Below are 57671 nucleotides of genomic sequence, written 5' to 3'. Positions count from 1 at the left end.
TTGCATCCATATCATGGTGCAGTACATCTGTGGAAAGAACAATGTCTCCGATGTTTACATCATTATTCAGGCTTCCTGCGATTCCTGTGTTGATCACTGCTTCCACGCCAAATACATCTGCGAGGATCTGTGTGCACATTCCTGCATTTACCTTGCCGATTCCGGAACGTACAACTACAACCTTTTTACCTTCCAGAGTTCCTTCATAAAAATCCATACAAGCCTTGGATGTGATCGTAACATCCTGCATTTTTTCCTTAATTTTTGCAACTTCCTGTTCCATTGCTCCGATAATTCCGATACATTTCATTATTAAAACACCTCTTCTTTGTATATTTGTAATTTCCTGGCAACTATTCAGCGGTCTACTGTGAAGATACTGAACAGTTGCATTTCTTGTTTTTTATGCATTCATTGTTTATTATAGCAAAACTTTAATTTATATGGAAACTTTTTTTATGTTCTGCTATAATATCTTGCGTAACGAAAAGTTACTGTTCACTTCGAGCCCAGTAACACACTGCGCGATGGCCTGGACTTATGCAAGTTGATTCTTGAAACAAGAAATCCAGACGCAAGATTATTTGAGAAATCTGCTTGTTAATCACATGAACAGTAGACACAGAACTTATTATGTACTCTTGGAATCTTTTTGTACTTGATTTTATGAGAGGATTTTTTGTCAGATGTGCCCGGATTTTTGAGGCGTACGCGGTGCGTACGTTGATAAAATTCGGGTGCATCTGGCGAAAAATCAGCCATAAAAGCAAGTGCAATAAAGACTCTGAGGGTACATTATTTAACACAGGAGGAATTATATCATGACATATAAGACAAAAGGTGTTTGTGCCAGCCATATTGAATTTGAAGTAGACGACAATAAGAAAGTTCACAATGTACGCTTCATCGGCGGATGCAGCGGAAACACTCAGGGTGTAGCCAGCCTTGTAGAAGGTATGGATGCAAATGAAGTGATCAGCAGACTGAAGGGTATTAAATGTGGTTTTAAAAACACCTCATGTCCAGATCAGCTTTCTATTGCCTTAGAGGAAGTTCTGAATAAATAATTTCCTGGTTTTTTAACAATTCAGCTGCTTTCACCAAACTACTACGACATTAGTTTCCGGAAACACTATAAGCAGCAGCAAAAAACACAAAAAAGACAGATATCCCGCAAAAGCTGTATTCACAACAACTTCTGCGGGATATTTTTATTTCATAACATTACCACAATATTACTACATATCCGGTCTGTCCCATTTATCACACAGGGACTGCACATCTCTTGAGAAGCGTTCCAGATCTTTATTCGGTGTTCCCTCATTCTTCTTGATCACTGCCAGTAATCTGTAACCAAGTGCCAGAAGTTTCTCGAATGCTCTCGCTGCTCTTGTTGCTTTCGGCGATGCAGATGCCTTCTGAATCTTGACGCCTTTAGCTTCATAGATGCATACATTATTTGCAAGATCATACACCGTTCCACTAAACGGAGCCATTGTATCGTAACCCAAATCATCCTGCAGGCGTTTTGCAAAAATCTCTGTTACCGTATCCTCTCCATGAGTAACAAAAACTTTCTGCGGTTTTTCTTCGAATGCTCTCGCCCAGTTTATCAAACCGTTTACGTCTGCATGACCGCTGATTCCCGGCATCTGGCAGATATGTGCAGCTACATGAATCGGTTCTCCGAAAAGTTTCACATCTGTTGCTCCTTCAATAAGAGCCCTTCCTAGTGTACCTACTGCCTGATATCCTACAAAAAGAATCGTATTCTTCTCCTCCCACAGATTATGCTTCAGATGATGCTTGATACGACCCGCATCACACATACCGCTGGCAGAAATAATTACTTTTGGTTCTTCATCATAGTTGATTGCCTTTGAGTCATCACTTGTAACAGAAATCTTCAGACCTGGAAAACTGATTGGATTGATTCCCTTTTTGATCAGTTCCATTGCCTCTTCATCAAAGCAGTCATACTGATGTTCTGAAAAAATGGTAGTCGCTTCATTCGCAAGAGGGCTATCCACATATACCTTAAAATAATCATGTCCATGTATCAGATCATCTGCCTTGATCTGTCTGATAAAATATAGCATTTCCTGCGTACGGCCAACTGCAAAAGAAGGAATTACAAGATTACCTCCTCTGTCAAATGTTTCCTGAATGATCTTTGCCAGAAGCTGCACATAATCCGGTTTTTCTCCATGACTGCGGTCCCCGTAAGTGGATTCCATGATCACATAATCCGCATGGTGCAGATATTCCGGATCCTTTATCAATGGCTGACAGGTGTTTCCGATATCTCCGGAAAATACGATCTTTTTCTCCGCTTCTTCTTCTCTGATCGTCACTTCAATACTGGCAGATCCAAGCAAATGTCCTGCATCAATAAAACGTACCGAAATTCCTTCTGCCGGAGTAATCACCTTATTATACGGGCATCCTACAAAATTTCTGATCACACCCATTGCGTCTTCCATTGTGTATGCCGGCACAAATTCCGGTTTGCCCTCTCGTCTGCCCTTGCGGTTTCTCCACTCAGCTTCAAACATCTGAATATGAGCACTGTCTCTAAGCATAATATCACACAGATGACTGGTGGCGTTCGTTGCGTATACTGGCCCTCGGAATCCTTTTGCATAAATAGCAGGAAGATTTCCGGAATGATCCATATGCGCATGGGTAAGAAGAACAAACTCAATTTCTCCCACAGCAACTGGTATCTCTGCATTCTCATAATAGTCCGGTCCCTGTTCCATACCGCAGTCTACAAGAAATTTATGGCCTGCTGCCTCCAGATAATAGCATGAGCCCGTAACCTCATGAGTTGCCCCGATAAATGTAATCTTCATATAAAAACCCCCTTTCGGACTTTTATGTGTAATTTCATAGTTCATATTATACACTACAATAGAATTGATTAACAGCATTTTTCTGAAAATAAAAAATGGAAACAGTTTTTATTTGACTGTTTCCACCTTTCTTTGCGTCTGCCACGTACGATTAAAATTTTGCTGATATTTTAATAATCCCATGTCAGCTTCCGCAAGTATATAACGTTTCGTTCCGAGACACGGTTAAAAACCGCTTTCGTAAACTCCCATTACATATACTATACGAATCAAAATGGCAAATATCACACAAAAAATAAATTTTTTTATTTTTTTTCAGGAATTGATGTATTGTATGCCTGAACGCTCACATCTGAAAATAGAAAATCAGCGGTCACACTCATTCCGATCAGCGCAGTCAGCATTGCTACGGCCACTACGGCTGCTACAGGTTTTAAAATCCGGTGAGTTTTATTCCATTCATAGTCAAGCCTGATTAGATTTTCTTTTACTGTTTTTGCTTCTTTTACCGATTCTGTTTCCTCTGCTTCTATCTCCCGGGCTTTGCTTTCCCCTGCTTCTCTTACTCCATCTATTTCTTTATCTGTTTCCGCACAAATTCTACTGGCTTTGCTTACATTGTGATCATTATTTTCAGACAATGACTCTCTGTATTCACCCTTTTCTTTAAGGCGTGCTATCAGTCGGTCATATCCCTGCTGTATTTCCCCTTCAGATTCTTCCGGAAATTCTTCCCAGGAGGATTTTCCTGCAGCTTTGAGAATTGCAGATTCCAGTATTTTTGTCTCCGCATAATATTGTTCTTCCAACAATCTGTCTATTTCTTCGTTCTTTGTCTGTCTGTTTATTTTATTTTCCATAATCTTCAACTTTCCTTGACAATTTCTCCCCTTGGGTTCATATTAAATAATAAATGCCGTAACTGTTAAAGTTTAGTAACATAAATAAAGCAAATTACCGGGCATATCATGAACAGTAACATACTTCTAAACAGTTACTTTATTTTCAGAATGAAACAGGAGGAATCCCTATGAAACATATTGTACTTACCGGCGGCGGTACAGCCGGACATGTTACCCCAAATATCGCATTAATCCCACGTCTGAAAGAACTGGGATATGAAATTTCCTATATCGGCTCTTATGACGGAATTGAAAAAAAGCTCATCGAAGAAATGAACATCCCTTATTATGGCATCTCTTCCGGTAAACTGAGACGTTACTTTGACCTCAAAAACTTTACAGACCCATTCCGCGTATTAAAAGGATTTGGCGAAGCAAAAAAACTGTTAAAACAGTTAAAACCTGATGTAGTCTTTTCCAAAGGCGGTTTCGTAACTGTTCCGGTCGTAATTGCTGCCGGCCAGCGTAAAATCCCAACAATTATCCACGAATCAGATATGACTCCGGGTCTTGCAAATAAAATCTGTATCCCATCTGCTACAAAGGTATGCTGTAACTTCCCTGAAACAGTGAAAAATCTTCCGGCAGATAAAGCGGTCCTTACCGGAACTCCGATTCGTCAGGAATTATTAAGCGGAAACAAGGAAGCAGCCCGCAAATTCTGTGGTCTCACAGATGATAAACCTGTTCTCATGGTTATTGGCGGCAGTCTTGGTGCTGCATCTGTTAATGAAAATGTCCGCAAGATTCTTCCGGAACTTCTGAAAGAATTTCAGGTTATCCATCTGTGTGGTAAGGGAAAAATGGATGAAAGTCTCAAAGATACCGCAGGATATGTCCAGTACGAATATATCAAACAGGAACTTGCTGATCTGTTTGCCCTGGCAGATATCGTCATCTCACGTGCAGGTGCCAACGCTATCTGCGAGCTGAACGCTTTAAAGAAACCAAATCTCCTGATTCCTCTTTCCGCAAATGCCAGCCGCGGTGACCAGATTCTCAACGCCCGTTCCTTCGAACGTCAGGGATTCAGCATGGTACTTGAGGAAGAAGAAATCACAGAAAGCACACTCCTTAACTCCATTCGTGAGCTGTATCAGAACAGACAGTCTTACATCGATGCCATGTCCGAAAGTAGCCATATGAACTCTATCGAAAAAATCACAGGTCTGATTGAAGACTGCGTAAACAAATAATATAAATATGTACTGATCCAGTGTACCGGCAAGTTGATTTTCTGAACCATCTTGTGTCTGGATCAATATAGATCCTGTGCATCGCAAAGAGCATCATATTCTCTGGCAAGCCAGCGTCTCGTTCTCATAACTTTATTATTCACATTATTTTCTGTGATGTGATAATGTTCCGCAACGAGGCGCGATGGTATGCCATATACTGTTACACCGACATAGATTTCATAATCCATTCTGTTTTTCTCTCTTAATTTCTGAAATATCGTCTGCAGATATCCTGTTGCTTCCAAAGCCGCAATCATTTCATCCACTTCATCGCCACTATTTACCGTCTGATCAGCGGTCATTATAATATCATCAGAACCGACTTCATGTTGTCTGAATGCCCTTTTACAATGATCCTGCGCTTTATGATAACTGATTCTGGAAATAAAATTAGCCAGTTTCTCTTCATCATAAAAATCCACTTTTTCTCCCAGCTTGTACAGAATCTCAAATGTTTCCTGGCATACATCCTCCGCTTCATCTTTATCCTTTAAAACGGTATTGGCAACATTAACTGCACGTGAACGATATTTCCTGTAAATGCTTATAAAATCTATATTTTCCATCTTATGTACTGTGTAATGTCAAAATATCAGGACAGCTGCGCCTTTACTTTTGACAGGATCTCCTCTTTATCCTCATCAGTCAGTTCACCCGGATTCCATGTAATTCCAACATTGTCTCCTTTATATCTCGGAATCAGATGCATGTGGAAATGAAATACTGTCTGACCTGCACATTCTCCGTTATTCTGTACAATATTAAATCCATCACATTTCAGTGCTTCTGTCATTGCTGTTGCCATTTTCTTTGCAAGAATCATTACCTTTGCAGCCATTTCATCTGGTAATTCATAGATATTGGCAGCATGAAATTTAGGCAGAATCAGGGCATGTCCCTTACTTGCCGGGCCCAGATCAAGGATCACACGAAAATTCTCATCTTCATAAAGTGTTGCAGCGGGAATCTCTCCATTAGCTATTTTACAAAAAATACAATTATCCATTTTTAATCCTTCTTTCTTAATAATTGAGCCTCTGTAATCTGACAGAAGCTGAGTTAATGTGTTATTACTATTCACCGAGAATATCAGTGAATAATATCTGAATGTCGTTTTTTCGCGAATTTTTCAGGACGAAATCAGTTGCAGTCAAAAATCCGCAATGATACACTTTTCCTGAGGTGATAATATGCAGATGGAAACAACAAACCAATTAAAAAAAGATTTTAAACTTACTCTTTCCCGGCTGTCACATGAGATTCGTAATCCGATTACCCTGATCAACAGTGAGCTGCAGTTAATGGCAGCCTCCCATCCTGAGCTGTGCAGCTACAGACAATGGGACAGTCTTATGGACAATCTTGATTATGTCAAAGAATTATTAAATGAACTCTCTGATTTCAGCCATGCCCAGACAGTTAACCTGGTTTCTGTCGATCCCGCCGAGTTTCTGAACACCATTTTGTCCTGTCAGAAAAATACCCTGGATTACCTTGGTATCTCTCTGGAAACACATATAGAAAATATCTCTTCAACCATTTTACTTGACCGTGTAAAAATGCGTCAGGTTATATTTAATCTGATAAGAAATTCCTGTGAATCCATTAATCATCCCAAAGGAAAGATTACGGTAAACCTTTATAAAACAGATAGCGGCATCTGTATATCTATAAAGGATAACGGCTGTGGAATGACTCAGACACAAATGCAGAATATCTTTTGTCCATTTGTTACATATAAGCCCGAGGGAACCGGACTTGGCCTTGCTGTAACAGCAGAAATCATAAATGCCCATAACGGGCAGATTGATGTTTTAAGCGCTCCTGGAAAAGGCTCTGTCTTCTATATTTATCTGCCTTATACTCCGGAAGTATCCCGATGATATGATCGCAGCGGATGATAAAGTAATACAGCCATGATGAATCCGCAGATGAGACCACCCACATGCGCTGCATTATCTACTCCTTCGCTTGTAAATCCAAAATAAAGTGAAAATGCGACCATGATCACCACCTGTCTGGCAGAAAGATCTTCAATATGTCCTCTGCCTCTGATCACTGCATAAATCATGGCTCCCATCACTGCAAACACAGCGCCGGAAGCCCCGGCAGATACTGCAAAATCCCCGCTGTCTAATTCAAGAAAAATACACAGCAGATTTCCGCCCATTCCGCCAAGGAGATAGATCAGAAGATATTTCAGTTTTCCAACTGTACGTTCCAGTTTTCCGCCAAGTACAAAAAGTACCAGCATATTATTTCCCAGATGCTGTGGTCCAAAATGCAGAAACATACTTGTAAAAATTCTGTAGTATTCTCCCTGTATTATAGCTGGCGTATAACCTGCTCCACATTGAAGCATATGCATTGTGTCCTCTGATCCACCTGTTAATTCCACTGCCAGAAAAACAAGAATATTGATCAGAATAAGGAACACTGTGACTGGCTGTTTTTTTAATTCTTCCAAAATTTACCTCTTTCTATAGCAATTCCAGTATTTTATGAAATTGCTATAATCAGGAATCATATATCGACAAGCTTATTGTATCAGACATATTGTGTTTTTTCAAAACATTTATGGCAGAAAAATGTATCTCGCCTGGGCAAAATCTACTTCATCTTCTGGTTCAAGCCGATATTCTTCATCTGGCAAAAGCAGTCGTCCGTTTACGGCTGTTCCATTTCTTGAATTCATATCTGTAAGATAGTATGCATCCTCCTTTTTTCTTATTTTTGCATGGATACGGCTTACTGTCGGCAGACTGATCACTGCGTCACAGGCAGTTTCCAGCTTTCCGATTACCGTCAGATCTTCATTTATATAAATAGTTGCCAGTTCTCCCGGTTCTTTGCTTACCAGACTGGCCGGTCCGGATACTGCTCCTGCTGACAATACTACTGTCTCTCCATAATCTGCATGCAACTGCGATGATTTCGCGACTGGTTTATTGGTTGATTTCACAACTGACTTGATGGTGTTCTGGCTCTGATCAGTCTGGTCTGTTGGTACTTTTCCGGTTATCCCTTTGGGTTTGTCTCGTTCTTCTTCCCTTCCTTGCCGTAATGCTCCAGGTTTTTTCTTTATTTTCGAAACATATACAAACAGCATCACACAAGCCACAAGAACAATAATAATCCCAAGTATTGTTCCTGTTTCCAGGTAAGGCAGATATCCCATCAAAGTTATTGCGGTTATTCCACATAGCAGTATTGCTGCCAGTACAATAACACCTGTCTTTTGGGGCAGACTAAGTCTTTTTGATTTTTCCCCGTCCCTTACAAATTCCTGATTTATTTCTTCGTTTTCCCAGAAGCCCTCTTCCTCCGGGTTAAAATCTTCTGATTCCTGTCTCTGCTCTGATTCTGTTTTCATTTGTTCTGCTTTGGTTGTTGTCGTACCCTGCTGCCCCTGGGTTTTGTATAGTTCTTCCTTGATATGTTCCAGATGGAAACTGTCTTCCATCGCTCTTTTGTATACGCCATACCCAAGGATTACCGCATCCTGATCCTGATGGTCAATCTTCGGAAGAATATATTCTGTCAAAAACTGAAACTGTTCTTTAATGTCTTTCTCATATCCTGGCATCATGCAGAAATAAATTTCCTGCTTTTCAATATCTGTATAAATATATTCCGGTGATATGATAAATTGTCCTGGATTCATCAGATATTCCGCCGCATCCTCCATTGCTTTGACAAAGCCTCCAAAGATGAGGCGAAGATCTTCTACTCCCATCTTCTTCTCTTCATATAAAACACTTAATGCCTGTTTTGAGGTAATATCGAAATAGACCAGAAAACGTCCATCCATCCCCTGTATTCTGCATTTTAGAAGAGATGGAATCACATTTCCCACCAACATTCTTACCTGATAAGAATCAGTATTTATTTCATCTTCCCCATATAAGATCAGGTAATTATGGTTCATATCTCTTTTATATTCCGCCCGCATACTAATCCCCCATCCCCTTTAGAATGGCAGCTGCCGCCCTGAGTTTACGAATATGTTTTACAGGATTTATGACAGAAGAAGTTCCTTCTGTTCTTAAATGCCACTTCATATTTCCATAGGAAGAAATCGTATCAAGATCATATGTCACCTGCACTTCTTTTCCAACATTTGTCTGTGTACTTAAATTCTCTGCTCCGAAAAATCCTATACTCCCCAGTTCTTCGCTTCGCATTCTTGCAGTGTCATATATCTGTCCATTCTTTTTAATACCTTCCATACTTCCACTGATTGCTGACTCATATGCCGCAGCTGTAAGCCAGGCTCTGTTATGTACAAAAAAGCTCAGATAGATAAGCCCCATAAGCGTCAGCAGGATCAACGGCATTACACATGCCGTCTCCACAGTCAGGCTTCCTTTCCGGACACAATTATAGTTCTCTGTTCTGGCTGTTTTATCATCCCGGTGAAATACTCCCGATCTGTTATCTATATTTAAATTACCCTTCATATCAGAATTCCTCCCAAATATCCTGCCAGTAAAAACGGAACAAATGGTATTTCCGTATTTCCTTTTCTATGAAAAAATATCATCGTAATTCCCGCCCATACAGCACTGCATATCAGGGATAAGAAAAGCATCATAAAAAATTCTTCAGCACTCATCACTGTACCTAATGCCATAATAAGCCATCCATCTCCCATTCCGACAGCTCCCTCTGTAATAATACTTATTCCCACAAAAATCAGTCCTGTTCCTGCACATACCAGAAAATCCAATGCGGCACTTCTGCTGCATATTGTCCATAAGATTCCACTCCCTGCAAATACCGCAATAAGCAGTAATGAAACCTGTTTTTTCCGAATATCTATCCAGGAATTCACTCCCAGAAATGCGATCACACATGCTTCCCTTATATTATTTATTTCCATATTTTTCACCTGTCTGCTTTTTATTTATTATGTGTAACTGTTCACTTTGTTCTTTATTATCCGCATCTGCTACATGCACTCATTCCCGAGACAGAGGATGCCTTTACCAGCCTTACAGACCTTTTCAAACCACTACATGATTCCAGATTATGATACCTGTTTCCCTGTTCTGTGACATATACTACTCCTGCCGGATTCTGCCCTCTGCTGCATGTTTCGCATGCAGAATAATGTTCCCCATACTGATTGCTTGCAGACCGGACAGAACTTCCCGGAATCTGTTTCAATGACACATTCAGATAACTGCAGCCGGGATTTTGATGATAGACACTTCCGGAAGCAGTCACATATACCATCTGTTCTATCTCTCCCTGTTCGCCTCCATTGTCAGGAAATTCTGTTCCTGTCCATGCATGAACTTTCACATGGTTATAGACCACCACTCCCGGCAGTGGTACTAGCCCTCCAAAAGATTTATATGTGTAAACATCCGGAATCGTAATATCCTCCACGCCGCTTTCTCCCGTAATATAAGCATACATTCCTGCCTGTTTCGCCCGGTTACATAAATCAGACAAATGCTCCGTCTGCAGCTTATATATATCCATAAAAGAGATCAGTGTAACCATTCCAAGAAAAAACAACGGAAGAACAAGTGCGGTTTCTACCGCCATACTTCCTTTTTTCAGAAAAGAGGTGCACAAAGATGCCTTTACAGAACGAACTTCTCTGGAGTTTTTCTGCAATTTTGCCATCTGAACCTCCCGGCTTTTCTTCGGGGATAAAAAAGCCAGGAAAATTTCTTTTAGAGAGCTTTTTCTCCTTTCATAGATTATCTTTTCTTTCATTCCGATTTCATCAATGCTTTTGTTTTCCTTCTGTAAAAACATCTTTTTGCACCTCTTTTCTTAAAATCCCCATTATTATGATGTCGTAACTGTTCAGTACCTTCACAGTTACGAGTCAAAATCCATTAAAAATCGCCTTCGGCGATGGGATTTTGACTTGTATGTCTCGGGATTTTGGCATGTTCATGCCAAAACACCTCGCGGGATAGTAGACTGCTGAATAGTTACATGATGTCAATAATAAAAAGAGAGTAATCTACACTATTGCTAAAGAAAATCAAACAACAATCCCAAACTCATTCTCTTATTCATAACAATACTGACGTATTATATGAAACTCTTTTTTCTTGTTCGCTTTTACATCTGCAAATGCCTCCAGTGCCACCACACAGGAATCCATATTAAAATGTGCTCTTCCTTTATTTCTTATTGTGTTCTCTATCATATCCATAGCCCTTATCACTTTCTTTTCCTTGGAAACAGACAATACCAGAACCTGAATATAGTCCTCATAGGACATCCCATGGTCATTATTTTTTCGCATAGAATCCAGTCCTTCCATCAGATTTCCCAAATTGGCCAGAGATATCTGCCAGTCTGCTGAAGTCTTCACAAGCGGAATCTTACCTCCTGCAAAAAGTTCTCTCACATCCAGTACGCTTTCTGCAAATGCCCAGCATAAAAGCAACGCTGTTTCTATCACTACAGCTGCCGGCGGAACCAGAAATCCTGCTGCAATCGCAGATGCAAGAGCCTGTGCCTCTGTTCTTTTTACATTATCAGCCATCAGGCAGGCAAAGTTTACTCCCTCTCTGATAAACAAAAGTTTCGATGCCACAGATTTCAGATTATCCATATCCTCATCTTTTCCTGCAAAGATATATTCCATTTGATATGCCAGACCTTCTTTGGACGAATCCATATAATTTCCCAGATGATTCATCAGATATTGTTGGAACAAAACCTGGGAAGTATAGCTATTATCTGCGATCACTCCATCCGGCATCTCCATTCCCTGTTGTAACTGTCTCCCGGAAACTAGCGTGTTTTTACTTATTGTACGTGTAGAGACTTCACATCCGGATGGCAGAACCAGTTCCAACACTCCCATCTTCATAACTCTTTTTATCACAGTAATCGGATTATTCACCGGATTCTGCTGTGCCGGTGCCGGCTGTGTTGTCTGTGTATCTCCACTTCCAAATTGCTGATCTGACGAAGCATTTTCCTGTTGCTGTTTCTTAGCCGCCTCTTCTGCGGCCTGCTGGCTTTTCTGAGATGCCTGATTCATTTCAGAATCATATCTGTCGATCGATCCTCCTGTCTCTGCCTGACTTGCTTTCAGATTCGCTTCTTCTGTTTTCTTTTCGCGATCAGACATTCTGTTAAGAAGGGCCTGTACTCCCTGACTTCCAAGAGTTTCCTGCATATACTGCACGATCTGCTGATAAAAAACTTCTCCGTTATTATCTGTCAGAAGCCGGTATCCGGTAAGCCCGCTATGCTCCAGACTAAGTTTCTGACTATTCTGCTTTAATACCGGTTTCATATAGGATTCCAGATTGTCACAGATTTTCGCAAGATTCAGCTGTCCGCCTCCCATAGAACCATCAAGTGCAAACAGATCATAGTCTTCAAGAAGCTTCTTATCATACTGTCCAAACACTGAATACAGTCCAATATCCATGCTGTTCAGAATCTGCGTTCTGGCAGATGCCATCCGCACAGATTCAATACTTGTACATACCAGAGATAAAAGCAGACTAAGTATCAGTGCCAGAAATACTGTAATGCTTCCTCTCATTTCTTTATGATTTCTCATGCAGGAAGTACACCTCCTTCTCTTTCTCAATACATTATTGCACAACTAACTATAAGTTCCTGTGCCTGCACAGTTGAACTCCCAAACAATGTATTGGTTAAATAGAATTACTCTGTTTGGCGATCTTTGAAAGAATGCTCTGCACCAGTTCGGTCAGCTGCTCTTTGAAAATGATGACAAGTCCGATCAGGACTACCAGAATTAAAATGATCTCTACAACACCTACAGCGTCCTCTTCCTCCACGAATCTTCGTATTAATTCGTTTTGATTTTTTATTTTCCATATCAATCGTCCCATCTTTTCCTCCGTATGTCTCATATCTTCTTTCCTTTATCATGTTCCATAAAATGACAGAAAGGCCGGAATCATAACGATTGCCATCACGACCATCAGCATCATGATCATCGGTACCAGAAGCTTTGTTGCGGCAGCTTCTCCGAGAACACGTGCCTTTCTCTTGCGTTCTTCCCAGGCCTCCATAGACTCTCTTTCGAGCATATCAGCCATCTGTCTGCTGCCCTTCTGAAGATTTTGGATGAGAAGTGTGGCAAAAGTTTTATATTTCGCCTGTCCACATCTTTCTCCGAATCTTCTGTACGCCTCACTCTCAGAAACTCCGCTTTCCATTTCATAACAAACGATTCGTATCTCATCATACGCCGGTCTTGGCTTCGATTTTTTCTTTCTGCTATAATCCAGCGAAATTTTCTGAAATGCCTTCCTTACAGTCATTCCCGCCTGAACCAGAAGTGTAAATTTCATGATCAGCCCGGGGTAATCCATCAGAAGTTCTTCATACCTTTTTTGAATCTGAACCTGTTCTTCCCTTCCCTTCATTACAAGAATTGCCATCGCCGCAACAAGAAACAAACCTGTCAGGAGCATTCCTGAAGTATCCGCAGGGCTTTCCCACTGTATCTTTTTTCCATCCAGCTTATCCGGAAGGTAATAATAATCCGGATCGTTTTGCTGCTCATTATATCGTGTCACTGCCTCCGCCAGATCTTTCTGCGCCTGCTCTTCTCTGGTCAGTTTCTTATCCTGTTTCGGTTCTTCCTGTTCTTCCAGTTCTTTTTCTGGTACCTGTATGTACATGGAGACCGGCTCTTCTCCATCCACGGATACCATAAATTCCTTCTCATATGATCCTGTATCCTCCTTTTCCAGACGGTATCCCTGAGGATACACTTGTCTGCCATTTCCCGCGGTAAGGATCATTCCAAGTAAATTCCCGGATATTGCCACCACCATGAATAGCCTGATTCCTTCTTTTCCTCCAATCCCGGAAGATGGAATCCACCCTTTTTTCCACCCGGCCAGTGCACACAAAAGTATGATAAAAATGACAATATGTACCCACATTTGTACTGTCACACCTCAATATCTACGATCTTTCTGCCAAGCCAGTATGCCGTAGCATAAATAGCAAGACAGATACTCATTGCTGCAATTCCAAAGGGATTTCCATAAAGAACACTTAAGAAGCCCGGCGAGGTCAACTGTAAATACATAATGATACCCGCAGGCATAAGACTCATGATCATTTGCTCCGATTTCTTGGCAGCCAGAGTTGCTTCGATTTCTTTTTTTACATCGATCTTATCTCCCAGCATGCGCGCTACTTTCTGAATCACACGATTCATATCACCACCTGTACGCTTGGCTGCATAAAACACTGATGCAAAATTCTCGATATCTTCCACCTGACTTCTTGACCCCAGATCCAGAAACAATTCCTCTAAAGGAACACTGATATGCTGCTGACTTTCAATGTAGCGAAATTCTTCTACAATATCAGTTCCTTTTCCGTATAACCGCTCCAGATCCCTGACACAGGTCTTTATTGCGCTTTCCACGGAATATCCTGCCTGAACCGCAACACTCAGAGAGGTTAGCGCATCCTTAAACTGGTAATTCAGCTTCTTTCTTCTTTCCCTGATCATACGGTTCTGCTGCCATTTCAGATAAAATACTAACGCCGGAAGCATAAGAAGCAGTACCCAGGCACTTCTGTAAAAAAGATAATCTGCCACAGCACAAAGTCCCGCTGCCTGTCCTGTATATTTCATAAATTCCTTCACCGTAAAATGATAATGACCATAGTCCCGTTTCAAATAACGTTGCTCTTTTTCTTTCCCTTTCATAGTTCAATCCCCGCTCTTTTTAGTTTTTCCACATTGAGGAGGGAAGCAGTCTTTACCAGTCCTTTTCCCTCCTGCCATTGATACAATGGCCGAATCTGGATTTCTCCATTTTCGAAACCACACACTTCGGTTACCTCTAATAGCTTTCTTGATTTATCTCTCATTCGTCCCAGATGTACCAGAATATCCACACCGGATGCAATCTGTCTCCTGATAGCTTCCAATGGAAGGTCAACACCCATAAGAACCATTGTTTCCAGACGGGATAGCATGTCTCTGGCAGAGTTGGCGTGGGCAGTTGACAGCGACCCTTCATGCCCTGTATTCAATGCCTGAAGCATATCCATTGCCTCTCCGCCTCTGACTTCTCCCACTATAATCCTGTCAGGGCGCATTCGAAGTGCTGATTTGATCAGATCCCTGATCGTAACTGACACTGCACCCTCCATGTTGGCCATCTTTGCTTCCAGACGTACCAGATTATTTATCCCCCTGATGCGAAGCTCTGCATTATCTTCAATCGTGATCAGTCTTTCATCTTTGGGAATATATTCTGACATAGCTGCAAGAAATGTAGTTTTACCGCTTCCGGTTCCACCGCCTATGACCATGGAATACCTCGCTTTTACAAGTTTCTGCAGAAAATCTGCGCATTCTTTGGTAATGCTTCCCAGCGCAATCAACTTTTCCATTGTAATGGGGTGTTCGGGGAAACGCCGTATCGTAAGGATCGGACCGTTTAACGCTACCGGGTAGATTACTGCATTGACTCTGGAACCATTCTCCAGTCTGGCATCCACAATTGGCATAGATTCATTAATCACGCGGTTACATTTACCTACGATCTGCTGAATCACATCTTCCAGCTTTTCGGCAGACGTAAAGCTTTTATGCCATCTGATCAGTCTGCCGTCCCGCTCCACAAAAATCGTGTCAGGTCCATTTACCATAATTTCAGTAACTGTCTCATCATCCACCAGTTCCTGCAAAACATCCAGTTTACGCACAGAATAAAACAGTTCCTGACGAAGCTGCACTTTTTCTTTCAGTGCAAGACGGATATCCTTCATCTGATTCAGGATCAGTTCATCAATTACATCAAGAATCTCTTTATCTGATAACTCTCTCGACAGATCCAGTTCCTCCATTAACATCTGGCGCAAAGTTCTAAATACATCTTTATTCATCCTTTTTCCTTTCTCAGAAGGTTTCTCACATAATCTCCCAGTTCACTCCACATCAACTGTTCAATATATCCTGACGGCGGACCGGTCATCATATGAAAAGGAGGAGTGATCTTCTCTGTCTTTTCCAGTATCTGAGGATAATCCCAGATTCGGACCAGATTTTCAAACTGGGCAATCTTACACTGTGAAACTGTATCAGACAACACCGGCATATAAATCTTCTTACACATATCCAGAAGCTGGAAATTCTCGTCAATCCCACATCCTATATCCAGCACGATCATCTCATATGAACTATCAAGCATGATCATCTGCAAAAGCCTTTCCCAGTCCTGCCAGGCTGTTGTGTGAATGTCTGCCGGCATTTGCACAGGCGGTATATAATCCAGATTGTTTATAGTCTGTATCATACTATTCATCTTATAGAGAAGATTCTGGTTATCCTGCCGCACATAATAAAGAAGATCACTTAAATTATGCGCAAATCCCTTTCCCATCAGTTCTTCAAACCCGGAATATTCCTCCAGATTCAGATAAAGGACTGCCCTGTCTTTGGCAAGTATCTGTCCAAGTGTCAATGCAAAAGAAGTTTTCAGGCAACGCCCCAACGGAGAAAAAACTCCAATAAGCTCTGTCGTCTTTTTTAAGACCGCAAGCTGATCAGATACTGTCTTTTTTTCAGCACCATAACATGCCATCACTTCCCGAAGTACATCCGAAGAAGACTGGTACTTATACACGCTCGGATACTGGTCAAGTTCCGGAGGATGTACCCCCTCCGATAAAATAATGACCTTTCCGATATCCATTTCCCGGACTTCACGGCACATTGCGCGCCCGGAAATCAGCAGCAACTCTATATGTGTATGTTTCCCATAGGCAATCAGCTTCTCCACAGTTGTAAATGCCTGTATTTCAAATGGAATATTCTTTTTCTGATTTAAATAGTCCATAAAATTCAGCGCATAATCCACTTCCAGATCACATACTGCAAAAATATTTCTTTTCAATAGATACCTCCTGCATATAACAGCACGCTTACAAAAACAGGAATCGTAAAGTGGAAATTCTCCGGTGCAGAAATATCTTTACTCCGATAAGGAGTGATCTTTCCCGTACTCACTGTATTCTCTGCATATTTTATAAAATAAAGAATCCGTTCACAGAAATTGTGATTGAAGATCAGAAGCACAACAGCAATACATGCGCCTGCCAGAAAAGAAAAAAGAATACATTTCCAGATAGCCCCAAGGCCCATTACTCCTCCCAGTGCACAAAACAACTTAATGTCTCCCGCACCCATCATTCCGAAAATGAACAGAACGATAAGAAACAAAGGCATTATACTTCCCACAGCGAAATAGCTTATTCCTGCAATTCCTTTTCGCCAGATACATCCGGTCAGCCCCAGAATCAGAGAGAACAAGATCCATCCATTATCAACTTTCGCAGCGCGAATGTCCATAATCATGGCTACTGCGGCAACTACTACAGGAAAAAGGTGAAAAAATCCATATCGTATCACCTCCCATCTTAGATTTTTCTCATAACTGCTTATTCTTTCGTTTTTTATAAAAATTAAAAGTGGAATTTACCGCCGAACTAGCGGGATTGAATTACCAGAAGAACTCTGGTGAATATTATTATAGGACCGGACAATCGATTTGTCCAGTCCTATTTTTTGTCGAATTTCTAAAATAATTATAAAATGATTACTTAGTATACAACTTCTATTTTGCATCCTTCCGGTGCCAGGATGATACCATCTTCTGTGTCTTTTACTACACTTCCGCCCGCAACAGAAGAAACCTCATGAATATTTCTGAGAAGATATGTTATTCCCGGATTCTCTCTGGAAGCTTCCAATGTAAGTTTATTTCCTTCTTTTACAGCATTTACTGTAAATGCATCTTCGCCCTTACGTGTCACAACTTTGCAGGAGCCTTTACCATTCAGCTCATAAACCTGAATCTGTACATCTTTCTCCAGTTCATAATCTGCGGTTGTATCCACTGCGCCGATCGGAAGCAGTGTATTCTCTCTTACAAATACCGGTAATGAGAAGAAGTCATAATCTTCCGCATACCATCTGCCGCCTTCTTTCACTTCGCCGCTTAACAGATGAGTCCATTTTCCATTTGGAAGATAATATTCTACATGACCTTCTTTGTTAAAGATCGGGGCAACCAGAATGCTGTCACCCAGCATATACTGCATATCCAGATATTTTGTCGCAGGATCATCATTAAATTCCATGATCATCGCTCTCATGGACGGAATACCTGTCTTATGTGATTTCACAGCCATGGAATACAGATATGGCATTAATCTTAATTTCAGTTTTGTAAATTTACGGCACACATCTACCGCTTCATCATCAAACAGCCACGGTACACGATAGCTCTTGGATCCGTGGAGACGGCTGTGTGTGGAAAGAAGGCCAAACTGCAGCCAACGTTTGTATACATCCGGCGCTGCTGTCATTTCAAATCCACCCATATCGTGGCTCCAGAAGGAGAATCCGGATAAGGTAAATGACAGACCACCTCTTAAGCTCTCAGCCATGGAAGCATATGTTGCAGAGCAGTCACCTCCCCAGTGAACCGGGAACTGCTGTCCGCCTGCTGTCGCACTTCTTGCGAAAAGGATTGCTTCTCCTTCTCCCTTTACTTCCTTCAGAAGACCAAATACTGCCTTGTTGTAGAGGTATGTATAATAGTTATGCATGGAAACCGGATCAGAACCATCATAATATTTCACATCAATCGGGATTCTCTCACCAAAGTCTGTCTTGAAGCAGTCAACGCCGGCATCAAGCAAAGTTTTCAGTTTATTTGTATACCATTTCGTTGCTTCCGGATTTGTAAAATCAACCAGTCCCATTCCAGGCTGCCAGTTATCGATCTGTTTTACTCCTCTTCCATCTGCACGCTGTACCAGGTAACCTTTTTCCATTCCTTCTTTGAAGAATGCAGTTCCCTGCGCAATATAAGGATTAATCCATACGCAGATCTTCAGACCTTTATCTTTGTAGCGTTTCAGCATTCCCGGTACATCAGGGAAAATTCTCTCATCCCATTCAAAATCGCACCAGTGAAGTTCTTTCATCCAGAAGCAGTCAAAGTGGAATACATTTAACGGAATATCTCTGTCAGCCATTCCCTGGATAAAGGAGTTTGTCGTGTTTTCATCATAATTAGTTGTAAAGGATGTAGAAAGCCATAATCCAAAGGACCATGCCGGTGGCAGTGCCGGTTTTCCGGTAAGGTCTGTATATGTCTCAAGCACACCTTTGATATCATCACCATAGATTACATGATAGCGGATTTCTTCACCTTTTACAGAAAATCCTACGTTCTCTACTTTCTCACTTGCAACTTCAAAAGAAACATTGTCGCTGTGATCTACAAATACACCGTAATGTTTGCTAGTTACATAAAATGGAATATTCTTATAGGAAATCTGAGATGCAGTACCACCGTCTTCATTCCATACATCCACTACCTGTCCATTCTTTACAAATGCTGTAAATCTTTCTCCAAGTCCGTATACGCATTCTCCCGGATCAAGAGAAAGTTCTGCTACCATATATGGCTGATACTGTGCTGCCATATAGTTTGGTTCCGGGAATTTGGTCAGTGTTGCTCTGTCATACTGCATATATCCCAGATTACGGAATCCGATACCGGTAAGAACCTTTCCATCAGCCTCATAAGTGATCTTAAAATCTTTCAGATCTACTCTTACTGTCATTCTGCCCGCTTTCATAACAGCTTCAGCATCTGTGATCTCTACTTCTGTCTCCTGCGGATCCTCATTCAGTTCATATCTTGGCTCACCCTTAATATATCCCTGATAATGATAGCTTCTGACACTGATGATATCCTTACGCACAGAAGTGAATTCTGTAGTAATCGTTCCTACATCAAGAGCGCCGCCTCTGTCATTGATCTCTCTAAACGGAGAAACAATTCTCATTCCTCCCGGAATTACTTCTGCTGTAAAAGCCTGCATTGCATAAGATGCATTGGCACGTTCATTCTTCTCCCAGTAACCTTCTGTGAATTTCATTCCTGATCCTCCTCGTTTTAATCTCATAAATCACGCATTGACAAATTGATACACTAACTTTTTATTGACAATTCTCTTTCAAACTGTTGCTTTTTGATATTTTCAATATAATCGATGTTATGTGCATTGTCAACATTTTATTTTGTATTTTCATCATTTTTATTGTAGGTTTTCTTCATAACCTAAGTCAAATAAAAAAACTGCCCTTTTCTCATGATATCCAAAAGACAGTTTCTGTTCACTCCGTTCTCAGTAACACGCTTCGCGATACACAGAATTTATGCTATTCGCAATCCGCTTCCACTACGTGACTCTACACAGAATATTTTCTTTTCACTCTATTGTCAGTTCTTCTATGTTATTCTATCTCTTTTTTACACTTTCTCTCTCTATCAGCTGCACCTTTGTTTTATAAATATAAGGCATACATGATTCCCCCTGTATCAGTCTCATCAGAATCTCCACCGCCATATTTGCCTTTTCCTCTACGTCAATTTTCATGGTCGTAATCGTCGGATATACAATAGTCGCAAACACATCATCATCTATTCCTGCTACAGAAATATCTTCCGGCACTTTTACATCATTTCTGTGAAGAAAAGAAATCATCTCCGCTGCATTTTTATCTGTGGAAAAGAGCAGCGTTGTATCTGTTCCTGCATATTTCAGCAATTCCCCATATACCATCTGTCTTCCTTCTGTTTCTGTCGGAAGTAACTTCATCTCCAGCTCACAGCTTTTCCTGTCTGCTGTTTTCTTTGCTCCCTGATATCTACGATAGTCAGCTCCATGAACGGCATTTGCCAGATATATGATTTTTTTTGTCCCATTGGAAATCAGATATTCACTCATCTCGGCTCCGGCTTTTTCATCTTCGGAAGTCACAAGATAAAACTTCTCTTCCTCTTTCGGAATTTCTCCCATATCTATGGAAACCATAGGCTTATCCGAAAGCCCCGAGATTTTTTTACAGTATGCAAAAGGCATAGAAATCGTAATAATCCCGTCTACGTTCCATCCAAGTGTCATTTTCTCAATTTCTTCTACATTCTTATCCGAAAAAATCATGATATAATATCCTTTTTTTCGCAAAAGCTCCTCCAGCTTACCAATAATCCGTCCGTAAAAAGGACTTTCATATGCAGAGCCTCTGGCAAATGCAGGCGTATTGATCAAAATGCTGATAATTTTAGAGCTTTTATTAGTAAGCGCATTTAATCCCAGCCTGGGAATATAGTTGTTTTCTGCAAGCAGTTTTTCCACTTTTTCTATTGTATTTGCAGAAACGCGTGCCGTCTTTTTGTGCAGCACATTAGATACCGTTGTTGTGCTCACCCCTGCCATTTCCGCAATTTCTTTAATCGTAACCATTTTTATCTGTCCCCTTACTTCCTTCGATAATATGCTACATGAACAACAAGTAATGTCAAGTACCTCACAAGCCAGTGTGCCGTTTCATAAATACCTATATCAATTACGTGGTATAGTTATTTGGAAAGCGTTATGCCAGTAGCATATAAACAATACTCAGTATACTACATATATCTCCAAAATAGCCACATATATCTTGCATAAACCAGAAAGTTTGTGGTAATATTCTCAAAAAATAAATGCTTTACCCGTATATTATCAGCCATTGACTGACATAATTTTCATACAACAGGAGGTAGTAATATGTGCACAGCAGCAACTTATAAAACAAAAGATTTCTATTTCGGCAGAACTCTCGATTACGAATTTTCCTACGGTGACGAAATCACCATCACACCAAGAAACTATCCATTCCATTTCCGCCATTCAGACAAAGTCTTGGATAACCACTATGCAATCATTGGCATGGCACATGTTGCCGGTGATTATCCCCTTTATTATGATGCTATTAACGAAAAAGGACTCGGAATGGCAGGCCTGAACTTCGTCGGAAACGCTGTTTACGCAGAACCCGTATCCGGAAAAGAAAACGTTGCCCAGTTTGAATTTATCCCATGGATTCTCAGCCAGTGTGCCACATTAGAAGAAGCACGCCAGAAACTCTCCACCATGAATCTCACCAACACCCAGTTCAGCAAAAACTTCCCTTGCGCCCAGCTCCACTGGATCCTTGCAGATGCTTCTGGCTGCATCGTAATCGAATCCATGAAAGACGGTCTTCACATTTACGATAACCCGGTAGGCGTACTGACAAACAACCCGCCATTCCCACAGCAGATGTTCCAGCTAAACAACTACCAGGGACTATCCCCACGCCAGCCACAAAACACCTTTGCCCCAGGCCTGAACCTCCAGTCCTACAGCCGCGGCATGGGTGCCCTCGGCTTGCCGGGAGACCTCTCCTCCGCCTCCCGCTTCGCCAAAGTAGCCTTCACCAAAATGAATTCCAGATCCGGTGAAACCGAGTCAGAAAGCGTCAGCCAGTTCTTCCACATCCTCGGCTCCGTAGACCAGCAGAGAGGTTGCTGCGAAGTAACAGAAGAAAAATACGAAATCACCCTCTACACCTCCTGCTGCAACGCCACCAAAGGAATCTACTACTATACAACCTACGAAAACCACCAGATTTCCGCCGTAAACATGCATCATGAAAATCTCGACACTACTACATTAATCCGCTATCCAGTTCTTACAGAACAAAATATAAATTTTCAAAACTAACTTATCCCAAAAACGGCTGCCCAGATACCTCCAAGTACCCGGCAGCCGTTTTTCTCATTTTCATTCCCAGCTCTCCTCATAAATCTCCCCATACCCCAAACACCGTAAATCCATCCCACAATCCCCCAACTACCCACTACCGAAAAAAAGCCACCGCAATCCGCGGTGACTTTTTTAACCCAACCTGGCAAATCCGCCAAGTTAGTTTATTCCCACATAAAAAACCTCGCGCTCCTAAAAGAAGCGCAAGGGGTGTCCAGAGGGGACGCTGCTCAAGCGTCCCCTTTGGGAACTTCCCTTTGGGGTTTTCCTTACATTTACCAAAATGTAACCCTATATCTCTTTATGACTCGTAACTCGAAGTCGTGCCATAGCTCTCGACAGCGCCAGCTGATTCATATGATACTCCTGAATACTCTGCTTCTGTCTCAACTGCTCCTCTGCTCTTTCCTTCGCTTCCTGTGCTCTGCGGATATCGATCTCCTCCGGACTCTCTGCTGTCAGGCAGAACAGTTTCGCACGGTTATTGATCATCTCTACAAACCCACTGCTCACAGCCAGAACATGCTTTGTACCATCTGCTTCCTCGAAACGCATTTCCCCAGGAATGATAGCCGCAACGATATTCTCATGCTGTGCCAGAAAAGCCTGCTCGCCGTCAACAGCCGGAATGGTCAGAGTCCTGGCACGTCCTGCAAATGCCAACTTATTACTGGCATAAATCTCAAGACCAAATGTGTCTGCCATATGAAGTCTCCTTATTCAATCCTTGTTTCACTTTTCAACTATCACTTTAGCATTCCTTTTGAACGCTCTGACTTAAACATGATGAAAACCTGAAACTTTACGCCTGACCCATCTCAGCTTTAGCTTTCTCGATAACATCCTCAATTGTACCAACATTGAAGAAAGCATTTTCCGGATACTGATCCATCTCACCATCAACGATTGCCTTGAATCCACGGATGGTTTCTTTCAGAGGAACATATTTACCCTTGATACCTGTGAAGTTCTCAGCTACATGGAATGGCTGGGAAAGGAACTTCTGGATCTTTCTTGCACGGAATACAGTGCTCTTATCTTCTTCAGAAAGCTCTTCCATACCAAGAATAGCGATGATGTCCTGAAGTTCTTTATACTTCTGAAGGATTTCCTGTACTTTACGTGCTACTTCATAATGTTCTTCACCAACAACATCCGGCTCAAGGATACGGGAAGTAGATTCCAGCGGATCAACAGCCGGATAAATACCCTGCTCTACGATCTTTCTGGAAAGAACGGTTGTTGCATCCAGATGAGCGAATGTAGTTGCAGGAGCCGGGTCAGTCAGGTCATCTGCTGGTACATAGACAGCCTGTACAGATGTTACAGAACCATCCTTAGTAGAAGCGATACGTTCCTGAAGTTCACCCATCTCAGTAGCCAGTGTAGGCTGATAACCTACGGCTGAAGGCATACGTCCAAGAAGGGCGGAAACCTCGGAACCGGCCTGTACAAAACGGAAAATATTATCAATGAAAAGAAGCACATCTCTGTGTTCTTCATCTCTGAAGTATTCGGCCATTGTCAGTCCGGTTTCAGCAACACGCATACGGGATCCCGGCGGCTCGTTCATCTGTCCGAACACTAAGGCTGTTTTTTCAAGAACGCCGGACTCCTTCATTTCTGACCATAAATCGTTACCTTCACGGGAACGCTCTCCAACACCTGTGAAAATGGAATATCCGCCATGCTCTGTAGCAATGTTCTGGATCAGCTCCTGGATCAGGACTGTCTTACCAACACCGGCACCACCGAACAGACCGATCTTACCACCTTTTGCATATGGTGCAAGAAGGTCGATAACCTTAATACCTGTTTCCAGGATTTCTACAGCCGGTTTCTGATGTTCGAAATCCGGCGGATCTCTGTGGATGACCCATTTCTGTTCTCCCTCAAGGGAAGGACCGTCATCTACTGTATCACCAAGTACGTTAAATAAACGTCCCAGTGTCTTATCACCTACAGGAACCTTAATGCCGCTTCCTGTGGCGATGACTTCTCTGTCACGCTGTAAGCCTTCGCTTGCGCTCAGCATAATGCAGCGTACCATATTGTTTCCCAGATGATGGGAAACTTCCATTACACATCTTTTACCGTTGTTCTCTACCTCAAGGGCATCCTTGATCTCAGGAAGATTTCCATCTTCAAAAACAACGTCTACAACAGGTCCCATAACCTGTACAATTTTACCTTTGTTCATCGTCGTCACTTCCTTTTTTGTGCTTTTGCACCGCTGACAATCTCAGTGATTTCCTGTGTGATGGCAGCCTGACGCGCACGGTTATACTCAATGGATAACTCCCTGAGCATCTTCTTTGCACTGTCCGTAGAGGACTGCATTGCCATCATTCTGGCATTATTTTCACTGGCATACGCTTCTACAAGACATCCATAGATCAGACCGGTCAGGTAATTTGGGATCATGGTATTCAGAAGTACATCGGCTGATGGTGACAGCACGATTTCCTCCTGTGGCATATCCGCAAGCATTGCCTGATTTGGCAGGAACTCTGCTTTCTTCAATGGAAGAAGCTGCATATTCACCGGCTCCATGGCAACTGCACTCTGCATCTCCGTATAGAAAATACGGACTTCGTCCAGTTCTCTGTCCAGGAACGCTCTGACAATCTCCTCTGAGATCAGACGCGCTCTGTGCATGGTCGGTTTCTGTACTGTATATGGAAAGTTCTCTGCGATATCCATATGTTTCTTCGTGAAATACTGACGGCCTACCATACCCAGCACATAAAGCTTGCAGTGCTCATGCTCTGCCATAAACTGTTCTGTTATTTTCTGGATATTATGGTTATAGGCACCTGCCATACCTTTATCACCGGTAACTACGATACAGCCGATCTTACGGTCTTCCTCTGCGATTTTATGACGGATACTGAAAAAAGGATGCTCTGTATCCGGCATATGACGCAGGATTCGGGAAATTGCCGCCTGCATATTATAGTAATACGGTTCTGTATCGGACAGGATTCTTTTGGCCTTCTGCATCTTGGATGAAGAAATCATATACATGGCATTGGTGATCTTCATGGTGTCCTGAATGCTTTTCATTCGAGTCTGAATCTCTTTCGTACTGCCCATATCAACACCTACCTGCTCTTATCTGCAAATTCTTCTGCCACTTTCACGATCTTTTCTGCCAGTTCATCCGGAAGCTGTCTCTTCTCCTCGATCTCTCTTCCGATTTCCGGATAAGCACTGTCAAAGTAGTCCAGCATATCTCTCTGATACTTCTTCATCTTCTTAGTTTCCACGTGCATCATTGCCTTGTGTGTTGCCGCACAAAGAGTGATGACCTGTTCATGAAGACTTAACGGGCTTGAAAGCGGCTGTTTCAGAAGTTCCATAAGTCCGCTTCCGTATTTCAGCTGCTGAGTTGTAGCCTCGTCCAGATCAGAACTGAACTGTGTAAAGATTTCCATCTCACGATACTGAGCCAGATCGATACGGACACTTCCTGCTGCTTTCTTCATGGCTTTTGCCTGTGCAGCACCACCAACTCGGGATACGGAAAGACCTACGTTAACCGCCGGACGCATACCGGAGTTAAACAGGTCACTCTCCAGGAAGATCTGACCATCTGTGATGGAAATAACGTTTGTAGGAATATATGCGGAAAGGTCACCTGCCTGTGTCTCAATGATAGGAAGTGCAGTGATAGAACCACCGCCGGCCTTTTCATTCAGACGGCTGGAACGCTCCAGTAATCTGGAATGGAGATAGAATACATCTCCAGGATAAGCCTCACGTCCCGGTGAACGTTCCAGAAGCAATGACAGTGCACGATATGCAACTGCATGCTTGGATAAATCATCATAAACCATTAATACATCTTTTCCCTTGTACATGAAGTACTCAGCAAGTGCAGTACCTGCATAAGGAACAATGTACTGAAGTGGTGCACAGTCACTGGCTGTGGAGGAGAATACTGTTGTATAGTCCATAGCACCATGTTTCTCCAGAGTAGATACAATTTTAGCTACTGTGGAAGCTTTCTGTCCGATTGCAACATAGATACAGATTACATCTTTACCTTTCTGGTTAAGAATGGTATCCAGTGCAACGGAAGTCTTACCTGTCTGTCTGTCACCGATGATCAGCTCACGCTGGCCACGGCCGATCGGGAACATGGAGTCAATGGAAAGAATACCTGTTTCCAGCGGAACTGTTACAGATTTTCTCTCAATGATCCCAGGTGCCGGATTCTCTACTGGACGATACCCGTCTGCCTTGATCTCGCCTTTACCATCGATCGGTGCTCCCAGAGCATTTACAATCCTTCCGATAAAAGCGTCACCTACAGGCACACCTGCCTGTTTCTGGGTTCTTGCCACCTTTGTTCCTTCTTTGATTCCTGTATCTTTACCGAACAGGATACATCCGATGCTGTTTGCACGGATATCCTGAACCATACCTTTCAGACCATTCTCAAAGGTTACAACCTCACCGTACATGGCATGATCGATACCATATACCGTGGCGATACCATCTCCGACGGAGATGACTGTTCCTACTTCCTGGTCCTTGCTGATTTCGTCATAATTCTTTATTTCTTCTTTCAGAATCGAAATGATTTCATCTGGATTCACTGCAGCCAACTTTTATTCACCTCCGTGTCAATTTCTGTCTTAATTTCGTATAACGTCCGCGGAGACTCCAGTCATACTCTTTGTCTCCGGCAGAAAGAATGAAGCCACCGATCAAAGATTTGTCTTCTTTCAGAGTAAGAATGACTTCCTTTGCTCCGAATTCCCTGCGAAGGAAATCCTCCATCTTCTCTTTCTGGGCTTCTTCCGGTTTTGTTACATATGTGAGGACAGCTTTCAGGATACCTTTCTGCTTGCGGCTGTAATCACCGTACGCTTCCAGAATCTCCTCAATGCTGCTGATTTTCTGATATTTACAGGTTATCTTCAGGAAATTCTTCATCTCCTGTGGGAAAACCCTGTCAATTACATGTTCTTTTTCTTTTAAAGAAACCAACGGATTCTCAAGGACACCCTTTAACTGCGGGGTACCCTCGAAAATCTTTTCTGTCTCCAAAACAGCTTCTTCCGGGACAGAAAGCTCATATAATGCTTTTGCATAATTAATGCTTGTTTCCGTCATTGGAATCACCTGCCTCTTTTATAAACTGGTCATAAAGGGACAAATCCTGCTGACTGCTGTTTTTCTCTCCCATGATCTTTGAGGCTGCATCCAGCGCAATCTCTGCCACTCTGCTTTCCATAGCTTTCATAGCATTTTCCTGCTCTGTCCTGATATCTGCCTTTGCTTTATTAAGCATTTCACCGACCTGTGTATTTGCATCTTTTACAATACGGTCAGCCTGTACTTTTGCCTCATCCTTCGCCTGGTTTACAATTCGCATGGATTCGTCTTTCGCAGATTTGAGTGCATCTTCATATTTGCCTTTCAGTTCGTATGCCTTCTCTTCAGTTTCTTTGGCACTTGCGAACTGCTGGTCGATCATGTTTTTTCTCTGTTCCATCACGTTAAGGATCGGACCAAACAGAAACTTCTTCATTAAAAGATAAAGAACAATCAGGTTAATAATTGTAAAGACCAGGTTGATGTTAATCTCGATCACCTGTCCCACCTGCCTTTCGTATGTATTCTTTATCCATTAATTAGCCAAGCATGATAACGATCAGAAGACCGATAACGAAACCGTAAATAGCTGTTGCCTCGGCAAGGGCGCATCCTAAAAGAAGTGCTTTACTGATCTTGCTTTCTGCTTCTGGCTGTCTTGCGATTGCTTCAACTGCTTTGGATGTTGCCATACCAATACCAATACCTGCTCCGATACCTGTCATAACTGCGATTGCTGCTCCAATTGCTACTAACATAACTTTTTCCTCCTGTTGTTTAACTGAAATAAACTAAATATTACAAATCTTTCTTCACAATATGCTATCCTGTCGATATTCCGATGAGATCATTTGATGCCTGTGCAACAGATGTCTGTACCAACGGTTGTTTATGACCGTTATGACCCACCGGATTATCCGGACAGCATTTAAGCGCTGTTCATAACTGCTGTCTTATCCCTTATGTCCCGCGTCTCAGGTCTTATATAGATGTCATATTCCTGTATGAACAGTAATCTTTTTTATTCAATAGCTTCCTTAATAAATAAAGAAGTTAAGAATACAAATACATACGCCTGAATGAATCCGTCAAAGAAATCAAAATACAGGCTGAATGGGATAGGAAGAATTGCCGGGCATATAAACTCAAGAAGTTTCATAACCACATAGCTTCCTAACACATTACCAAAAAGTCGCATACAAAGTGATGTCGGACGAATGGCGATCTCCAGAATATTGATCGGCAGCATGACCGGAGACGGTTCTGCGAAGCTTTTGAGAAAGCCTTTCAGACCTTTCTTATGAAATCCTGCATACTCGATCAGGAAAATACTGATAATGGCCAGTCCAATCGTACAGTTTAAATCCTTTGTAGGCGGTACAAATCCAAACACACCGAAAATGTTTGCAATTCCAATGTAAATGACAACTGTCATCAGATAGGGAATATACATTTTTCCCTCTTCTCCAAGGATATCCTCAAAGAAGTTATGAAGAAAACCTACTCCTGCTTCCAATAAAAGCTGTTTCTTACCAGGGTTTTCCACACTCAGGTTTCTTACGAGCACCAATGACAAAATTAAAAGCACTGCCATGATCACCCATGTCACTGCTACTGATTCTGCGATCGGTATTCCTCCAAACACAGGTATGGTAAAAACTGTCTTACATTGAAGTTCTTCCATTAACGTGCTTGCTAAATTACCCGTTTCTTTTCCCTCCTTTTCTATTTCGAATCCCTCTGATTTCTTTTCACTTCTTCCATTTTGAGGTCCGTCTTTGTTGTTTCTGTTCTTATCGGAAAGCCTGAAAAGTATCTTTTTATCCGGTAGAAATTTTATTTAATCCACATCCGCTAAGGATTGGGATTCATCCGGATAATCATATTTAAAATTTATAATTTGTTTATAAATTCTTTAAGAGATTCAAGATTTTGAGTTTATTATATTCGAATCTATTAAAAAGTCAACAATCATTTTGACCATTTCCGACAAAAATAGTTCTGTTTTTTGTGCATTCTATCCAGTTATTTTTGATTAAAAATCTATTTTCACAGTTTTCCCAAGGCATTTTCACGAAAAAACGGCATTTTTCATTGACCGAACTGTAAGCTGATGATATTATTTTATATAGTTTTTATATAAATTTTATATTCCCAAACTTACCAATCTGTATATTGGTAATACCATTTTAAGACATACTATACAGGAGAAAATTTTTATGCAGATCATTTGTCTCGGAGACAGCATCACGGACTGTAATCATTTATTCGAAGATTTCCCTCTGGGAAACGGATATGTACAGATGCTTTCTGAAATGTTTCAGAAACATACTATAAATATATCTGATACAATGCAATTCAAAAATTACGGCATTGATGGATTCACTGTAGCAAGAGTTCTGGAAAATATCAGACTGCAAAGAATTCCCCTGCACCGCTCTCCAATTATCACACTTTTGATTGGTGTCAATGATATCGGTCTGATGATGAACACTGACCGCACCGAGTTCCAGAAAAAGCAAATGATGCAGGACTTTGTTGCACATTATAAAGAATTACTAAAACTGCTTACCAGAGATGCCAGACAGGTGATTCTCATGGAACCGTTTATCTTTCCACATCCCGAAGAATATCAGACATGGATTCCTTACGTCCGAACCATGTCCACTCATATCCGACAGCTCTCCGAAAAGTTCAATCTGCCTTTTCTGCCATTACATGATTACTTTAATAATGAAGCAATTCAAAAGGGATTTGACCAGATTACTACTGATGGCATTCACCTTACTCGATATGGACACGAATTACTTGCTACTCTGTTGTATGAAGTAATAATAAAAGAGTTCCACTGACCATTTAACCAAATCAAGTAAGTCCCCTGCTTCAATTGCGAAGAGCAATAAGCAGTGGGTAGGGACTTGCTTGTATCAGAAGGGGTACAAGCCCCTTCTGATAAACTGCGAAGCAGTTATTTGGTTATGAGCAAGTAGCGAAAGCGGATTGCGAATATCCGATTGACTTTCGATGATCATATGACACTCTCTTCTATTCATAACAATTTCAAAACTGTTTTTTTCATCTACCTTTAATCCTTTTGAAATCATAGATCTTCATGCCAAACAACCTTGCACATTTTTTTCAAACTCTGTATAATTCAAAAAAGACACTTCAGTATATAAGTATCTTATCGAAAGGAGTCTTCCTTAATATATGGAAACTACAATTAAGCAAATCGAAGATATGTCCCTGAATGCCTGGCCTTCTCACAAGATGGAACTGTATGATGGCTGGATTCTGAGATTTTCCTATTTTTATACACACAGAACCAACAGCGTAGAGCAGTTTGGAAATTCCACTCTCACATGGAGAGAAAAAATCCCTTACTGCGAAAGCGTCTACAAACGCCTGGGAACTCCTGCTGTTTTTAAAATCAGCCCCCTTGTTTCCCCGGACTTTGATTATGTCCTGGAGAACCGCGGATATGCAATCCAACATACAACAAACGTCATGGCAATGAGTTTGAAAACAGCACATCTGGAGGCACCATATCCTGACGTGACTTTCTGCGATAACATTCCTTCCGAATGGATTGAAAGTTTGTTCCGTTTAAAGAACACCACAAATCCGATTCATCGAAGGGTCGTTCCATCCATGTATCAGGCCATCCTGAAAGAAACGATCTGTGCTTCCATCCGTATAGACGGACAGATTATTGCAACCGGACTTGGAATTCTGGATCGTGATTATATAGGTATCTACGCTATCCACGTCAAAGAAGAATATCGCAAGCATGGCTATGCACGCCAGATCTGCACCGGACTTCTGAAAGAGGGGATGAAAAAAGGTGCGCAGAATGCTTACCTTCAGGTCGTTGAAGGAAATGATAATGCCCGGGCACTTTATAAATCACTCGGATTTCACCAGCTTTATACCTACTGGTTCCGCGTGCAGCCAGATGAAAATGGGAATTTCCCACCTGAGAAATAAATGAAAGTACAAAAATAAATCCGATGATATTCTCAAATCAAAGAAACCCACTATAAAGCAGTTTCATTTATCTGCTCCACAGCGGGCTTCTTTATCTTCACTTTTTTCTTTTTCGGGGAATCGATTGATATGTAATTAACATAGTTCGCGCATGCTATGTTATCTTATCAGTCCATTATTCAAGTCTTATTCTGTTACCGTTTTTCTGATTTCAACAGAGCCATCATTTTTTTCTGAATTCTGGCTCTCTGCCTTCACCTTATTTATACGGTTTTCTTCTTCAATACTGCCGGTGCCGCATTACCAACAACCATTGCTGTCAGCGGGCTGAAGTACAGCAGGCAGGTCAGTACACAGTAGATCGGAATCATAATTGCAAACTGTACCAGTCTTCCCGGCATGATCGCATAGAAGTTGTAACCAAGCATGATTACAAGACCAGCTGTTGTAAATACCAGAGAACTGAGAATTGCAGTCACCACGATAGATACACAGATACCAACTGTTTTTCCGGTTTTCTTTCTGTTTGCAAACAATGGTTTCGCAAGAGCAGGAAGAACACCCCAGAGGATTGCCGCAACTGTAATAAACGGGTTTACCGCATAACCTTTCATGAAGCATCCGATAATATCTGCACATAATCCACAGACACCACCTGCTACCGGGCCCAGCCACAGACCAGCAAGGATTGTACATACACTTCCCACAGAAATACGATACGCACCAAGATCAATGACCAGAACTCGTGTGAGTACCAGATGCATGGCGATCAGAAGAGCCATGAACACCAATGTTTTTACGTTCCAATATTGTTTTTTCTGCATAATAAAAACACCTCCATAATGTGTTTAAAAAAATAGAGTAGTTACATAAATAATAATCCCTCCACATTATGAGATGTCCTCACATGTAGCAACGGGTGCGGAAATTATATCGTAAGCAGCTCGCTTTTCTGCTTTTCGTTTCACGGCGACTCCCCAGCCTGTGAACACTTGACGCATAAAATCCTACTTCGCTATTATTTATTTATCGAAATTATAACACAATTCATAAAAATTACAATATATTTTCCGTTATTATTTTCACAAATTTGAATACTACTTTTTGTTCATTCTATACGAATAATCTGCTTTTTTACTTGAGAGTATTGCTGCAAACACTCATAAGTCTATGAATAAAACAGCCGCATATACTAATACTATAACATTATGCAGCAGTCCGGCATCTTCAGCAATGAGAAATTACATGAATACAGATATTCCGTCCCGGTCTGCTATAATCATGGAGGTAAAAAAATGTCAGAAATATGCAAAAATAACTGCCAAAATCCTTATAATATATGTTATGATAATTACTTGAATACCAACGCCTGTACGGAATGTACCGGCCTGATATGCACTCCTGCCAAAGACAATGACGAATGGGAAAGCTACCGGAAAATTTTTGATTTTATCCCTGAACCACCAGAAGACGGTATCCCTCTCTGTAAATAACTATTGCATACGGCAGGAATCATGTTCAAACGAATGATTTATCGGAGGTCCTGTCTATATTATGAAAAAACTGCTTGCTGCATGTGTCTGTGCCGGTCTTAGCTTCTCTATTGCCGGATGCAGCCCTGGAACTGTACTGGAACAATTTACATCTACCGGAGATACATCCGTCCGGGAACTCACTTCTTCATCTGATACCACAACTACAACCGAAGCCAAAGACCGCGTTTATATGGATGAGCTCTCCGGCACCTTGCAGGATTTTTCCGGAAGTCAGCTCATCCTGAATACAGACAGTGCCTCTTATGTATTTAATGTTTCTAATGCCACATTGGAATGTAAGGGCGGAATGATCACCGGTGACGAGATCAGTATTATTTATGAGGGGCAGCTCTCTGGTACAGATACCAGCAGCGTGCATGTTCTCAAAGTCGTAGATGAATATCACAAAAAAAATAAACTAAAGAAAAGAACTGCTCATGGACAGGTTATCTCCCTGACCTCCAATACAATTACCATAAAATCAAAAAAGGGTAAAACTGCTACCTACCCGATTACCGGAACTGAGCAATATTATCAAAACGGAATCAAGGTCGGAAACTGGGTTTACCTGACATTCAAAGGTAAATTTCCAGACACTTCCGATGATGCTTCCGCATCCCTGAATGCAAGTCATCTGAAAGTACTCAGTATCTCCGATCTGGAAAACTTGCAGATTCCTGATCCGACACCAACTCCGGCTCCAAATGTCACATTAACTCCTGAACAGATTGCCAATACCGAAAAACAATTTCTGGCAACTATACAGGGAGTAAATGCAAACATCCTCCAGATTCTTCCAGCCGGAAGTGATACTACCTTCAATCTTGATATGTCCGCAATACCAGCTTACTTCAAAGGCGGGATTGCACCTGGCTCTCACGTAAATGTTACCTATATCGGGGACTTGCAGACCGATCCTTTTGAAGCAGTCCGTATCATTGCCGTAACCGGTGAGGATCCTGATACCATTGACAATAAACATATTTCCTTTACCGCATCCGGTACGATCATTGGCAGCACCGCCAATACAATCACTTTACAGACGGACGATGGAGCTGTAGATACCTTCCGCATCGAAAATGCTGAAAACCTTACCGAGGGAGGCATGGAATACGGAGATTATGTCCGCATTACTTTCCATCCTTCCAGGTCAAAATCTTCCAATATTTATACTGCTGTCAATGTACAGGATTCGTAAAAAATAAAACCGTAGCAAATACTCTCAGTTAAATTCTGAAAATACTTGCTACGGTCTATTTTATTCTATCTGCAAAATTTCTTTCGGATTTCCATTTCGCCTTCCATCAGCCATTGATAAGCCTTTTCTTCATTTCCCAGAATCTGCACAAATGCCTGCATTTCATCCTGAATCCCCTGTCCATGAAGAACTCGGTAAGCTCCTGCATCACTTCCCGGCGCCACCTTCACGCCAAGCCCAAATGCCTTTCGCACATTTTCTTCTGCTGTCTCAATAATTGGTCTTAAAGTCTCATCCGCATACCGCCCGTCACCCAGAAGGTTTCGCACAGTAACCAGAGTAGGCACCCACACAGTATGGCTCTCAGATAACATGGCAAGACTTTCTTCATTCATATAATTTCCATGCTCCAGACTGTCCACGCCAGCCTCCACTGCTGCCTGCACACCGTAAGTTCCATTGGTGTGAGACATCACAGCCATACCTTCCTCATGCGCAATATGTACCATTTCCTTTACTTCCGTCGCATCCAACGGTGTTCCGGTAATTGCTCCATGTGCATTAAAATCCAGCAGTCCTGTCGTCATGATCTTAATAAAATCCGCACTCTGCTCTTTCGCTTCCAGCACACGTTTATGAAATTCCGGCATCGTAGAAAAGTTTTTCCCGACAATCGAACCATAATGACCTTCTTTATGAATAGCAAACACAGGTGTTCGATAGTCAATACCATACTCTGGTGCAAGTTCCTTCGCCCGCGCCGAAACTCCAAGGGCATCTCCACCATCACGCACAAAGGTAATTCCTCTGTCCTGATATATTTTCAAATGTTCCCTTATCACATTGTCATCCGGTCCATTCCTATGCAGATCAATCGCATGGCGGTAATTCACACCGTCCATGATTATATGCGCATGACATTCTCCAAACATTTTTCTCGTTCCTCTGCTTTCATTTGTTTCGCTACTTCCATCCATTTTTCTTTTTAATAGCCAGATTCATTTGTCATCAAAATTAACCTTCACTCAATATAACTCTATCGTTAATGCTCCCAATAGTTAAAACAAGAAGTTTTACAACATATTAAATAAGCAGATATTTTCTATGACTTGTTTATTTCTCAAAAAAGCCGCGAATTTCCTTCTCTGTTGCCTGCACAGATCCCTGCACAAAGAATGGCTTACCGCCACCTCTTCCATTCAATGCAGCATTCAGCTCCTTTGTATACTGGCGCAAATCTCCATCAATCTCACCCATCGCATATTTGTAGCTTCCATCCTCATTTCTGGAAAATACCGCACAACATCCCTGACAGGTATTCATCACCGCATCCGCAAGTCTACGGACAGAATCTGCTTCCAGACCTTCTTTAAAAATCAGGACACTTCCTGCGCCTTCCCACTTCTTCGCCTCTGCCTGGAACATATCCTCCTCCATACGGGCAACCTGTCCCTTCAGGCGGAAGTTCTCATCCTGCAGACGCTGTACCGCATCTGCTGTTCTGTCCATCTTTGCAGAAAGCTTCATGGAAATCTGATGATTCTGCTCATTCACCATATTCAGATAATTCAGAACACGTTTACCGCAGATCATCTCCATACGAATACCATCATGGAATTTCACTACAGACAGAAGCTTCACCATTCCGATCTCACCTGTATGAGTCACATGAGTTCCACAGCACGCACAGACATCCGCTCCCGGAAAATCTACAATACGAACCTGACCTGTCAGCTCCTTCTTGCTTCTGTAATCCAGAGTCTTCAATTCTTCCGCAGTTGGATAAGTAATCACAACTTCCTTATCCTCCCACACTTTCTCATTCACTTCTCTCTCAATCTCCGCAAGCTGCGCTTCATCCAGCATCCCATTCAGATCCACTGTGATTACATCACTACCCATATGAAATCCCACATTATCATAACCATACTTCGCATGGATAACACCACTCACCATATGCTCTCCGGAATGCTGCTGCATCAAATCAAACCGACGCTCCCAGTCAATCTTACCCTCAACCTTCGCACCCACTTCCAACGCCTGCTCCGTATAATGAAGCAGCTCGCCATCCTTCTCATGAACCTCCGTCACCTTCACATCCCCCAGAGTTCCCACATCACTCGGCTGGCCGCCACCTTCCGGATAAAAAGCACTCTCATCCAGAATCACAGCAAACCCATTCTTATGCTCCCTACACTCCAGAACCGTCGCTGTAAATTTCTTTTTATACACATCCTCATAATATAAACGTCTTGTCTCTGTCATAACTGCTGTCTCTCCTTTGCCAATCTTCAAACTTACAATTCCCATACTTACGTTGCACCATCTATATTTCACTGCCCTCAAGTATAAAACAAAAAATCATCCTTATCAAGTCCACGTCCACCCTCTACACCATATTCCCCCTCACCTCATCGCAAAACAAAAAGCGCCAAAACTGTTATATCCAGTACCCAGCGCAGAAAAATAGTTTGTTTTGGGTGCATTTGCAGGATGCTTAGATATTCTTAGTTATCAAAAAACTGCGTTATGAGAAATCAGAGACACTGTTTGAGCGAAGCGAGTTTGGCTCTGATTTCTCATGGTTTTAGCAGCTTTTTGATGACTTAGAATATCTTAGCGTCCGAAACCGCACCCAAAACAAACTATTTTTCTGCGCGTCCCTTATCAAAAGATTTTTTATATTCCTCAATATCTGAATCCATTTCCCCCTCTCCCGCGTTATAATTAATTGAACGAGGAAAAGGAGACAGAAATGATCACAGAAAAACAATATCTGGAATATCTTATCAAACAATACCAGAACTTAATATACTCGATCTGCCTGAAATCCGTCGGCAATCCATTCGATGCCGAGGATCTGACTCAGGAAGTATTTCTGTCTGCCTACAAAAACCTTTCCCGTTTCGATGGAACATACGAGAAAGCCTGGCTAAGCAAGATTGCTGTCCGAAAGTGTCTGGATTATCTGAAGGCAGCCGGACGGCGAAGTATTCCAACAGAAGACACCTACTTTTCCCAGATTCCGGACAGACAATCCTCTCCCGAAGATGAATATATGAAAACTGCATCCAATACTCACGTAGAAGCATTGTGTATGCAGCTGAAAAGTCCTTACAAAGAAGTCGCTTACGCACATTTCTGCAGGGAAATGTCAGTACCTGAGATTGCACAGCAGACAGGGAAAAATCCGAAAACAGTTCAGACACAGCTCTATCGCGCGAGGGCAATGCTGAAAAAAATGCTTGAAAGGGGTGATTAGATGCATATTAATAAGAAGGGTTTAATAGAATTTGACAACGGAAATATGAACACACAGGAGGTCATTGAGTTTCTGTCACATCTTGATCACTGCGATTTCTGTCTGGATCAGATGATGGAACAGGAAGACAACAGTACGGATACTGCTCCCTCCTATCTGATGGAACAGATTTTGGACAAAGCAGACTCTGGTGAAGTGCAGCTTGCCCGGGCAGCAAATAAAGCATCGCGCAAAATCCAGCTGCTTCATTACAGTCTTCAGACTGCTGCAGGTGTGATGGTTGCCCTGTTGCTTTTATTCAGTATCCCAAATCTGGATTTCACTTCCTTACATCAGGATACTTCCTCTCAGACAGACAGAATATTGCCCGAACATGAAAACGGCAGGCTCTACCAGTTCACCAGAGAACTCGGACAGAACATTGGTGATGGCACCAGTTCTTTTATAAAATATGTCAGTGATTTTTCCAGCAAATTAATGAATGGAGGCAAATAAAAGTATGCAAAAACAAAAACGTGGATTCTGGCTTTTTATCTTCTCCCTGATTCCAGGCGCAGGAGAAATGTACATGGGATTCAAAAAACAGGGAATCAGTATTATGTTCTTATTCTGGGGTGTCTTTGCGATCGGAGCCTGTACCGGAATGGACTGGCTGGTGTTCCTGATCCCGATCATCTGGTTCTACAGTTTCTTTAATGTGCACAATCTGAAATCTCTTTCCGAGGAAGAATTTTACTCCATAGAAGATTCCTATGTCCTTCATATGGATGAACTGGCAGGAGATATCAGTTCTCTGCTTAAACATCACGGAAAGATAACTGCGATTCTGCTGATTTTCCTTGGTGCTTCTATTCTGTGGAACACTCTGGTAGATTTCCTCTATATGATCTTACCCGGATATCTGGCTGATGTTATCGGCAGATTCACATATCATCTGCCACAGCTTGTGATTGCAGCTGCTATCATTTTTGCAGGAATTTATATTCTCACACGCAAGAAGGACGCACTGGATGAAGAACAGCCTGACAGCTTCACTGAGGAAGAACATTACTGGACACCTTATCGTCCGTATCAGCAGAGTGTTCCGAATATGTCAACTGACGCAGAGAAAAATACCACAGGCACAGTGAATCCTGACTGCTGTGCAGATACCGATATCACGGATACCGCAAACAACAAAAGCCCGGTATCTCTGAAAAAAGATTCTGCCGCCGGGGTGTCTCAGGAGGATGCATCATCACAAACATCAAATTCTGAATCATGACTCAAAATGGGATTGTCACATCAAGGAATCTACCTTCATGTAACAATCCCATTCTTATTATTCTCACATGGATACCGAAACTTCTCCAAAGGACAATATTGTCTCCTGCCCGTCCTCTTCCCGTACTTTCAACCGTCCGTCCCTGCATATCTCCAATGCAAATGCCTGTCTGGAAGAGTTCCCGTCTGTGATTGTGATCTGATGTCCCGGGATCATGTTATGTTCCACATAATCCGGAGATAGTTTCAGATCTGCTGTTTCTTTTCGCAGCTCGTTCACGATCGTTGCAGTCAGTTTATTACGGTCAGTCTGTTCTGCATCTTCTTTTGTCTCATAAAGAGCTCCCGCTATATTTCTTAATTCCCCAGGCAGATTCTCCTGGTCCAGATAAAGGTTCAATCCCATGCCAACTACCACAAACTCAATATTTCCACTCTCAAAATCTGTGACAGCCTCTGTGAGTATTCCACAGACCTTCTTTCCTTTATAAAACAGATCATTAACCCATTTAATATCAAGCTGGATTCCACAGATCTGGGCAACTGCTCTGTAGACTGCCACTGCTGCCGCAGTTGTGATCAGCAGACTGTCATGTATGGTTCCCTGCGGCTTCAGGATCACGCTCATATAAAGACCTGCATCTGCAGGGGAATAGAATTCCCGTCCTCTGCGTCCCCTGCCTGCAGTCTGACTTCTGGCAATGACAAATGCCCCGTGTCCGGTCTCTCCCATCATGGCTTCTTTCTTGGCTGTCTGGTTTGTAGATTCCAGTTTATCATAAATATCTATTTTAACTTTCGAATCATCCAGAAACAGACGGATTCCCTCCTGTGACAGACGGTTTGTATCCTTTGCAAGCATATATCCCTTATTAGGACCTGCCTCAATACGATATCCGTCTTCCCGAAGAGATTTCACTGCCTTCCACACTGCTGCTCTGGTACATCCCAGTTCTCCGGCAATACGCTCTCCCGATAATACCTCACCCTTATTCTTCTCTAACATTTCCAAAAGACTTGATTTTACGGTCATCTTTACCCCTTTTACACTAGTTATAATATATCAATCATACCATCTTGAAAGTCTTTTGTCTAATGATTACATTAATTATCCGTCAGTAACGCCACCACTCCCGCATATAACACCATAAACCCCATAAATAAAGCAATCATATCCGTAGAATGAAAATCAATATTAAAAATCATTCCACCTGCAATGATCAATTCTACTGTCACGATCAGTCCCAGAATAACGGCCATTGTTTTAGAAAGTTTACGGTTTGCTTTTTTTCTTCTCATTCCCTGTGTGGTATTTGCTGTATTTGTCATAATCCGTCTCCTCCTTGATTATATCGAACATATTTTCCGAACGTATATTCGGTTTTGTTATATGATACCACACCCTGTTCGAAAATGGAAGAGTTTTTTCGAACATTTGTTTTGTTTATTCTGCAAAATCTATTCTAAAATATTTAAGATATGCTTTATACCTGTCCTGTGCAGTAAGGCACGTATCTGTCAGATAACCTTTTTCAATATTCCACTCTTTCAGTCCACGATAATAAAACATCTTCAGATCATCTTCAATAATGAATGGAACAATATTATATTTCAGGCATTCTTTAAACATAATCAGTCTGCCTACGCGACCGTTTCCATCCTGAAATGGATGAATCCGTTCAAATTTTACATGAAATTCCAGAATATCTTCAAATGTCTTTCTTTTTTTACCGTTATATTCCATCAAAAAAGATTTCATTTTTTCGGAAACTTCTTCCGGACTCGCCGTTTCCATACCCCCAACTTCATTTGGAAATTTTTTATAGTCCCCAACCGTAAACCAATCTTTTCTGGAATCGCTGGTACCATTTTTCAAAGTCAAATGTAGTTCCTTAATAAACTTCTCTGTCAATGTAGATTTTGCATTGTCAATGATCAATTCTATACAGCGAAAATGATTTGCTGTTTCAATAACATCATCTACATTAAGAACTTCATTTTCTATACCAATCGTATTTGTTTCAAAAATATATCTTGTCTGATCATGAGTCAGACGACTGCCCTCGATATGGTTAGAATTATATGTCAGATCAATTTGCGTCTTATGATAAATACCACCGGAATATCTGTTTTTCTTTTCTTCCTGTAGAATTTCCAGCAAAGTTTTCGGTACTTCTTTTTTTCTGTTAATACGCCCCGGCTTCTGTGCATCTTCCGGAATTTCCCATGTTTTTCCATTGAGTCTTGCTTCATCTACACGACCTTGCGTACAGTAATTTCTTACACTTCGCTCTGAAATATTCCATTTCTTTGCAACTTCTTTTACTAAAAGATATCTCATAAGATTATTCACTCCCTTTTACAGTTTCTACTATGCTACTACTTATTATAACACATTATCGGCAATAAATTCTGTTTTTGCAATTTCTATGTTTTACTTTTTTTGCCGATAATAAATGACCTTTCTTCCGTCACAATTTCATCCGGCTGATTTTATTTGCAGGCAAAAAAGAAGACTACCATGCTGATTTTGTCTGCATGATAATCTTCTTTATTTTTCTACATACTTATTTTACATAAACTGTGCAAACACAGATGCTCCTACAACTGTAAGCAAACCTGCAACCGCAATAGCAAGACTGCTCATGGCACCTTCTATCTCGCCAAGTTCCATTGCCTTTGCAGTACCAATGGCATGTGAGGAAGTTCCAAGCGCAAGTCCTTTGGCAATTGGTTCTTCGATATGTGCCAGTTTGATCACTGTCTCTGCGACCATATTTCCAAGAACACCTGTAATGATGATAACTGCAACTGTAATTGTCACGATACCACCCAGTTCCTCTGAAACACCCATTCCGATTGCAGTAGTAATAGACTTCGGAAGAAGTGTCACATACTGCTCATGGCTCAGTCTGAACAGCTTTGCAAGAATCAGCACGCTGACCAGGCTGGCAAGTACACCGGAAACAATTCCAATGACAACAGCTTTCAGGTTCTTTTTCAGAAGTTCCATCTGCTGATACAGCGGAACTGCCAGGCAGACCGTCGCAGGTGTGAGCAGATAGCTGATATACTGACCGCTCTGATTATAAGTATCATAATCTATATGCAATAAGCAAAGTACTGCGATCACTGCGATGATCGAAATCAAAAGTGGATTAAAAATCGCCATCTTAAATTTTCTTTTTAAAAGAAGTCCCACCTCATATGCAATCAGGCTGAGCGCCGCGCCAAAAAATATTGAGTTACTCATAAAGTTTGTCATGATTTCTTCTGTCCTTTCTTTCTGTCCATACGAATAACTGCCTGAGTGACACGTCCTGTCACAATCATTACCACAACTGTGGTGATCACAACGATTAAAATGATTGGCACACATACAGGTTTTAATACTCCCCAGGCTGTCAGAAGTCCGACACCTGCCGGAATAAACATAACCGGCATGATCTCTATGAGAAATTCAGCTGCTTCTTTTACCTGATCTAATTTGATAATATGAGTTAACAATGCGATCAGCATGATCACCAGTCCATACACACTTGCCGGTACAGGAAGCGGGATTAGAACATGTAATGCCTCTCCCATTGCGGATATCAGTAAAATAATCCAGAATTGTCTTACGTATTTCATTTTCAGTCTCCTCTAATTTCGTTCTTGCTGATGTAGCATGGACGATTTCTCCGTCCATTCCACTTTGCAAAACATTCATCACCACTGTTTCTGGTACAAGTACATCGTTTTTGAATAACCGTACCTGGTTCTACGGCACTGAACATCCCAAAAGTTACTGAACTGCCACAGGTTTCATCAGTTCGTTTACCTTATCTTCATACTCCTGTGTTTCCTCCAGAGATGCCCTTCCGGTTCTCTGAATTTTCGTCACACCCGGGTACTGTCCCGGAAAAGATTCCAGCATGATCCCATCGCCGTATATTTTTACTTTATCCCCATTTTCCAATACATCATCAGAAATTAATTTTCCCTTTTTATTGTAAATACCTTCTGCCGGTACTTTTGCATCGAAGATCGTACCATTGTTCAGATCTACAAAAAGTCCGGTTTTCAGAAATTCTCCTGTCTCGATATAGATTGCGGATATCGCGTTTGCTTCCTGCTCCTGCTCTTCCTCTTTTACGATCTGTGCCTGCTTTCCGACCATATTCCAGAAAGCCCCTCCCATCACTGCGAAGATGGCAATCAGAACAACCATACCAATAATGAACTTCCAGTCTCGTTCTTTCTTTTCCTTCAAATATTCAACTCCTTTATATTGGTCTAACCAATTACGATTTGTTACGTTTTCTAATTATAACGTATCCTCTGTAAATTGCAAGGCTGTTTTCACCGAAACTTCGAATAAAAACGGGTTACCACGAAAAATAGACCTGTTTCTGAAAATAAAATAATCCTGAACAGGTTTTAAAGTCAACAGACCTTATACCTGCCAGGATAATTTTATATTGAGCTGACGGTGTGTCAGCCGGATATTTACAATCCACTTCGATACCCGCCCATAACCGCCAGCTCCTGTCACTTATTTTATTTACACTTCGTTTGATTTACTCTTTATTCTCTTTTTAACAGATATTATTCCTGTCCAAGTGCGCTCATAATCAGGCCTCTTAATGTTTCATCGCCTAAATCTCTGCACTCACTTTCTTCTTTGAGAACCATTGTGTTCTGCTCGTCTTCTGTGTATGGTTTCCATTCAAGACCATCCTGGCTTGGGGAACCTGTTTTTGCAAAGTTGAGCCATGCTGTTGCAACTACATCCTGAACTTTATGAGCATCTTCGCCGCCGCCTGTTGCGCGTGTTACAACCGGAATATCTACGTTATGGAATGCATAGATCAGTTCAGAGCAATGGAAAGCAACTCCACCACCATTTACAGGTGCTTCATAATCAAACAGATAAGAATAAACAGGTGCTGTAGCATCTTTCAGTTTTGCGGAAAGCAGTTCTGCTACGGTTTCTCTCATAAATCCACTGTAGAAATATACATCTGCAAGTTTCTGATCCGGGAATACTTTTGCAAATTCATCTGCAATTTCCTGTGCTTTATCGCCATATCTGTCAGTCAGATTTGCCATGGTTTCTTCTTCTGTCCACTCATTCTTCTTTCCATCAAGAATGTTCCAGGAATAGTCAAATTCTGCAAATGTAGAACCGATCATAACCGGAATGTCTGCTGCCCAGTCACAGTAATCTTCCATGACATATTTGTTGTCAACAGATGGAGCCCATGCATATCCACGGGTATTGAATGCGATCTTTCCACGTTCTTCTGTAATTTTGTCGTAAGCGCTTGCTCCGGCAGTTACCAGATCTGTATAATCCATGGTTTTGAGTTCGTCTACCTGACTCTCATCCAGTCCGAGATTTTCCAGTGTATAAGCTGCGGCCTGCTGTGTTACTTCCTGTGTATTGTCGATTCTTCCGAATACAGCACTTTCGCAGATAACTTTATCAAATAAGCCTTCTGCTGCCGGAGTTTTCATCAGAGTGAGAACTTTTCCGCCACCACCGGACTGTCCGAAAATAGTAACATTGTCAGGATCTCCACCGAAGGTTTCAATATTATCCTTGATCCACTGAAGAGAAGCTACAAGGTCTGCGATACCAAGATTACCTGTATTTTCATATTCATCACCATAAGCAGACAGGTCAAGGAATCCAAGTGCATTCAGACGATGGTTGACAGTTACTACAACCGCATCCCCATATTCACTTAAATTTTTTCCGTCATATGCTGCTGATTCAATGGAAGAACCGTTGTTATATCCGCCGCCATGGAAGAATACAAGAACCGGTTTTTTAGCTGTTTCATCTAACTGCTGTGTCCAGATATTTAAGTTCTGGCAGTCTTCTCCCTGAATCCAGTAACGGTGAGGCCACAGCATTTCATCGGAGCCTACAGAAGTCTGTTCCGGAATCTTACATGTTTTTCCATATGCCTGTGCATTATAAACGCCATCCCATGCTTCTACTTTCTGAGGCATCTGGAAACGTTCTGATGCAGCATACGGAACACCAAGGAATGTATAGGTATCATCATCCATAAATCCTTTAATCTGTCCGGCCTCTACTTCTGCGACCGGTGGATTATAAGCGTCAAAATCCTCTGCCATAACTGTAAGTGGTGCAAATGCAGAAGTTAATACAGTAGCAGTAGCTAATACACCGGCAAGTTTCTTTCTGTTTTTCATCATAAACTTTTTCTCCCTTCTTTGAAACAGATGCCCCTTATCATCTTTTCCGCTCTTTATGGGGCCTGTCGTTATCTGATGGTATTAATATACCAGTTTCCGGAGAAATTTTCATTTTTACCATTTTGACAATCGCTATACTATCTTAACTTCTTTCTTTGTACTATCTTGCACTCTTGTCTGAATCTTGCACTTTGATCATTTTTTTCACTTTCAGGCAGATATCCGCAATCCGCTTCGCTGCCTGCCTGATTTGGTTAAACCATATATTTTTTACAGATATCTGCGCAGAACTCCAACTGTCATTCCTGTTGTTTTCTTTACTACTCTGTAAAAATATGACTGATTCGGATATCCACTTCGACAGCAGATTTCCTTCATTGGAAGCTGTCCTTCTTTCATCATGCGGACAGCTGCTTCCAGGCGGATATCTGTCAGAGTTTCGATAAATGTTGTCTTTCGTTCCTGTTTCAAAAGCCTGCTCAGATAAAAAGAACTGATTCCAATTTCCTTTCCGGCATCTTCCAGTGACAGGTCTTTGCTGAAATTTCCTTTTATATAGTGCAACACTTTACGGATATATTCTGATTCTTCGTATGGTTTTTCCGTAAGTACATTTCCAAGTTCTTCTATATGAGTTTCCGTCCATTTTAAAACCTCATCTGCACAGGACATTTTTCCAAAATCCTGTGTGAAAATCCTGCTGTTCCATCTGATTTCATTCTCTCCTGCCAGATTTTCCACTTCTGCCCTGAGCTGTAAGATAAACTCCAATGCCTGTACTTTAAACAATTCGGTTTCTTCCCGACTGATTTCATTCTTTTCCGCAATTGTCTGGCTGCGCACCAGTTCCATACATTCCTGTGTCTTATTTTCCATCAGAAGCTGCAAAACTTCAGGCAGAATATTAGATAACATCATTTTTCTTGTAATGACTTCTCCATACTGAAAAAAGCTGATGCCAGGTTTTGTTTTCCCCTGTACTGCGATTCTTGCTTCATACAGGCCTGTATCATACTGCTGCGGGTCTGATTTCCAGCGGCTGATTCCCACCGCAAACGGAAGATGTTCCTCCCCAAGTTCCCGGCAGACAGCATCCGTAATTTCTATGATCCATTCCTCGTAACCTTCTTCCAGGGCTTTTCCCGGAAAAATATAAAGATAAAAGATATCTTTATGGCGCATTCCCACGCAGTTACAGTATCGCCGCATCTGCTCCAGTATCAGCTTTTCCTTCTCCTTCCAGTTCCATCCGACCTTTTTCAGCTCTTCACGTCCATTGGGTTTCCATGCCGTAAAAACTCCTCCTGCTGCTGCCTGCGGGTATTTTTCCCAGAAGTCCTGATAACTTTCAGAATCAGACTGCCGCAGAAACAAAGACATCATCCACTTTCCTGCTGCCAGCTCCGCAAGTCCGTCTTCTCTTTTTCTGCCCTCCGTAAGCTGTATCCTAAATTCCTTTTCCTTATCCAGAATCCTGCAGACTTTTTCAATCGCGGCAACCATTTCTTCTTTTGACGCAGGTTTCAGAAGATATTCCACTGCGCCAAGCTGTATGGCTTTTCTTGCGTAATCAAATTCACTGTATGAGGTATGTATGATAACCTTCATATTTATATTTCTCATCTTCAGGATCTCAATCGTCTCCAGTCCGTTTAGTCCTGGCATATTGATATCCACGATGGCAATATCCGGTTTGAACTCTTCTGCTTTTTTAAGAAAATCAATCCCGTCTCTGGCGCTTGGAAGAACCTCAATATTTTCAAATTCCGTCTGAATCTTATGTTCCAGTGCCCTGCATTCAATGGATTGATCATCTGCTATCATCAGTCGGTACATTTTTTATTTCCTCCCACATGATCAGGCGGATCGGGGCCGCCCTGCTGCTTTCTGTAGAGATTTCTGCGGGGTGCTTTTTCAGATACCTTCTATTCTTATTGTAATTTTACACCCTTTTCTCTCTTCACTCTCTATGTCCATAGAAACCTTTTCTCCATAAAGAATCTTCAGTCTGGAATATACATTTCCCAGACCTATTTTCATACTGTCTCCTTTATAATTTATCATTTCCTGTCTGATCTGCTGCAGTTTTTCTTCTTCTATTCCCACACCATTATCTTCTACCATGATATATCCCGCACCTTCCTCTTCATGATAGCTGGTTGTAAGTTTTACGCGCCCGCCTTCTGTATATTTTCCGATTCCATGTACCACCGAGTTTTCGATCAGAGGCTGCAGTGTCAGCGACGGAACCAGGATATTGTGAAAAGATTCATCCAGGTCAAAGAGAAATTCTATGCGGTCTTCATACTGTTCTTCCTGAATGAAAATATAATTTTCCAGTTCTTCAATTTCTTTAAAAAGGGAAATGGATTTCCCCGAAAAATCCAGACTGAACCGGAACATTTTTGCCGTTTTATTCAGCAGAAACTCTGTTTTTTCTGCATTTTCAAAATACGCAGTTTCCGCGATCATATTTAAGGTATTAAACATAAAATGAGGATTGATCTGCATCTGAAGTTCACGGTATTTACTTGCTTCCAGTTCTTTCTGTATCCTGATGTTTTCCTGGAGAACCGCTATCTGCTGTTTCAGTTTATCTGTCATCTGATTAAAAATATGGACAAGCAGAGAAATGTCTTTATCCATTTCCACTTTTCCATGCCCCGGATGTATTTCCTCAAATTCTCCCTCTCCGATCCGTCTGGCACCGTGTACCAGTTCCTGCACAGGAAGCAGTACAGAATTATAAATTTCTGAGATTTCTCTCCACAGATAGACACACACACCCAGAAAAACGATCAGGTAACATCCCAGAAACCACATCCTCCGAACTCTGAGATTTTCTGAAATTTTATCTACATATGTTAAATACTGACGATTTACCGTATCATACTCTTCCAGGAGAACATCGTAGACAGAAACAGCTTCTGCGTATGCGGTATCGATCTGACGCTGCCATTCTTCTTCGGAGTTTTTTTCTGCCACCATATTTTTGACATTCTCTGCCTTTTCCTCCAGGAATGTGTGCACTTTCATCAGGTTATAAAGTCTTCTGAGTGTGTCTTTATCATTGGTATTATCGAAAAGATAATCCAGGCTGTCTTCTCCCTGTTTCAGATAGGTTTTCAACTGAAGATAGTCTTCTTCCAGTGCATCGTACAATACATATCTTCGCAGATATTTCATTGCCTGTTCCTGAGTGATTGCAAATTCTTCCAGAGAACGGATATTATAGGAAGCCTGCCTGTATTTCTCATTGCTGTTGCTGCTGAAGATCAGGGTAAATACATTCAGGCATATCATACTGCCTATCACAAATACCAGAAATTCTGCCAGATGCCGCTTCAGGGTATATTCTTTTCTTCTTTTTTCCATATAAAATTCTGTTCACCCCCGTGTCTTTTAACCTGATTTCTTTCACTCTGTAAAATCTGCCCTGTCCTCATATGTGGCATCTACATAGACTTCACATGGCTCTTTATCTGGATTTTCACAGTATTCTTCTAGCATTTTCACAGCCTGATATCCCATCTGTCCGGCATTTTGCTGCAAAGTTCCAATATAAATTCCCTCTTTTATAAAGTTCTGCACTGTCCTGGAATTTTCCATTGCAAGTACGGTCATCTTTTTATCCATCTGTTTCAGGACATCTCCTACATGAAGCGGTGAGTTTCCCTCTGCGCAGAAAATAGTGTCTGCATCCTCAAACTCATCCAGCGTACTCTGAAGCTGGCGCAGGACAGTTTCTCTTCTGGAATCTCCTTCCACCACCGCCAGAATCTGCATATCCTTATACTTTGCAATCTCATCCGCAAAACCCTGATAACGTTCCTGCTGGTTGGCATATTCCATTTTTGAAACCATCACAATAATCTTTGCACTTTCCTCTGTTTTCTCCGCCAGTACCTTTGCCGCCTGCTGTCCGATCGCATAATTATCTGAACCTATATAACAGGCTCTTTTACTCTGCGGAGAATCAGAATCTATCAATGCCACCGGAATCCCTTCTTCGGAAAGTCTTGCAATTTCATTGTTGAGTTCTTCATTGTTCGGATCTCCCATGGTGATGATTCCGTCTACTTTCATATATTCCATTTTTTTCATCAGCTGGATCTGACGCTGTGTATCCATCAGTTCAAAGCTGTAAACATCAATGCTGACATTATCATCTTCTCCTGCCTCTTCCGCCCCGTTCTGGACGCCTGTCCAATAATTGAATCCATAGTTGATAATACATGCAAAACGCTTTTCTTCCGGATCATAGTTTGCTCTTGGTTCATAATTCAGTGCTGTCAGCATCACAGAAAGAATCAGGGCCAGCACCAGTATTTTTATCAAAGAACGCCTCATTTTTCCCTCTCCCTTCGGGCGGATAGCCACGCCCCGTTTCCTCATACATCTCCATACACCCCTATGGCTGCTATTCATCATGATACTATTTTTCACACGTAATTTCCAGTCCAACAGCCACTGTTGAAAGATAATTTCTGTACGATTTATGACAATTCCAGAAAATAATGCAGTCAATACAGTATTTATATGTTTTTTGTAATACAGTTTTTTCAGGATTTTTTATCTTGCGGCAGCACTGTAAAACCATTCTCTGCAAAATAAAAAACAGCTACTATATGTAGGAATTATCCTCAGGTCAGTCGGATATTCCTGCTGTATAGCAGCTGTCCTTTTATTTTATTCTGAAATATATTCTATAAACTTTTTCCCCTCTTCCGGATGTTTCGCATCAGAGGGGATACATAACAGCAGTTTCTCATCCTCCGGTTTCCGAAATCCCAGTTTGTCCAGCACTGACTGGTCACTGAGTTCTACGGTTTCGCTGAACTCTCCACCCTGACGCTGGCAGTATTCGTAGAAGCTTTCCGGTATGATCATGGCATCCAGCTCATGGACATGCCAGTTAAGGAAGAATTTTTCATAGGAGCTTTCGTTTGCTTCCGGAATCTGCAATACTCCAAATCTGCAAATTTTCTGTCAGTTTTCTGATCGTTTCAGCAGCAGCTTTTTACTTATACTGTAGTAATCAGAGCCTCCATATCACCTTCCAGCTCATATTCACCGGAACCTGCTGTGATAAAGATGCTGTCACCTTTTTTCACTTCCATTGTCTGACCGCTTGCAGTGATCTTACCTGCACCACTCATAACCAGTACACTTACGAAAGAAGTGCCGTCAGCTTCTCCTGTCAGTTTTTTTCTTCTCAGTCCGTCCAGAATCACTTTGTCTACTGTGAAATATTCGCAGGATGCAACGTGTGGTCCGAAATCCCTGTCAGTAGCTGCAGGCTCACGTTTTGTTACCTGAAGAGCCTTATCGACATGAAGTTCCCGCTCCTTTCCGTCCGGTCCTTTGCGTCCATAGTCGTAAACACGGTATGTAACATTGGAATTTTGCTGGATTTCAGCGATCAGGCTTCCTGCTCCGATGGCATGGATGGTGCCCGGATCAATAAAAAGTACGTCACCCTTATGGATCATTACTTTATTCAGAACATCTGTGAGAGTATGATTGCGGATACGTTCCTCGAATTCTTCTTCAGAGACTTCTTTTGCAAATCCGTAGAAAAGGCTTGCCCCTTCTGCCGCATCCATCACATACCACATCTCGGTTTTTCCATACTGTCCTTCATTTTTCAGTGCGTAAGCATTGTCCGGATGTACCTGGATGGAAAGGTCTTTTTTTGCATCAATAAATTTGATCAGAACCGGGAACTGCTCGAAGGACTGGCAGTCAGTTCCCAGAATCTCTTTACCGTTTTCATCAATATACTGCTGCAGAGTTTTCCCTGCATATTCTCCGTTTACAATATAACTTGGTCCGTCCGGATGGCAGGAAAGCTCCCAGGACTCTGCCAGAGGATCCCTGTCATATTCAATCCCAAACTCCGTTCTTAATCTTGTACCGCCCCAGAGGTAATCCTTGCAGCTTGGTTTTAATTTAAAAATTGCCATTTGTAAATTTCCTCCATTTACTTCAGGCACGCCTGAGAAATTCTCCTGCGTGCCCCTTTTCTTCACTACCTGTCTACTATTTTACTTAACCAGACAGATATTTCAAGTTTTTTGTGTAATTAAAGTTCCACAACTGCCTTGGATAATGCTTCCAGCTTATCTGCTGCATCCTGTGCGTCTGTACCCTTCACGCCTGCATAGTATTTAATCTTCGGCTCTGTTCCGGATGGTCTTACACAGAACCATGCACCATCCTCCAACTCAAAGTACAGTACATTGGATTCCGGAAGTGTCAGTGCAGAAGTTTCGCCTGTTGCGATATCTGTGCGTACGCTCTTCTTATAATCCTCAAGCGCAGTTACCTTGAACGGGCCAACCTGTTTCGGAGGCTGATTTCTCAGCGCATCCATCAGACCATCAATTTTTGCTTTTCCTTCTGCTCCAGGGAAGGTCTGGAAGAAAAGGCTTTCTTTATAGAATCCGTATTTCTGATACAGCTTCTCCATCTGCTCGCAGAGAGTGATTCCTTTTGATTTATAGTAAGCTGCTGCCTCGCAGAGAGCCATAACAGCTACAACTGCATCTTTGTCTCTTGCATGGGTACCTTCCAGACAGCCGTAGCTTTCTTCGTATCCAAAGAGGAATTCATGGTCGTGATTCTGCTCAAAGAATTTAATCTGCTCACCAATGTATTTGAATCCTGTCAGTGTCTCGATCAGTGCCACATTGTATTCTTTCGCAATAGCTCTTGCCATTTTTCCGGAAACAATCGTAGTTACAACAGCACCATTCTCAGGAAGCATACCCAGTTCTTTTCTCTGGGAAAGGAGATATTCCAGAATCAATATTCCGGACATATTTCCTGTAAAACTTTCATACTCGCCGGTCTTCTCATTCTTTGCATAGATGCCAAGTCTGTCTGCATCCGGGTCAGTGGCCAGGACAATGTCTGCATCCACTTCTGCCGCAAGCTTCAGAGCCAGTGTAAATGCTTTCTTATCCTCCGGGTTCGGATATCTTACAGTCGGGAAATCTCCGTCAGGAAGCTCCTGCTCTTTTACTACATAAACATTGTTAAATCCAAGTTCTTTCAGTACACGTCTTACCGGAATATTACCTGTTCCGTGAAGAGGTGTGTAAACGATTTTCAGCTTGTCTGCCTGCTCTTTGATGGCTTCCGGACGGAGAACCAGTTTCTTAAGAGCTTCCATATATTTATCATCAATTTCTTCACCGATCACTTCATAAAGACCGGCTGCCTTTGCATCTTCTTCAGACATAGTCTTCACCTGAGCAAAGTCTGTGATTGCCTGAACTTCTGTAATAATCTGTTTATCCTTAGGAGTTGTGATCTGTGCGCCGTCCTCCCAGTAAACTTTGTATCCATTGTACTGTGGCGGATTGTGGCTTGCAGTTACAACCACACCTGCTGTGCAGCCTAACTCACGAAGCGCAAAGGAAAGCATTGGTGTAGGACGAAGGGACGGGAAAATGTATGCCTTAATTCCGTTTGCAGCCATGCACAGAGCTGTCTCTTTTGCAAATTCCGGTGACATATGTCTGGAATCAAAAGCAATAGCAACACCCTTTTCCTGAGCATTTTCTTTGATGATAAAGTTTGCCAGACCCTGAGTTGCTTTTCTTACTGTATAAATGTTCATACGGTTAGTGCCGGCACCCAGGATTCCTCTCAGGCCGCCTGTACCGAATTCAAGGTCTTTATAAAATCTCTCTTTGATCTCCTGAGGATCATCTGCGATGGCTTTTAACTCAGCTCTTGTATCAGCATCAAAATACTCATCCTCACACCAGCGCTGATAGGTATTGTTCATGATCAGTTCGCAGCGCTGTTTTACACAGTCAGGGGAACGATGAGGATCTCTTGGTGTGTTGAACAGATAATCTTCCAGTTTGTCAATCGTAGTAGTTGCAACATGCATTCTGGTATCGCAGGAAGCATAATAGATGTAAACATCTCCGTTCGCCTTTGCAATAGCGCCGTTTGTAAATACTACATTGGAAACATCTCCGACTCTCTCTTTTCCAAGCGGAACAAGAAATACACCGGATGGCTCAGCGATCACTTTGGACGGATCATTCAAATCTGTTCCGAATACATAGAGAACATAACGAAGTCCTGCTGCTGTATTTCTTACACCGTGAGCAATATTGATCCAGCATTTCTTACCTCTGATCGGCACTGCACCTGCACCGTTCTTGGACTCTGTCAGAGGATGATAAATTCTCTTGCTGATAATCTTCTCTTCATCGATCACTGCATGCTCAATATCGTCACAAAGACCAAATCCGATTCCTCCGTCGATTCCTGTATCGCTCTCTGCTACTGCAAAGAAAGATTTACGGTCATTTCCCTCTACGCGGACAACCAGATAATATTTTCCGTTCAGCTCAATAGCACCGGAATTCATCACTGCATTGATTCCGAGACGTTCCTGAAAATTGGGGTTTGTCTTCGGATTCAGGTCATATCTCCATTCAACCGGCGCAAATTCTCTTGTCAGTACCGGATACTCATAACGATCATAAATTCCATTATAAAAATCTGTTTTCTGATTTTTTCTTGCGATCAGTTTTTCTACTTTCGCTTTTTCAACATAATACTATTTATTCAGCATTTTTCATCCTCCTTATTACTTCCATACACATACGCCCGTTGTGATACGGGCATTTCCATGGTTCTACAATAGGTCCGTCTCCAGGTGTGTGGTCTTCCTTTACATACCAGAACCACTCAGAACCTTCTCTTGGATCCAACATATAAGTTTTAATATAATTCCATTCATCCTCTGCTGCCTGTAAATATTCCTTTTTCTCCGAATCCTTCTGATATCTGTTCAGGAAGCCGATCACTGTCTCTGCCTGCACCCACCAGATTCTCCTCGTATCATTGACCCCGTTTTCACATTCATTCATCAGAGAATGATCCACAAAAGCTCTGTGATAAATATTTTCTGCAATCTCTGTTGTGATCGGTGTGATCTTCGCGGTATATTTTTCATCATCCAGTACTTCCAGACCTCTGTCCATCAGCCAGGAAGTCTCTATATCATGTCCATAGGAATACAGATCAATCAGACTGTTCCAGGTTCTGTCAAAAAATACTTCCTGTCTGCCAAGTTCTTTGTTATATACCTTATCTGCAAAAAGATCCATCATAAAACGAAGCCTGTCTCCTGTAAACGGATCCTTTGTCACACGGTACAATTCTGTATAAGCCTCAAAAACATGAAGCAGGGTATTCATGGTTTTCTCTGCAATAATACCATTCTCAGAAAGCTTGTCATTCTCTTCCGGCTCAAATTTGCGGTTAAAAGCTTCCAGATATCCATACTCATCCGTACATCTGTCCTCGATCACCTTCTGAAGACCTCTGGCAATCTCCAGTGCTTCCTTGTTTCCTGTTGCATCATAATAGGAAGAGAGAGCATAAATTGCGAATGCCTGATTATAGGTATGCTTCGTTGTATCTGACGGTTTCCCGTCATAAGTGACTGACCAGAACATGCCGCCATATTCTCTGTCCAGACATTTCTCCTTCAGAAATGCATATGCATGATCTGCATCCTCTTTCAGTTTTTCTTCTCCAAGTGTCATATAGGCATTGGCAAAAAACCACAGGATTCTGCTGTTTAAGATACATCCCTTTTCATAATCCTTTTGCACCTTAAGGTCATAACCCATGTAGCCATAAAAACCGCCGTATTCTTCATCCCTCAGGTTTTCCCAGAAAGGGATCAGCTTCTGTGTTAATTCCTCTTCAATTTCCTTCACAAATGTACCCATTTTTCTCCTCCTGTCATTCTGTCCTGATATTTTCTGGTTTGATTGTACCACGATTAACTTAATTATCAATATTTAATTGCTTAAAAAACAGTTTTGGAAAAACCACAAATATTTAAGTTCTGTTTTTGTATATTTTCACAGCAAAAAAGCTCACAGGTAAACCAATTTTCTTGATTTTCCTGCGAGCTACAAGCATTAACGCTTAATCTTTAATAGATTATTTTTTATGTTTCATATTCCTATATTTAATTTTTCATTTAGTTTTTCAACTTTCTCTACAGCTTTTCTGTACACTTTCCTTTTCTACGATTTTTCCTGAAACAATACTTAAGCCTCGTCCTGAATCCGGATTCTTAATCTGTTTCAGTGCCTTTTCCAGTGCTACTTTTACCATTACCAGGGTATTTACCTCATAACTGGTAATCTTTTTATCCGGGAATCCAGGATACAGGTAATTATCGAAACCGACTACAGAAATATCCTCCGGTACACGATATCCCTGTTTCTCCAGTTCCAGAATCAGTATTCCGGCAGTAAGGTCACAATTGCATACAAAGGCTTCCGGCATATGCTGTGGTAGCTTAATATGCGTAGAACCTTTTTCATCACGGTCTTCGATCAGCCATTCCTCCGGAAGAATCTGTCCATGTTCTAACTGAGCTTTATAAAAACCACAGTAACGATCCATGATACTGCTGGTGGCATGAATAGAACCAACATAAGCCATCTTTGTAAACCCCTGTTCAAACAGATATTCAGTCATCAGATACATACCATAAAAATTGTCCGCAATAACTGCATCTTTAGCCAGTTCTTTGTCATAAAAATCCAGAAATATCACCGGCATATCTGTATGTTTCTTCATAAAATGAATATATTCCCTGCTGATTTCCCCCATTACAATCAGAGCATCCACAGTATGCTCTTCCTGAATTCTCGGAAGGATGAAATTCTCCTCCATATCCCGCTTCAGTATTTCCACTGCAGCCATGCAATTCTTATCAGTAGCAACCAAAGCAAGCTCCTGATACATTTTCCAGTAAAAAGTAGTATATGTAGCCAAATATCTCTCAGAAATAATAACACCGATATTGCGCAGACCGCCTTTGTTGCGTTCACGCTTGGCTGCTGCCGTCATCTGATGATAACCCAGCTCATCTGCCACCTTTTGGATTTTCTCCCGCATCTCATCACTAACGCCCTTATTGCCGGCCAGAGCATTATGAACAGTTACAGTGCTGACTCCTACCTTTGCGGCAATATCAGCCATTCTTACTTTTCCCATTACATTATATGTCCTTTCTTATCCCTTTACTCAGTCACTTTCACAAAATGATACAATTTACCCGTGACATGCTCTCGCCACTTAAATCTTACAGATTTTGAAGTGGGAGCTTCCTGCTCAATTGCCCTTCAGGGCAAAGCTAAAACAGGCTATCCCCGCGTGTCCCGCGGTTCTTTTTTTATCCGGTTACGGATCTTTTCTGTGCTATTATGCACATTTTTTATATATTCTTTTTCCTTCTTTCAGAATATTGACCGCCGCATTCACATCCCGGTCCATCCGGTTTCCACATTCGCATAGGTATATCCGTTCTGATAATGCCAGCTCTTTCTTCTTATGTCCGCATACGCTGCATATCTTACTGGATGCAAAATATCTGTCTACTTTTATCATATATTTTCCACGTTCTTCCAGCTTATATCCAAGCATGGAAAGGAACTGACCGTATCCGTTATCCTGTATCCCTTTTCCGAAATGCAGGCCTCCGGCTATCCCCTTCAGGTTCAGATCCTCCACACATACTGCGTCATAGTCTTCTGCAAGGCTGTGGCTGAGCTTATGCTGGAAATCCTTCCTCTGGTTCTTTATCTTTTCATGATATAAAGCAACCTTTTTCTTCTGTTTCTGATAGTTACGGCTGCCCTTTTCACATCTGGAAAGTTTTCTCTGTTCCCGGGCAAGCTTTTTCTCTGCATTCCTGTAAAACATGGGATATCCGGCTCTTTCACCGGTAGAAAATACACACATCCCATGCATGGCAAAATCAATCCCCAGAAATTTTTCCGCCTGTCTTTTCTCCACTGTTTGGTTTTCACAGTCGAACAGCAGGCTGGCAAAATATTTTCCGGACGGTTCCCTGCTCACAGTCACTGATTTCAGCTTCCATCCCTCCGGTATTATACGGTGGAGCTTTATTTTTACTGGCTGCATCTTTGGTAGCTTCAGGAACCTGTCCTGCAGACAGATATTCCCATTTACCATATTCGTTGTATAGGATTTCCGCGAATGTTTTTTTGATTTATAATGCGGAAATCCCACTCCCGGTTCCCGGAAAAATTTTCGGAAAGCCCCTTCCAGATTTAACTGTACATTCGCCAGCGCAAGAGAATCCACTTCTTTCAGCCATGGATATTCTTTTTTATATCCGGCCGGCGTATTTTTCAGCATCTTTTTTTCTTCCTGATAATAACGGATCTTATCCGCAAGCATCCGGTTATAGAGAAAACGACTGCAGCCGATTGTCTTCTCTATCTGAGTTATCTGTTCTTTATTGGGATAAATCCTTATTTTTACTGCCCGGTTTATCTTTCTCACCCTGACTTTCTATATACTGATGGATTGTTCCAACAGGTGCTATATTTCAAAGATTTCTTTTGCTCTCTCTAACATTTTATCGTCCAGCATCTTTCTG

56 protein-coding genes, 1 pseudogene and 1 riboswitch (1 of these 58 running past the window's edge) are annotated in these 57671 nt (G+C 41.7%); of the genes and pseudogenes, 10 read left to right on the top strand and 47 right to left on the bottom strand.

From position 1 onward, the window contains the following. A protein-coding gene (locus AC058W_RS04385; protein WP_117676655.1) for a 5'-methylthioadenosine/adenosylhomocysteine nucleosidase crosses the window boundary here: on the bottom strand, positions 1-310 show its 5' end (the start). Its footprint begins 389 nt before the window's first position; 310 of the gene's 699 nt are visible here — the first part of the coding sequence; its start codon is at positions 308-310; the stop codon falls past the left edge of the window. A gap of 511 nt (positions 311-821) precedes the next feature. Between AC058W_RS04385 and AC058W_RS04380 the strand changes: the two genes are divergently transcribed. After that, positions 822-1067: a TIGR03905 family TSCPD domain-containing protein gene (locus tag AC058W_RS04380; RefSeq protein ID WP_117676657.1), complete on the top strand. Its 246-nt coding sequence runs from the start codon at positions 822-824 to the stop codon at positions 1065-1067. A gap of 171 nt (positions 1068-1238) precedes the next feature. Here AC058W_RS04380 and AC058W_RS04375 read toward each other — a convergent pair whose 3' ends face one another. Both AC058W_RS04375 and AC058W_RS04370 read right to left on the bottom strand, forming a co-directional pair. Continuing rightward, positions 1239-2855 (bottom strand): MBL fold metallo-hydrolase RNA specificity domain-containing protein, encoded by a 1617-nt coding sequence (locus tag AC058W_RS04375; RefSeq protein WP_118591150.1) that lies wholly within the window; start codon positions 2853-2855, stop codon positions 1239-1241. A gap of 305 nt (positions 2856-3160) precedes the next feature. Further along, the gene (locus tag AC058W_RS04370; RefSeq protein WP_119244001.1) at positions 3161-3715 is read right to left on the bottom strand and encodes a hypothetical protein; all 555 of its coding nucleotides are present in this window, start codon (positions 3713-3715) and stop codon (positions 3161-3163) included. A gap of 170 nt (positions 3716-3885) precedes the next feature. On the opposite strand from AC058W_RS04370, the gene AC058W_RS04365 reads away from it, so the two are divergent. After that, positions 3886-4953, top strand: coding sequence for an undecaprenyldiphospho-muramoylpentapeptide beta-N-acetylglucosaminyltransferase (locus AC058W_RS04365; RefSeq protein ID WP_117676660.1), 1068 nt, complete (start codon positions 3886-3888; stop codon positions 4951-4953). 62 nt (positions 4954-5015) lie between these two features. Here the strand turns inward: AC058W_RS04365 and AC058W_RS04360 are convergent, their stop codons facing one another. Continuing rightward, entirely contained in the window at positions 5016-5561 is a 546-nt protein-coding gene (locus AC058W_RS04360) for an RNA polymerase sigma factor (protein ID WP_117676661.1), read from the bottom strand. A gap of 26 nt (positions 5562-5587) precedes the next feature. Then, positions 5588-6001, bottom strand: coding sequence for an HIT family protein (locus AC058W_RS04355; RefSeq protein WP_117676662.1), 414 nt, complete (start codon positions 5999-6001; stop codon positions 5588-5590). A 190-nt stretch (positions 6002-6191) separates the two neighbouring features. Between AC058W_RS04355 and AC058W_RS04350 the strand changes: the two genes are divergently transcribed. After that, positions 6192-6878 (top strand): sensor histidine kinase, encoded by a 687-nt coding sequence (locus AC058W_RS04350; RefSeq protein WP_243009263.1) that lies wholly within the window; start codon positions 6192-6194, stop codon positions 6876-6878. Here AC058W_RS04350 and AC058W_RS04345 read toward each other — a convergent pair. The 14 genes from AC058W_RS04345 to AC058W_RS04280 all read right to left on the bottom strand — a co-directional run bounded on the left by AC058W_RS04345 (position 6854) and on the right by AC058W_RS04280 (position 21321). Continuing rightward, positions 6854-7462, bottom strand: a complete 609-nt coding sequence (locus AC058W_RS04345; RefSeq protein WP_118516870.1) for a rhomboid family intramembrane serine protease — start codon at positions 7460-7462, stop codon at positions 6854-6856. The genes AC058W_RS04350 and AC058W_RS04345 overlap by 25 nt on opposite strands. A gap of 108 nt (positions 7463-7570) precedes the next feature. Further along, positions 7571-8947, bottom strand: coding sequence for a DUF6382 domain-containing protein (locus AC058W_RS04340; RefSeq protein ID WP_479389763.1), 1377 nt, complete (start codon positions 8945-8947; stop codon positions 7571-7573). Between the two features lies 1 nt (position 8948). Continuing rightward, a complete protein-coding gene (locus AC058W_RS04335; RefSeq protein ID WP_117676666.1) occupies positions 8949-9455 on the bottom strand; it encodes a TadE family protein in 507 nt (168 codons plus the stop codon). After that, complete coding sequence (locus AC058W_RS04330) at positions 9452-9877, bottom strand: prepilin peptidase (RefSeq protein WP_118137127.1); 426 nt, start codon at positions 9875-9877, stop codon at positions 9452-9454. Before AC058W_RS04330 ends, AC058W_RS04335 begins: the two co-directional genes overlap by 4 nt. Positions 9878-9933: 56 nt before the next feature. Next, a complete protein-coding gene (locus tag AC058W_RS04325; RefSeq protein WP_479389762.1) occupies positions 9934-10632 on the bottom strand; it encodes a TadE family protein in 699 nt (232 codons plus the stop codon). A 397-nt stretch (positions 10633-11029) separates the two neighbouring features. Further along, positions 11030-12547 (bottom strand): DUF5702 domain-containing protein, encoded by a 1518-nt coding sequence (locus AC058W_RS04320; RefSeq protein WP_243009913.1) that lies wholly within the window; start codon positions 12545-12547, stop codon positions 11030-11032. Positions 12548-12644: 97 nt separating this feature from the next. Then, positions 12645-12845, bottom strand: coding sequence for a Flp1 family type IVb pilin (locus AC058W_RS04315; protein ID WP_117676697.1), 201 nt, complete (start codon positions 12843-12845; stop codon positions 12645-12647). A gap of 36 nt (positions 12846-12881) precedes the next feature. Beyond that, complete coding sequence (locus AC058W_RS04310; protein ID WP_182474221.1) at positions 12882-13910, bottom strand: type II secretion system F family protein; 1029 nt, start codon at positions 13908-13910, stop codon at positions 12882-12884. 8 nt (positions 13911-13918) lie between these two features. After that, a complete protein-coding gene (locus AC058W_RS04305) occupies positions 13919-14692 on the bottom strand; it encodes a type II secretion system F family protein (RefSeq protein ID WP_479389761.1) in 774 nt (257 codons plus the stop codon). Next, on the bottom strand, positions 14689-15879 hold the full coding sequence (locus AC058W_RS04300; protein WP_479389760.1) for a CpaF family protein: 1191 nt from the start codon (positions 15877-15879) through the stop codon (positions 14689-14691). Before AC058W_RS04300 ends, AC058W_RS04305 begins: the two co-directional genes overlap by 4 nt. Then, positions 15876-16889, bottom strand: coding sequence for a P-loop NTPase family protein (locus tag AC058W_RS04295; protein WP_243009266.1), 1014 nt, complete (start codon positions 16887-16889; stop codon positions 15876-15878). The genes AC058W_RS04300 and AC058W_RS04295 overlap by 4 nt, the downstream gene beginning before the upstream one ends. After that, the gene (locus AC058W_RS04290) at positions 16886-17404 is read right to left on the bottom strand and encodes a prepilin peptidase (RefSeq protein WP_243010081.1); all 519 of its coding nucleotides are present in this window, start codon (positions 17402-17404) and stop codon (positions 16886-16888) included. The genes AC058W_RS04295 and AC058W_RS04290 overlap by 4 nt, the downstream gene beginning before the upstream one ends. Positions 17405-17595: 191 nt before the next feature. Beyond that, entirely contained in the window at positions 17596-19950 is a 2355-nt protein-coding gene (gene yicI / locus AC058W_RS04285; protein WP_117845131.1) for an alpha-xylosidase, read from the bottom strand. A gap of 363 nt (positions 19951-20313) precedes the next feature. Then, positions 20314-21321, bottom strand: a complete 1008-nt coding sequence (locus AC058W_RS04280; protein WP_118247127.1) for a LacI family DNA-binding transcriptional regulator — start codon at positions 21319-21321, stop codon at positions 20314-20316. 303 nt (positions 21322-21624) lie between these two features. Here AC058W_RS04280 and bsh point away from each other — a divergent pair, with 303 nt between their 5' ends. Beyond that, positions 21625-22602 carry a choloylglycine hydrolase gene (gene bsh / locus AC058W_RS04275; protein ID WP_118247126.1) on the top strand — a complete coding sequence of 326 codons (978 nt, stop codon included), beginning with the start codon at positions 21625-21627 and terminating at the stop codon, positions 22600-22602. Between the two features lie 333 nt (positions 22603-22935). On the opposite strand, the gene atpC is transcribed toward bsh, so the two are convergent. The 8 genes from atpC to AC058W_RS04235 form a co-directional block, all read right to left on the bottom strand. Beyond that, positions 22936-23349, bottom strand: coding sequence for an ATP synthase F1 subunit epsilon (gene atpC / locus AC058W_RS04270; RefSeq protein WP_118247125.1), 414 nt, complete (start codon positions 23347-23349; stop codon positions 22936-22938). A 97-nt stretch (positions 23350-23446) separates the two neighbouring features. Then, complete coding sequence (gene atpD / locus AC058W_RS04265) at positions 23447-24844, bottom strand: F0F1 ATP synthase subunit beta (RefSeq protein WP_118247124.1); 1398 nt, start codon at positions 24842-24844, stop codon at positions 23447-23449. A 5-nt stretch (positions 24845-24849) separates the two neighbouring features. Then, positions 24850-25740: an ATP synthase F1 subunit gamma gene (gene atpG / locus AC058W_RS04260; protein ID WP_117676676.1), complete on the bottom strand. Its 891-nt coding sequence runs from the start codon at positions 25738-25740 to the stop codon at positions 24850-24852. A gap of 8 nt (positions 25741-25748) precedes the next feature. Further along, on the bottom strand, positions 25749-27248 hold the full coding sequence (gene atpA, locus AC058W_RS04255) for a F0F1 ATP synthase subunit alpha (protein ID WP_330489879.1): 1500 nt from the start codon (positions 27246-27248) through the stop codon (positions 25749-25751). Positions 27249-27264: 16 nt separating this feature from the next. Next, positions 27265-27768, bottom strand: coding sequence for an ATP synthase F1 subunit delta (gene atpH, locus AC058W_RS04250; protein ID WP_117676678.1), 504 nt, complete (start codon positions 27766-27768; stop codon positions 27265-27267). Beyond that, on the bottom strand, positions 27749-28249 hold the full coding sequence (gene atpF / locus AC058W_RS04245; protein WP_243098813.1) for a F0F1 ATP synthase subunit B: 501 nt from the start codon (positions 28247-28249) through the stop codon (positions 27749-27751). Before atpF ends, atpH begins: the two co-directional genes overlap by 20 nt. Before the next feature lie 40 nt (positions 28250-28289). Then, complete coding sequence (gene atpE, locus AC058W_RS04240) at positions 28290-28508, bottom strand: ATP synthase F0 subunit C (protein ID WP_019160512.1); 219 nt, start codon at positions 28506-28508, stop codon at positions 28290-28292. A 263-nt stretch (positions 28509-28771) separates the two neighbouring features. Continuing rightward, the gene (locus tag AC058W_RS04235; RefSeq protein WP_117676680.1) at positions 28772-29434 is read right to left on the bottom strand and encodes a F0F1 ATP synthase subunit A; all 663 of its coding nucleotides are present in this window, start codon (positions 29432-29434) and stop codon (positions 28772-28774) included. A 535-nt stretch (positions 29435-29969) separates the two neighbouring features. Between AC058W_RS04235 and AC058W_RS04230 the strand changes: the two genes are divergently transcribed. Together AC058W_RS04230 and AC058W_RS04225 are read left to right on the top strand one after the other, a co-directional pair. Then, positions 29970-30602, top strand: coding sequence for an SGNH/GDSL hydrolase family protein (locus tag AC058W_RS04230; RefSeq protein WP_117676681.1), 633 nt, complete (start codon positions 29970-29972; stop codon positions 30600-30602). A gap of 358 nt (positions 30603-30960) precedes the next feature. After that, a complete protein-coding gene (locus AC058W_RS04225; RefSeq protein ID WP_117845109.1) occupies positions 30961-31737 on the top strand; it encodes a GNAT family N-acetyltransferase in 777 nt (258 codons plus the stop codon). A gap of 263 nt (positions 31738-32000) precedes the next feature. Here AC058W_RS04225 and AC058W_RS04220 read toward each other — a convergent pair whose 3' ends face one another. After that, positions 32001-32561, bottom strand: a complete 561-nt coding sequence (locus tag AC058W_RS04220; protein WP_117676683.1) for a folate family ECF transporter S component — start codon at positions 32559-32561, stop codon at positions 32001-32003. Between the two features lie 87 nt (positions 32562-32648). After that, positions 32649-32754, bottom strand: a riboswitch (THF riboswitch). 537 nt (positions 32755-33291) lie between these two features. On the opposite strand from AC058W_RS04220, the gene AC058W_RS04215 reads away from it, so the two are divergent. Then, positions 33292-34470 (top strand): hypothetical protein, encoded by a 1179-nt coding sequence (locus AC058W_RS04215; RefSeq protein WP_118247122.1) that lies wholly within the window; start codon positions 33292-33294, stop codon positions 34468-34470. Positions 34471-34535: 65 nt separating this feature from the next. Here AC058W_RS04215 and AC058W_RS04210 read toward each other — a convergent pair whose 3' ends face one another. After that, positions 34536-35402, bottom strand: coding sequence for an amidohydrolase family protein (locus AC058W_RS04210; protein WP_118247121.1), 867 nt, complete (start codon positions 35400-35402; stop codon positions 34536-34538). 181 nt (positions 35403-35583) lie between these two features. Further along, a complete protein-coding gene (locus AC058W_RS04205) occupies positions 35584-36780 on the bottom strand; it encodes an alanyl-tRNA editing protein (RefSeq protein WP_479389759.1) in 1197 nt (398 codons plus the stop codon). Between the two features lie 445 nt (positions 36781-37225). Here AC058W_RS04205 and AC058W_RS04200 point away from each other — a divergent pair, with 445 nt between their 5' ends. Genes AC058W_RS04200 through AC058W_RS04190 form a run of 3 tightly spaced genes read left to right on the top strand, consistent with a single transcriptional unit; the run spans position 37226 to position 38996 of the window. Further along, a complete protein-coding gene (locus AC058W_RS04200; protein ID WP_117845103.1) occupies positions 37226-37732 on the top strand; it encodes an RNA polymerase sigma factor in 507 nt (168 codons plus the stop codon). Beyond that, positions 37733-38227 carry a hypothetical protein gene (locus tag AC058W_RS04195; RefSeq protein WP_117676686.1) on the top strand — a complete coding sequence of 165 codons (495 nt, stop codon included), beginning with the start codon at positions 37733-37735 and terminating at the stop codon, positions 38225-38227. It begins immediately after the preceding gene. 4 nt (positions 38228-38231) lie between these two features. Further along, the gene (locus AC058W_RS04190) at positions 38232-38996 is read left to right on the top strand and encodes a hypothetical protein (protein ID WP_479389758.1); all 765 of its coding nucleotides are present in this window, start codon (positions 38232-38234) and stop codon (positions 38994-38996) included. A gap of 63 nt (positions 38997-39059) precedes the next feature. Here AC058W_RS04190 and AC058W_RS04185 read toward each other — a convergent pair whose 3' ends face one another. The 17 genes and pseudogenes from AC058W_RS04185 to AC058W_RS04105 form a co-directional block, all read right to left on the bottom strand. Next, the gene (locus AC058W_RS04185) at positions 39060-40028 is read right to left on the bottom strand and encodes a biotin--[acetyl-CoA-carboxylase] ligase (RefSeq protein ID WP_118247118.1); all 969 of its coding nucleotides are present in this window, start codon (positions 40026-40028) and stop codon (positions 39060-39062) included. 71 nt (positions 40029-40099) lie between these two features. After that, a complete protein-coding gene (locus tag AC058W_RS04180) occupies positions 40100-40324 on the bottom strand; it encodes a hypothetical protein (protein WP_117845097.1) in 225 nt (74 codons plus the stop codon). Positions 40325-40439: 115 nt separating this feature from the next. Beyond that, positions 40440-41336, bottom strand: coding sequence for a Fic family protein (locus tag AC058W_RS04175; protein ID WP_118137156.1), 897 nt, complete (start codon positions 41334-41336; stop codon positions 40440-40442). 231 nt (positions 41337-41567) lie between these two features. Further along, on the bottom strand, positions 41568-42260 hold the full coding sequence (locus tag AC058W_RS04170) for an LrgB family protein (RefSeq protein ID WP_117846338.1): 693 nt from the start codon (positions 42258-42260) through the stop codon (positions 41568-41570). Then, complete coding sequence (locus tag AC058W_RS04165) at positions 42257-42625, bottom strand: CidA/LrgA family protein (protein WP_117846337.1); 369 nt, start codon at positions 42623-42625, stop codon at positions 42257-42259. Before AC058W_RS04165 ends, AC058W_RS04170 begins: the two co-directional genes overlap by 4 nt. A gap of 154 nt (positions 42626-42779) precedes the next feature. After that, a complete protein-coding gene (locus AC058W_RS04160; RefSeq protein WP_118247117.1) occupies positions 42780-43247 on the bottom strand; it encodes a hypothetical protein in 468 nt (155 codons plus the stop codon). Between the two features lie 335 nt (positions 43248-43582). Continuing rightward, positions 43583-45205: a carboxylesterase/lipase family protein gene (locus AC058W_RS04155; protein WP_117846335.1), complete on the bottom strand. Its 1623-nt coding sequence runs from the start codon at positions 45203-45205 to the stop codon at positions 43583-43585. 270 nt (positions 45206-45475) lie between these two features. Then, positions 45476-47041: a response regulator transcription factor gene (locus AC058W_RS04150; protein ID WP_479389757.1), complete on the bottom strand. Its 1566-nt coding sequence runs from the start codon at positions 47039-47041 to the stop codon at positions 45476-45478. Between the two features lie 78 nt (positions 47042-47119). Then, on the bottom strand, positions 47120-48580 hold the full coding sequence (locus AC058W_RS04145) for a sensor histidine kinase (RefSeq protein WP_117846333.1): 1461 nt from the start codon (positions 48578-48580) through the stop codon (positions 47120-47122). 42 nt (positions 48581-48622) lie between these two features. Beyond that, positions 48623-49600: a sugar ABC transporter substrate-binding protein gene (locus tag AC058W_RS04140; RefSeq protein WP_181993318.1), complete on the bottom strand. Its 978-nt coding sequence runs from the start codon at positions 49598-49600 to the stop codon at positions 48623-48625. Positions 49601-49894: 294 nt separating this feature from the next. Then, positions 49895-50170 carry a hypothetical protein gene (locus AC058W_RS04135; RefSeq protein ID WP_117846331.1) on the bottom strand — a complete coding sequence of 92 codons (276 nt, stop codon included), beginning with the start codon at positions 50168-50170 and terminating at the stop codon, positions 49895-49897. Between the two features lie 59 nt (positions 50171-50229). After that, positions 50230-51171, bottom strand: a complete 942-nt coding sequence (locus AC058W_RS04130) for a type I phosphomannose isomerase catalytic subunit (RefSeq protein WP_117846330.1) — start codon at positions 51169-51171, stop codon at positions 50230-50232. Positions 51172-51290: 119 nt separating this feature from the next. Further along, complete coding sequence (locus AC058W_RS04125) at positions 51291-53003, bottom strand: phospho-sugar mutase (RefSeq protein ID WP_182474223.1); 1713 nt, start codon at positions 53001-53003, stop codon at positions 51291-51293. Next, positions 52995-53762: pseudogene (locus tag AC058W_RS04120) on the bottom strand (glycoside hydrolase family 130 protein); the annotation flags it as partial. The gene AC058W_RS04125 and the pseudogene AC058W_RS04120, both read right to left, overlap by 9 nt. Before the next feature lie 34 nt (positions 53763-53796). Then, on the bottom strand, positions 53797-54975 hold the full coding sequence (locus AC058W_RS04115) for an AGE family epimerase/isomerase (RefSeq protein ID WP_118517008.1): 1179 nt from the start codon (positions 54973-54975) through the stop codon (positions 53797-53799). 265 nt (positions 54976-55240) lie between these two features. Then, on the bottom strand, positions 55241-56260 hold the full coding sequence (locus AC058W_RS04110) for a LacI family DNA-binding transcriptional regulator (protein WP_118137162.1): 1020 nt from the start codon (positions 56258-56260) through the stop codon (positions 55241-55243). 207 nt (positions 56261-56467) lie between these two features. Beyond that, positions 56468-57574 (bottom strand): RNA-guided endonuclease TnpB family protein, encoded by a 1107-nt coding sequence (locus tag AC058W_RS04105; protein ID WP_479389756.1) that lies wholly within the window; start codon positions 57572-57574, stop codon positions 56468-56470. Between the last annotated feature and the right edge of the window lie 97 nt (positions 57575-57671).

The organism is Blautia sp. CGZ-1-C1 (genome assembly GCF_056504575.1).
Note: the sequence above shows the minus strand (reverse complement) of the source record. Positions and strands in the feature narration are given on the sequence as shown.

Excerpts from the sequence above, each read along its gene's own strand:
- AC058W_RS04380 (WP_117676657.1), top strand. The coding sequence starts at position 822 with ATGACATATAAGACAAAAGGTGTTTGTGCCAGCCATATTGAATTTGAA.
- AC058W_RS04375 (WP_118591150.1), bottom strand. The coding sequence starts at position 2,855 with ATGAAGATTACATTTATCGGGGCAACTCATGAGGTTACGGGCTCATGC.
- AC058W_RS04370 (WP_119244001.1), bottom strand. The coding sequence starts at position 3,715 with ATGGAAAATAAAATAAACAGACAGACAAAGAACGAAGAAATAGACAGA.
- AC058W_RS04365 (WP_117676660.1), top strand. The coding sequence starts at position 3,886 with ATGAAACATATTGTACTTACCGGCGGCGGTACAGCCGGACATGTTACC.
- AC058W_RS04360 (WP_117676661.1), bottom strand. The coding sequence starts at position 5,561 with ATGGAAAATATAGATTTTATAAGCATTTACAGGAAATATCGTTCACGT.
- AC058W_RS04355 (WP_117676662.1), bottom strand. The coding sequence starts at position 6,001 with ATGGATAATTGTATTTTTTGTAAAATAGCTAATGGAGAGATTCCCGCT.
- AC058W_RS04350 (WP_243009263.1), top strand. The coding sequence starts at position 6,192 with ATGGAAACAACAAACCAATTAAAAAAAGATTTTAAACTTACTCTTTCC.
- AC058W_RS04340 (WP_479389763.1), bottom strand. The coding sequence starts at position 8,947 with ATGCGGGCGGAATATAAAAGAGATATGAACCATAATTACCTGATCTTA.
- AC058W_RS04335 (WP_117676666.1), bottom strand. The coding sequence starts at position 9,455 with ATGAAGGGTAATTTAAATATAGATAACAGATCGGGAGTATTTCACCGG.
- AC058W_RS04330 (WP_118137127.1), bottom strand. The coding sequence starts at position 9,877 with ATGGAAATAAATAATATAAGGGAAGCATGTGTGATCGCATTTCTGGGA.
- AC058W_RS04325 (WP_479389762.1), bottom strand. The coding sequence starts at position 10,632 with ATGGCAAAATTGCAGAAAAACTCCAGAGAAGTTCGTTCTGTAAAGGCA.
- AC058W_RS04320 (WP_243009913.1), bottom strand. The coding sequence starts at position 12,547 with ATGAGAAATCATAAAGAAATGAGAGGAAGCATTACAGTATTTCTGGCA.
- AC058W_RS04315 (WP_117676697.1), bottom strand. The coding sequence starts at position 12,845 with ATGGGACGATTGATATGGAAAATAAAAAATCAAAACGAATTAATACGA.
- AC058W_RS04310 (WP_182474221.1), bottom strand. The coding sequence starts at position 13,910 with ATGTGGGTACATATTGTCATTTTTATCATACTTTTGTGTGCACTGGCC.
- AC058W_RS04305 (WP_479389761.1), bottom strand. The coding sequence starts at position 14,692 with ATGAAAGGGAAAGAAAAAGAGCAACGTTATTTGAAACGGGACTATGGT.
- AC058W_RS04300 (WP_479389760.1), bottom strand. The coding sequence starts at position 15,879 with ATGAATAAAGATGTATTTAGAACTTTGCGCCAGATGTTAATGGAGGAA.
- yicI (WP_117845131.1), bottom strand. The coding sequence starts at position 19,950 with ATGAAATTCACAGAAGGTTACTGGGAGAAGAATGAACGTGCCAATGCA.
- AC058W_RS04280 (WP_118247127.1), bottom strand. The coding sequence starts at position 21,321 with ATGGTTACGATTAAAGAAATTGCGGAAATGGCAGGGGTGAGCACAACA.
- bsh (WP_118247126.1), top strand. The coding sequence starts at position 21,625 with ATGTGCACAGCAGCAACTTATAAAACAAAAGATTTCTATTTCGGCAGA.
- atpC (WP_118247125.1), bottom strand. The coding sequence starts at position 23,349 with ATGGCAGACACATTTGGTCTTGAGATTTATGCCAGTAATAAGTTGGCA.
- atpD (WP_118247124.1), bottom strand. The coding sequence starts at position 24,844 with ATGAACAAAGGTAAAATTGTACAGGTTATGGGACCTGTTGTAGACGTT.
- atpG (WP_117676676.1), bottom strand. The coding sequence starts at position 25,740 with ATGGGCAGTACGAAAGAGATTCAGACTCGAATGAAAAGCATTCAGGAC.
- atpH (WP_117676678.1), bottom strand. The coding sequence starts at position 27,768 with ATGACGGAAACAAGCATTAATTATGCAAAAGCATTATATGAGCTTTCT.
- atpE (WP_019160512.1), bottom strand. The coding sequence starts at position 28,508 with ATGTTAGTAGCAATTGGAGCAGCAATCGCAGTTATGACAGGTATCGGA.
- AC058W_RS04235 (WP_117676680.1), bottom strand. The coding sequence starts at position 29,434 with ATGGAAGAACTTCAATGTAAGACAGTTTTTACCATACCTGTGTTTGGA.
- AC058W_RS04230 (WP_117676681.1), top strand. The coding sequence starts at position 29,970 with ATGCAGATCATTTGTCTCGGAGACAGCATCACGGACTGTAATCATTTA.
- AC058W_RS04225 (WP_117845109.1), top strand. The coding sequence starts at position 30,961 with ATGGAAACTACAATTAAGCAAATCGAAGATATGTCCCTGAATGCCTGG.
- AC058W_RS04220 (WP_117676683.1), bottom strand. The coding sequence starts at position 32,561 with ATGCAGAAAAAACAATATTGGAACGTAAAAACATTGGTGTTCATGGCT.
- AC058W_RS04215 (WP_118247122.1), top strand. The coding sequence starts at position 33,292 with ATGAAAAAACTGCTTGCTGCATGTGTCTGTGCCGGTCTTAGCTTCTCT.
- AC058W_RS04210 (WP_118247121.1), bottom strand. The coding sequence starts at position 35,402 with ATGTTTGGAGAATGTCATGCGCATATAATCATGGACGGTGTGAATTAC.
- AC058W_RS04205 (WP_479389759.1), bottom strand. The coding sequence starts at position 36,780 with ATGGGAATTGTAAGTTTGAAGATTGGCAAAGGAGAGACAGCAGTTATG.
- AC058W_RS04200 (WP_117845103.1), top strand. The coding sequence starts at position 37,226 with ATGATCACAGAAAAACAATATCTGGAATATCTTATCAAACAATACCAG.
- AC058W_RS04195 (WP_117676686.1), top strand. The coding sequence starts at position 37,733 with ATGCATATTAATAAGAAGGGTTTAATAGAATTTGACAACGGAAATATG.
- AC058W_RS04190 (WP_479389758.1), top strand. The coding sequence starts at position 38,232 with ATGCAAAAACAAAAACGTGGATTCTGGCTTTTTATCTTCTCCCTGATT.
- AC058W_RS04185 (WP_118247118.1), bottom strand. The coding sequence starts at position 40,028 with ATGACCGTAAAATCAAGTCTTTTGGAAATGTTAGAGAAGAATAAGGGT.
- AC058W_RS04180 (WP_117845097.1), bottom strand. The coding sequence starts at position 40,324 with ATGACAAATACAGCAAATACCACACAGGGAATGAGAAGAAAAAAAGCA.
- AC058W_RS04175 (WP_118137156.1), bottom strand. The coding sequence starts at position 41,336 with ATGAGATATCTTTTAGTAAAAGAAGTTGCAAAGAAATGGAATATTTCA.
- AC058W_RS04170 (WP_117846338.1), bottom strand. The coding sequence starts at position 42,260 with ATGACAAACTTTATGAGTAACTCAATATTTTTTGGCGCGGCGCTCAGC.
- AC058W_RS04165 (WP_117846337.1), bottom strand. The coding sequence starts at position 42,625 with ATGAAATACGTAAGACAATTCTGGATTATTTTACTGATATCCGCAATG.
- AC058W_RS04155 (WP_117846335.1), bottom strand. The coding sequence starts at position 45,205 with ATGATGAAAAACAGAAAGAAACTTGCCGGTGTATTAGCTACTGCTACT.
- AC058W_RS04150 (WP_479389757.1), bottom strand. The coding sequence starts at position 47,041 with ATGTACCGACTGATGATAGCAGATGATCAATCCATTGAATGCAGGGCA.
- AC058W_RS04145 (WP_117846333.1), bottom strand. The coding sequence starts at position 48,580 with ATGGAAAAAAGAAGAAAAGAATATACCCTGAAGCGGCATCTGGCAGAA.
- AC058W_RS04140 (WP_181993318.1), bottom strand. The coding sequence starts at position 49,600 with ATGAGGAAACGGGGCGTGGCTATCCGCCCGAAGGGAGAGGGAAAAATG.
- AC058W_RS04130 (WP_117846330.1), bottom strand. The coding sequence starts at position 51,171 with ATGGCAATTTTTAAATTAAAACCAAGCTGCAAGGATTACCTCTGGGGC.
- AC058W_RS04125 (WP_182474223.1), bottom strand. The coding sequence starts at position 53,003 with ATGAACAATACCTATCAGCGCTGGTGTGAGGATGAGTATTTTGATGCT.
- AC058W_RS04115 (WP_118517008.1), bottom strand. The coding sequence starts at position 54,975 with ATGGGTACATTTGTGAAGGAAATTGAAGAGGAATTAACACAGAAGCTG.
- AC058W_RS04110 (WP_118137162.1), bottom strand. The coding sequence starts at position 56,260 with ATGGGAAAAGTAAGAATGGCTGATATTGCCGCAAAGGTAGGAGTCAGC.